The sequence below is a fragment of the Spiroplasma endosymbiont of Tiphia femorata genome, assembly GCF_964020225.1.
Taxonomy (GTDB): Bacteria; Bacillota_I; Bacilli_A; order Mycoplasmatales; family VBWQ01; genus Spiroplasma_E.
Genome location: NZ_OZ026544.1, coordinates 1 through 57,671 on the forward strand (window position 1 = coordinate 1; position 57,671 = coordinate 57,671).

The following is a 57,671-nucleotide window of genomic DNA, read 5'->3' on the forward strand; positions in this document are numbered from 1 at the left end:
TGAATGACACTGATAATAAACGAGAAAACTTTCAAAATATTTGAAATAAAGTTAGAAATTTTCTTCAATATGATGAAATGATTGATCCAAGTATTTTTAATAACTATATTAAAAACACTTATATTTATGATATTTTTGAAAATAAATGTTTAATTATTGTTGATTCACTATTTGCAAAAGAAATTTTAACTAAAAATATAACATTTAAAGTTAAAGAAATTTTGGAAAGAATTATTCAACAAAATCTTCAAATTGAATTTTTAGAACTTAATGAAGCAAAGAAACAAAAAATATATGTAGAAAAAGATTTTGTTGAATTTAATAAATTGCAACAAATTAAAAAACAATTTCAATTTAATAACTTTGTTAAAGGTGAATCAAATAACGATGCTTATCAAGCAGCATTTTCAATTACCATAGAACTTGGTAGGTATTGAAATCCCTTATTTATCTATGGTAATTCTGGATTAGGAAAAACACATTTACTTCATGCTATTGAAAATGAAATACTAACAAAATATAATAATCAAAAAAAAGTACTTTACTTATCTTCTGAAGAATTTGGTCGTATGGTACCAGAAATTATTAAACAAAATGTTAATGATATTGAAAAATTTAAAGATTCATTTAATCAATACGATGTTCTTCTAGTTGATGATATTCAATTTTTAGCTAATCGTAGTAAAACAAATGAAATATTTTTTCATATATTTAATAGTTTTGTTAACAAACAAAAACAAATTGTTATTACATCAGATAAACATCCTGATGATTTATATGGTTTTGAAGAAAGAAATGTTTCAAGATTTCAAAGTGGTTTAAGTGTTGGTATTGATTCACCAGATTTTGAAACTTCATTAATTATTTTAAAAGAAAAAATTAAGTCTTTAAATTATGATCCAAGCATTTTTACTGAAGAATCTTTAAGTTTTATTGCTTTAAATTTTAATAGTGATGTTAGAAAATTAGAAGGAGCATTAAATAGATTAATTTTTTACAGCATTTTATATATAAAGCCTAATCATTTAATAGTGCTTGAAGACGTTATGAAAGCTTTTAAAACATCAAATACTTCATTAAAAGAAAAACTAACTATTAAAAAAATTAAAACAATTGTATCTGAATATTATAATATTCCAATCAAATTATTGATTAGTACTTCTAGAGTTAAAACGATAACAATAGCACGCCATGTAGCAATGTATTTAATAAAAACACTTTTAAATGAATCATATACAAAAATTGGTTCTGAATTTGGAGGTAAAGATCATACAACAGTAATGAATGCTTATAACAAAATTAAAAAAAATATTGAAACTAATTATGAATTTAAAAAAAATATTGAAAGATTATCACGTGAATGTTTAAAACACAATTAATCCACTATTTTAATCATAAATTATTAACATATAAAATCCTGATTTTTTACTGATTTTATAAGTTAAAATTAGTTATTCACATTAATCCACATTGTAATATTATTAATAATTAAATAAATAATAATTAATATATATAATATATAATTAATTATTAATGTTTAAAAAATGGGAGATATTTATGAAAATCGAAATCAAAAGTTCTATATTATTCAAAATAATAAAAAAAATAATAAAAATAACAATTTCTAATAACAATTATGAAGAATTATCTTGTTTTTTATTAGAAGTTGAAAAAGAAAAAATAATTTTAACCGCATCTAATGGTAATTTATCATTAAAATATGAACTAAATAATAATGAAAAATATTTAAAAATATTAAATATTGGTTCAGTATTAATTAATACTAAAATTATTTATGATATTTTTAGTAAATTAGAAGATGAATGAATTTTATTTGAACTTAAAATTAATAACTTAATCATTAGTAATTTTAAAAATGATAATAATGATTTTATCTTCAAACTAAGTACGTTGACAATTGAAAAATTTCCAAAAATTAACTTTAATAAAAATATTAAAAATAAAGTATCTTTTAATAAAAGTTTGTTGCAAAATATAAATGAACAAATTGCTTTTGCAACAAATACAAACAATAATAAACCAGCATTAAGTGGAATTAATTTTAAATTTAATGATCAAAAGTTATTTGTTACAGCAACTGATGGATATTGTTTAGCAAAAAAGTGATTTTCTTTTGAAGAAAAATTAGAATTTAGTAATAAAGAGTTTAATATTCCAGTTCATTTATTAAATGAAATTGATAAAATTACTAGTGATTTAAATTCAAATATAAATTTTTATTTTGAAAATGATTATAATTTAATTATTGAAATTGAAAATTTTTTATTTCAAACACGAATGATTGAAGGTACTTATCCAAATACGGATGATATTATTAAAAATATTATAGAAAAAGAAAAAAATATTATTGAAATTAATAACGTTAGAGAATTTTTAAAAATTATTGAATTATCAATAATTTTAGCAAAAAAAGATACTTCACCTATGATTCAATTTTGAATCAATGTGGAAAAAAATGATTTTAAAATTAATTGTTTATCTAATAATGATAGTATAGGTGAAGTAATTGAACAATTTAAAAAATTTCATATTGTGAAATCTAAAAGTTTAAAAGAAGAAATAAAAGTAGTTTTTAATTCAAAATTAATTATTAATGCTTTAAAATCTTTTAATAAATGTAAAAAAGTAAATTTGAAAATTTCTTGACCAAAAAATTATACAATTATTGATAGTGAAGAAGAAACTGGGTTATTACAACTAGTTTTACCAATTGGAGAAAAATAATATGATATAACTAAAATAGTTATTTTTAATTAATAAGCTAAGAAAAGGTAAAAAATAATGAAGAAGAAATTACAATTGTTAAGTATGTTTACTATTTTAATTTTTACTAATTTAAATATAATTGCTTGTAAAAATAAGCAAGATAGTATTAGTCAATTTTATGTTTTAGGGGATAGTTTATCAGATACTGGTGCAGGAACATTTGCACAAAATCAATATTTAGAAAATAGTAATAGTAAATTTAAACATTTTCAATTAGATAAACCTTATTATAATAATTGTTGAAGTAATAATAAAGTAGCTTCACAATTAATTGCTGAAAAATTAAATATTAATTTTAAACCTGGGTGATTATTTAACATCAATGGTAAAACATTTCAAAGTTTGGGTAATAATTATGCTTATGGAGGAGAAGTTGCCGATAGCAGTGATAATAATTTAGATATTATTAAAACTTTTGATTTGTCTCATCAAACACAAATGTTGTTATTACAACATTCTTTACAAAAAAAAGATGTTATTTGAATAGAAATGGGAGCTAATGATATTGGTAATTTAATGAATAAAACAGATCCTATTATTATTAACAGTAAGATTAATAATGTAATAAATGAAGAAAAAAAAGCAATAAAATTATTAATTAAAAATGGTGCAAATAAAATTATTATTAGTGATGTTCCTGACTTAACATTAACACCAAAAATTAAAAAGATATTACATAATAATCAACAAAAAATACAAATAGCACGTAAAACATGTATTGAATATCAAAAACAATGAAAAAAAATGATATTAGAAATGAAAATAATTTATAAAAATATTATTACACCTTTTTTTCTTTCAAGAGAATTAGCAACTGATATGAATAATTTTAAAAATAAAATTCCAGATGGAATTGTTGAAACTAGTGCTACAATTTGTAAAATGATGTCTAAAGAAACAAAATATTCTTATAAACCAGTTTTTAATTCTGGAGTTAATGAAAGTAATTTAAATAAATATTTTTATTTTGATGAGTTTCATCCAGGTATGTGATTTCATCAACAAATGGCAAATAGTATTATTAATTTAATAGAAAATTTTAAATAGATTTTTTGTTAAATATTTTTAAAAAAGTAATTTATTATTTTTGAATAAAGATTTTTTAATTTTTCTTTTAAAAAAATTATGTTGTTTTAAATCAAAAAAAATGTATAATTTATACATAAAATGTAAAATAATATGCTTATTTTAAAGAATAAAAAGTCTTTTTTTGAATTTATTTTTGAAATTTTAAATATTTTCATTATTAAATTAATGAAAATATTTAATGATGAAAGAGAGTGAAAATAGTGAGCACAAGGACTCCAAATGATTATAATGCTAACTCAATTCAAGTTTTAGAAGGACTAGAAGCAGTTAGAAAACGACCTGGAATGTATATTGGTTCCACTGCAGAAAGAGGATTACATCACTTAGTTTGAGAAATAGTTGATAATGCTGTTGATGAAGTTATTGCCGGTTTTTGTACAAAAATTTCTGTAACTATTACTAAAAATAATGAAATATTAGTAAAAGATAATGGTCGAGGTATTCCTACTGATATACATCCAAAGACTAATATTTCAACAGTAGAAACGGTTTTTACTACATTACATGCTGGTGGAAAATTTGATAATGGTTCTTATAAAGTATCAGGTGGTTTGCATGGTGTTGGTGCTTCAGTAGTAAATGCTTTAAGTAAGTATTTGGAAGTTACTATTTACCGTGATGGTAATATTTTTTTTCAAAAATATATTGAAGGTGGTAAACCAGAATTACCATTGGCAGTTATTGGACAAAGTGATAAAAAAGGAACAACTGTTTTATTTAAACCTGATGAAAGTATTTTTACTGAAACTGTAAATTTTAGTTTTATAATAATTAAAACAAGGTTAAGACAACTTGCTTTTTTAAATAAAGGTTTAACTATTCAAGTTATTGATGAACGTGAAAATAAAGAAGAAACTTTTTGTTATGAAGGGGGCATTAAAGAATATGTTGCCTTTTTAAATAATAAATTTGAACCTTTAAAACATGAAATTATTTATGGAGAGTTTGAAATAAATGGTATAAACACAGAAATAGCTTTTCAATATAATGAAAGTGAAGAATCTCAAATATTTTCATTTTGTAATAATATTAATACACCTGAAGGTGGAACACATGAAGATGGTTTTCGTTTAGCATTAACAAGAGAATTGAATTCTTATGCGAAAAAAAATAATCTTTTAAAAAATAATGATGAAACATTTACTGGTGATGATGTTAAAGAAGGAATTTTAGCAATTATTTCAGTTCAACATCCTAATCCACAATATGAAGGGCAAACTAAAACAAAACTTGGTAATTCTGAAGTTAGAAAAATTGTTTCTAATGTAACTGGAAAAATAATTAATAAATTTTTATTGGAAAACCCTGCTGAAGCAAAAATTATTATTAACAAAGTTATTTTATCAGTAAGTGCACGTTTAGCATCTAAAAAAGCACGTGAGAATATTATGACTTCGAGAAAAAATCCTTTACAATTTTCTAATTTACCTGGTAAATTAGCAGATTGTTCTTCTAAAGATCCAACTAAAACAGAAGTTTTTCTTGTCGAAGGTGAGTCAGCTGGTGGAACTGCAAAGTTGGGAAGAAGTAGAGAAATTCAAGCAATTTTACCATTAAGAGGGAAAATAATTAATGTTGAAAAAGCACGACTTTTAAAAGTTTTTTCTGATGAAGAAATAAATAATCTTATTATTTCCTTTGGCTGTGGTGTTGGTAAAGAATTTAATATTACTAAATTACGTTATCATAAAATTATTATTATGACTGATGCTGATGTTGACGGTTCACATATTAAAACATTATTATTAACATTTTTTTATCGTTACATGCGTCCCTTAATTGATGTTGGTTATATATATATAGCTCAGCCTCCTTTATATAAATTTTATAGTGGTAAATTTGTTAAATATGCATATAATGATCAAGAATTGCAAGAAATTAAAGATAATTTTAATGGAACTAATTTTAACATTCAACGTTATAAAGGTTTAGGAGAAATGAATGCCACACAACTATGAGAAACAACTATGGATCCACAACATAGAATTTTATTACAAGTAAGTATTGATGATGTTTCAGAAGCAGATGAAACTTTTTCAATATTGATGGGGAAAGATGTATTTCCACGAAAAGAATTTATTCAAGAAAATGCTAAATATGTAAAAAACATTGATGCTTAAAAGTTAACAAAATAAAATTAGGAGTTTATATATGAGCGAAATAACTAAAAAAAATGAAACATTTATTTCTAATAAATATGTTCGTAATATATCTGATGAAATGAGAACTAGTTTTTTAGAATATTCAATGTCAGTTATTGTTTCAAGAGCTTTACCAGATGCAAGAGATGGATTGAAACCAGTACATCGTCGAATTTTATATTCTTTAGCAATTTTAGGTATGACATATGATAAACCTTATAAAAAAGCAGCACGTATTGTTGGAGAATGTATTGGAAAATTTCATCCTCATGGTGATATTGCAGTTTATGAAACAATGGTAAGAATGGCACAAGAATTTAATTATCGTTATCCTTTAGCTGATGGCCAAGGTAATTTTGGTTCAATTGATGGTGATAGTGCTGCTGCTATGAGATATACTGAAGTTAGAATGAGTAAAATGGCAGGAGAGTTGGTTAAAGATTTAAATAAAAATACAGTTACTTTTGTTGAAAATTATGATGGTGCTGAAAAAGAGCCTAGTGTTTTACCAGCTTATTTTCCTAATTTATTAGTTAATGGAACAACAGGTATTGCTGTTGGAATGGCAACAAGTATTCCACCACATAACTTAAGAGAAATAGTTGATGCAATTATTTTTGTAGCTCACAATCCTGATTGTGATATTATGGAAATATTAGATATTGTTAAAGGACCTGATTTTCCTACAGGTGCAATGATTTTAGGCGTAAATTCATTTAAAAATGCTTATTTAAACGGAAGATCAACAATAACAGTTCGTAGTAAAACTAAAGTTGAAAAATTATCAAATGGTAAACCTGCAATTATTGTTGAAGAAATACCTTATCAAACTAATAAAACTAATTTAATAAATAATATAGTTAAAGCAGTTCAAGAAAAAAAAGTAAATTATATAACTGATTTGCGAGATGAATCTAATCGTGAAGGAATAAGATTAGTATTAGAAATTAAAAATATTGATTATGCTGAACTTATTTTAAATCAACTATATAAATTTACTTCATTACAAACAACATTCACAATAAATTTATTAGCATTACATAATAAACAACCTAAAGTAATGAATTTAAAAGAAATGATTGAAATTTATATTGAACATCAAATTGAAATTATTCTTAATAAGTCTAATTTTGAATTAAAAAAATATGAACATCAATATCATATTATTTTTGGTCTTGTTAAAGCATTACAAAATATTGATGAAATTATTAAAATAATTAAGGAATCAAAGAAAACAGAAGAAGCATTAACTAATTTACAGAATAAATTTGAATTTTCTGAAAAACAAGCTAAAGCTATTTTAGAAATGAAACTGCAACGTTTAACAGATTTAGAACAAGAAAAATTAAATAATGAATTATCATTTATTAATGAAGAAATTATTCGATTAAGAACTTTAATTAATGAACCTTCTAAGCAAATAGAATTAATGATTTCTCAGTTAACAACAATTAAAGAAAATTATGGTGATGATAGAAGAACTGAAATTATTGAAAATTATGAAGGTGAAATTATTGATGAAGCTTTAATTAAAGAAGAACAGGTGGTTATAACGCTTTCAAAAAGTGGTTATATTAAACGTTTACCTTTAGATACATATAGAACTCAACATCGTGGTGGTGTTGGTGTTAAAGGTGCTGGTGGCACTGATATTAATACTGATGATATTGATAAAGTTTTAATTACTTCAACCCATTCTGATTTGTTAATATTTAGTAATAAAGGAAAAGTTTATCGAATTCGTGCTCATAAGGTACCAAATTACTCAAGAACAGCTAAAGGAACACCAATTGTTAATTTAATAGCAACAGAAAAAAATGAGACTATTAAAACAATAATTGCTATATCAGAAGATTATGATATAAATGCTAATTTATTTTTTGTTACTAAAAAAGGAATTATTAAACGTTCAACTTTAGATCAATTTAAATCTATTTACCAAAATGGTAAGATAGCTATTAAATTGTGTTCAAATGATCAATTAGTAGATGTTCTGAAAACTACAGGTAATAATGAAATAATTATTGCTGTGGCTAATGGACGAGCAGTTAGAATCAATGAAAATCAAGTTAGAGTAATGTCAAGAATAGCCAGCGGAGTAAAAGGAATAGATACAAAAGGTACTCATGTAATTGGAATGTGCTCTAATCAAGATGGTGATTTAGTTGTCTCTATTAGTGACAAAGGTTATGGAAAAATATCACGATTTGAAGAATATCGTTTAGCAAATCGTGGTGGTAAGGGTGTAATTTCAATGAAATTAGCTCAAAAAACAGGAAAATTAATTGGTATAAATTCAATAAATAACACTAATAATAGTAATGATTTATTAATTATGACTTTAAAAGGTACAGTTATTAGATTTTCTTTAGAAGATATAAGAACTACAAGCAGAAATACTATAGGTGTTAAATTAATTAGATTTAAAACAGAAGATGATGCAATTTCTTCAATTGTAACAATCCCAATCACTAAAGAAAAAACTATTTTTATTGATTAATTTAAGAGGTGCTAAAATGATTGATATAGAAAAAATACGTAATAATTTGGAAAAAACTATTAATAAAATAGAAACAAGGGGCCAAAGTTATAAAAACGAAATAAATAAAATTTTTAATTTAGATTTAGAAATAAGAACTTTAAAAACAAAAAATCAAAAATTAGAAGAAACAAGAAATAAGCAATCTAAACAAATTGGTGAATTATTAAAAAATAAAAAAAATGATCAAATAAAAAAAATTAAAGATGATATGATTATTTTAAAAGAAAAAATTATAAAAAATAATTTAAAAATTGTAGATTTAGAAGATAAAATATATGAATTACAGTTAGTAATTCCTAATATACCACATTTTTCAGTTCCACAAGGAAACGATGAAACTAATAATCAAGAAGTTAGAAAATGAGGGAAAATTATTAAAAAAAATAGTAAACCACACTGAGAAATTGCTGAAAAGTTAAATATAATTGATTTTTCAAAAGCAACTAAATTAAGTGGTACTAGATTTATTATGTATAAAAATAAAGGTGCTTTATTAGTTAGAGCATTAATGAATTTTATGATTGATTCTCATTTAAAAAATGGTTATTCTGAATTTTTACCACCATTAATTATTAATAAAGAAAACTTATTTGGTACAGGGCAACTTCCTAAATTTAAAGATGATTTATTTCAATTAAATAATGAACAGTATTTAATTCCAACAGCAGAAGTTCCTTTAACAAATATTTATCGTAATGAAATTATTAATTTTTCTGAATTACCAATAAAAATGTGTGCTTATACACCATGTTTTCGTTCAGAAGTGGGTTCTGCTGGTAGAGATACAAGAGGAATAATTAGATTACATCAATTTAATAAAGTAGAATTAGTTCAAATTGTTGATCCTGAAAAATCTTATGATGCCCTTGAAGAGTTAACTAAAAATGCTGAATTAATTTTACAAAAATTAGATATTCCTTATAGAGTTATTAATTTATGTAGTGGTGATATTGGTTTTAGTGCTGCTAAAACTTATGATTTAGAATTATGATTACCTTCTCAAATGTGTTATCGTGAGGTTTCTTCATGTAGTAATTGTGAAGATTTTCAAGCAAGAAGAATGGAAACTAGAGTTAGTCAAGATAATAAGAAAGTAGTTCCACATACACTAAATGGATCGGGATTAGCTATTGATCGAGTTGTTGCAGCAATTTTAGAAAATTTTTATGTTGAAGAAGATAATGTTGTAAATATACCTATTGTTTTACAACCTTATATGAATAATTTAAAAACTATTTAATTTATAATGTTTCATGTGAAACATTATAAATTAAAAAAAAGTATTTTTTTATAAAAAAATTGTTATAATTAATAATGCCACTGCAACAATTACATTCGAACCGGGTCAGGACCGAAAGGTAGCAGCCATAAGGATTAGGATTGTGTGCGGTGGTTTTATTTTGAAAAATAAAAAAGAGGTTTCTTTAAATGAAAAAACAAAATTATATGGAAATTGCCTTAAAGCTTGCTAAAAAAGCTGCTATTAATGGTGATGTTCCAATTGGTGCAATTATTGTTGATGAAAATGATAATATTATTGGTAGAGGATTTAACAAAAAGGAAAAAGACAAAGATCCAACTCAACATGCGGAAATTATTGCAATAAAAAAAGCATGTAAAAAAATTAATAATTGACGTTTATTAAATTGTACTATTTATACAACATTAGAACCATGTTTAATGTGTGTAGGGGCTTTGTTACAAACAAGAATAAAACATATTGTTTTTGCTTTAAAAGATAGTAAGTTTGGATGCGTTGAATCACTCTATAATTTAACATTAGATAAAAGATTTAATCATGGTAGTGAATATACTTATTCTTTAAACTTAGATAGTAAAGAAATGTTACAAAGTTTTTTTGGAGAAATTCGTAATTTATAATAATTGTTTTTATAACAAATTTTATAAAAAATTGTTAGGATAAATATAGGTGATTTAAATGAAACATAAATCTTTTTATAGAAAGTATCGACCAAATTCTTTTTCAGAAATAATTAGTCAGGATAATATTGTAAGAATATTAAAAAATTCTATTTTAAATAATAGTTTTAATCATGCTTATTTATTTTCAGGCTCAAAAGGTACAGGAAAAACATCAACGGCTAAAATATTTGCTAAAGCAATTAACTGTCAAAATAACATTGATGGAGATGCATGTAATACTTGTGAAAATTGTATAAACATTAGTTCAAATAATTGTATTGATATTTTAGAAATTGATGGTGCTTCCAATAATGGTGTTGATGAAATAAGAAGTATTAGAGATAATATTAACTTATTACCGATGAATTTTAAATATAAAGTTTATATTATTGATGAAGTTCATATGTTAACAACTTCTGCTTTTAACGCATTATTAAAAACCTTAGAAGAACCACCACAACATATTATTTTTATTTTAGCAACAACAGAACCATATAAAGTAATTCCAACTATAATTTCTCGTTGTTTATGATTTGAATTTAAAAAAATTAATGTAAATGAAACTAAAAAACATTTTATTGATGTTTTAACAAAAGAAAAAATTAATTTTGAGGTTGAAGCAGTAGAGGAATTAGCAATATTGAGCGAAGGTTCTTTACGTGATGGTTTAAATTATTTAGAAAAAACATTTAATTATGGTAATAATATAACACTTAAAAATGTTGAAAAAATATTTTCTGTTTTATCAACAAAAAATAAAATATTATTTTTAATTAATATATTTAATTGTAATATTGAGCAAGTAATAAAACAATTAACATTATTTGATGAATATACTATTCAATATAAAAAAAATATTATTGATTTTATTTACATTCTTGAAGAAATATTAATTTATGCTATTACTAAAAAAACAGAATTACTTAAAATGATAAATATTCAACAAGTAAATATTTTTTCTGAAGTAGTAAAATCTGATTTACTTTTAATTTTGAATTCATTTAATGACATTTTAATTCAAGAAGATGTTGATGATTTAAAACCAACATTAATACTAAAAATATTAAATTTAATTAAAAATTTTGAGAATAAATATTCATTAAATTATTTAGAAAAAACAAAAATATCTATTATGAATATAGAAAATAAAAGTATAAATTTAAATAGTAAAGATGAAATAACAAAAATTTTAAAAAAAAGCGAAATAGATAAAAATAATGAAGAATTAACTTCAATTTTAGTAAAAGAAGAAAATACTAGTATTAAAGAAAAAGAAATTTTTGATGTACCAACTGTGAAAAATTTAAAAAATGATGAGATAATTGATAAAGCCATTAATTTAATTTTACAAGCTGATAAAAATATTAGAAAAGAAGTTAGTGAAAAGTGAAAAAATATTTCTAAATTTATTAATGATAATAAATTTAGAAACATAACTAGAGTTTATATAAATACTATTATTGCGGCAGCATCTACTAATGGCATTATTATTATTACCAAAAATATTATTCAATCTGATTTAATAAATCAAAGTTTTTTAAGTAAAGAACATAGAGAATTTTTAAATATTTTATTAGAAAATGAATACATGATTTATGCCCTTGATAAAAATCAATGACAGGAAACAAGAAAAAAATATCAAGAGTTACTAACAAAAAAAATATTACCAAAACCAGTAGATATTGTAATATCAAAACCTGTAATTGAGTCATTTACCAATGTAGATAGAGATCCGACTTTAAATTTTATAAAAAAAATATTTACTGAAATTGAAGAAATATAAAAATATGAGGTGAAAAATATGGATATGAAAAGAATGTTAGCACAAGCACAAGCAATTCAAGGAAAGTTAACAAAATTTAAAAAAGAAGAATTTACTTTTTCTGATATTGATGGTTTAGTTAAAATTATTATAACAGGTGGACGTAAACTAGTTTCAATTAATATTGAAGGATTATTAAAAGAAGCAGAAAATGATTATTCAAGTATTAATGATATGCTACAAACAGAACTAAATAAAGCATTAAAACAAATAGATGAAAAAGAAAAAAATATTGCTGGCAAGTTTTAGAAAAGTTTAGTAATTTTAGCATAGAAAGAGGTAGAAAAATGTTATTTATTACCTTTGAAGGGTCAGAAGGTGCAGGTAAAACTACAGTTTTAAAAATGATTAAAGAACAATTAAAACAAGATGGTTTTGATGTTATTATTACGAGAGAACCAGGTGGTAGCGAAATTTCTGAACAAATAAGACAAGTTATTTTAAATAAAGAAAATACATTAATGGATCCATGAACAGAAGTTTTGCTTTATATTGCAGCTAGAAGACAACATTTAATTGAAAAAATTCTGCCAAATAAAAACAGTAATAAAATCATTATTTCTGATCGTTTTTCTGACTCAACTTTAGCATATCAGGGTTATGCTAGAAATTTAGATATTGATAAAATAAATCTTATTCAAAAACTTATTTTTGAAGATTATCAACCTGATTTGACAGTTTTATTTGATATTAAACCAGAAACAGGTTTACAACGAATTTTATTAAGAAAAGGTGAAAAATTAAATAGATTAGATGAAGAAACATTAGAATTTCATCAAAAAGTATATAATGGTTATAAAAAAATTGCTATTAGTAATCCAAATCGCGTTCATACAATAAATGCTAATTTATCGGAAAAAAAAGTTTTTAATAGTGTTTATGAACTAATCATAAATTTAGTTGAAGAAAAAGGTTTTAAAGAAAAAAAAATTAAAATTAGAGGATCTAATGAAGGAAAATAATGTAATTTTATTTGAAAATGAAGAATCAGAAAATTTTTCTATTTTTGCAATGGAAAATATTCCACAGGTAATTTTATTGTATTCAAAAAATAAAATATTAAATATAAATGTTAGTAATAAGTTAATAAAAAAAATTGTTTGTAAAAATAATAATCAATTAAAAAAATGTACTGAAGAAAATATGTGTCAAAATTGTTTTAAAATTAAAACTAATAGTTATTTTGATTTTAAAAAATTTGATTTTAGTAAAAATAATATTATGAATAAAAATATTGTTTTAGAAATTATTAATGATTTTTCTAAAACTAATTTAGAAAAAGATGCTAATAAAATTTATTTAATAAATCAAATTGAATTTTCTTCAACTTCAGCCTCAAATGTTATGCTTAAAACTTTAGAAGAATTATCTAAAAATATTTATGTAATTTTTACTACCACTAATATTAATCAAATACTCCCTACTATTAAATCTCGTTGTCAATTGATAAATTGTTCAAAAGAAAATGATATATTTGTTAGTAACGATTATGATGATGAACAATTATTAATTTTAAAAATATTTTCAAATACTACTTTTTTGACAGATGAAAGCAGTAAACTTAAATTAAAAAAATATATTGAAATTATTAAACAATTTATTATTAATGATAATGATAAAAAAGTTAACAATCAACTTTTGAATAAAAAAATAATTAGTTTAAAAGAAGAAATTATTTACTTTTTTAGATTTTTTAATTTAGTAGTTTTTAATAAATTAACTTTTCTTTTATTTAAAAAGTATGATTTTAATAATTTTTTTATTGAAAGTTTAGTTAATTTATGAAAAAATAGTAATTTAAAAAACATAGCCTATATTTTAGAACAAATTTCATTTACAATTACTAAATTAAAATTTAATGTTAACTTAAATTTATTAATAAATTCTTTTCTTATTAAGGTAAGTGATAATTAAACTATGGAAAGTACAAAAAAAAATTTAATTTTAAATCAAGATGATAAAAAAATTAAACTTATTCAAAGAAAAGATATGTTTTGTGTTTCTTTGGATACTATTTTATTAAGTAATTTTATTAAAATAAAACCCAGTACTAAAACAATAATTGATTTTGGAACTAATAATGCTGTTATTCCAATAATTTTAGCGGCAAAATTTCAAGGAAAAGTAATTGGTATTGAAATTCAAGAGCCAGCTGTTGAACTTGCTTTAGAAAATATAAAACTTAATAATTTAGAAAAAAGAATTGTCATTGTTCATGAAGACATAAAAATTTATGCTCAAAGAGAAAAAGAAAAAGTTGATTTAATTGTATGTAATCCACCTTTTTTTCCTTTATGAGATAAAAGCAAAGTAAAAGCACAACCTTTAAAAATTCCAGCAAGACATGAAGTATATATTAATTTAGAGGAGATTATTGCTAGCGCAAGTAAATTATTAAAAGACAAAGGGCGATTGGTTATGATAAATAGTGTAGAAAGAATAAACGAAACACTGCTTTTATTAAAAAAATATCAAATTACACCTAAAAAATTACAAATAGTTTATCCTAAAATTAATCAGGCTGCCAATGTTTTTTTAATTGAAGCAGGATTTTTAGCGAAAGAAGGAATGATTGTTTTGCCACCATTGATTTGTCATAATGAAAATAATACTTATATTGATGAAATAGCAAAGTGATATAAATAATCTTAATATAAGTGTAAGGTTAGGTGTTTAAAATGAATATTAATTGATTAAATAAACTTAATAAAAAAATAACTTACTTATTAGCTGTATCAGGTGGTCCAGATAGTATGTTTTTATTAGATAATTTAGTACGTAATGAGTTTAAAATTATTGTTTGTCATGTTAATTATCATAAACGTTGAAGTAGTAATGTTGATGAGCAAATTGTTCGAGAATATTGTACAAATAATAAAATAACTTTAGAAGTAAAAAATATTAAAGAAGAGGAATACAATAAAAAACAAAATTTTCAAAGTCAAGCACGTGTACTTAGATATGATTTTTTTAATGAAATTGCTCAAAAATATCAAGTTTATAATCTTGTTGTAGCACATCATATTTACGATTTACTTGAAACATATATTATTCAAAAACAACGCAAGGCAATAGTTTCTTATTATGGATTAAAATTTAAAACAACATATAAATCTTTATCGGTTTATCGTCCAATGTTAGAATTAAAAAAAGAAGATATTATTGACTATTTAACTTTGTATCATATTAAATATGGATTTGATGAAACAAATGAATTAATTATTTATGAAAGAAATCGAATTAGACAACAACAAATTAATAAACTTACTGATTTTGATATTAATTTAATGTTAAGTGAAATTAAAGAATTAAATAGTGAACAAGAGTTACTGAAAGATGAACTTGAAGTAATTTATAATACCATTATTAATGATGATGTGCTTGCTATTAATGAATTTAAAAAATATGAATTTAAATTACAACAAATGATTATCTATGAATTTTTAAGCCAATATGATGAAGAATTAGTTTTATCTTTAAAAAAGGCTAAAATTAAAGAAATAGTTAGAGTTTTAACTAAATCTAGTAAACCAAATATTACTATTTGTATTTCTGAAAATACTTGAGTTATTAAAGAATATAATTTTGCATATATTAGTGAAAAAAATGAACCAAAACAATTTAGTTATAAAATTTCTAAAATAAATAACTATAATTTTAAGGAAATTACTATTTCTAAAACTGAACCAACAGGTGGTGAATTTCAAGCTTTATATATTAATAAATCAGATTTTCCATTAACAATTAGAACTAATAATGGTGAAGAAGAAATTGAAACACCATTTGGTACAAAAAAAATTAATCGTTTATTTATTGATAATAAAATTCCATATCGTGAACGTCTTATATGACCAGTAATCATAAATTCAAGCGGAAAAGTAGTGGCAATTCCAAAATTATCGGTAAATAAAAACAATATTAGTGAGAAACCTAATTTGTATGTGCTAAAATATTATGGTATTATTTAAGAAAATAAATTAGAAATTAAACGTAGGTGAAAAAATAATGCAAACGCGAATTAAAATTAATTGAATGATTGTTGCACTATTCGTTGCTTTTTTAGTATTTGTTGGAATTTTATTGTGATATTTTTTAAGAGGTAATGCTTTAACTTTAGATCAATTTCAATTAGAAACATTACTTAGAGATGGTAAACTCCCTGGCAATAGTAGTAGTGACACTGTTAGTAAAATTGATGGAGTACAAGTTCAATTTTTTGATCATACTACTTATATTACAGGTTTTTTAGGAATTAATGGTAAGGTAAAACGATTTGAAGCGACAGTTTCTGGAACTGCTACAGGTGGTTTTTATCATGATGTTATTGAAAAATTATTCAGAAAAGATAAAGAGGGTAAAGGCTTTGATATTAACCCCACAATTATTAGTGAATTAGTTCCGTTTTGAAAAACATTTTTAATTAGTATGTTTCCGATATTAGTATTAGTTGGTGGTTCATTTTGATTATTTTCTAAAATGAATAAAATGGGTGCCGGTGGTGGCATGAGTCCTTTTTCAATGGGAAAAAGTCGTGCTAAGATTAGAACATCAGATACTAGATTTACTGATGTTGCTGGTATTAAAGAAGAAAAATTGGAATTAGAAGAAGTTGTTCATTTTTTAAAGTTTCCACAAAAATATGCACAAATGGGTGCAAGAGTGCCAAAAGGAGTTCTTCTTGTAGGACCGCCTGGTACTGGTAAGACTTTATTAGCAAAAGCAGTTGCTGGTGAAGCAGGTGTTCCTTTCTTTTCAATTTCTGGTTCTGAATTTGAAGAAGTTTTTGTTGGAGTTGGAGCTTCAAGAATTAGAGAAATGTTTACTACTGCTAAAAAAAGTGCTCCTTGTATTATTTTTATTGATGAAATTGATGCAGTAGGAAGAAAACGTGCCTCAGCTTCAACTGCAACTAATGAACAAACTTTAAACCAATTATTAGTTGAAATGGATGGATTTGAAACTAACTTGGGAGTTATTATTATGGCTGCCACTAACCGTGCTGATGTACTTGATGAAGCGTTATTGCGTCCAGGTAGATTTGATCGTCAAATTTCTTTAAGTTGACCTGATATTAAAGAACGTGAAGCAATTTTACGATTACATGCTCGTAATAAAAATATTTCGCCAAAAGTTAATTTTCAAAGAATAGCAGAGAGAACGCCAGGATTTAGTGGTGCACAATTAGAAAATGTATTAAATGAAGCAACGTTGTTAGCTGTTCGTCATAATAAAACAGTTATTGGTTTAGTAGAAATTGATGAAGCTATTGATAGAGTTGTTGGTGGACCTGCTAAAACTTCAAGAGTAATTACTGATATGGATAAAAAAATAGTATCATATCACGAAGCTGGACATGCTCTTATTGGTTTAAAACTAGAATATGCTTCTAAAGTCCAAAAAGTTACAATAATACCACGTGGACAAGCAGGTGGATATACTATTATGACTCCTAAAGAAGATACTATGTTTTATTCAAAAGTACATTTAAGAGCAACTATTACTGGTTATTTAGGTGGTCGCGCTTCAGAAGAAATTATGTTTGGTAATGCAAATATTACTACTGGTGCTCATGATGATTTAGAAAAAGCAACAAATATTGCCAGAAAAATGATAACTGAATATGGAATGTCATCTGAATTAGGATTAGTTCAATTTGAAAGTCCACGTAATGAGTATTCACCTTTTGCAGCAAATAAGTTTTCTGATGATATTGCATCTAAAATTGATGGAGAAATTAAAAAATTATTAGATGTTTGTTATATTGAAGCAGTAGCAACAATTAAAAAACATAAAGATACATTAGAATTAATTGCTAAATCATTAATGACTTTAGAAACAATTACTGCTGAACAAATAGAATATATTGATAAATATAATAAATTACCAATTGAAGTAATAGAAATGCAAAAAGAAATGCAAAAAAATAGTAAAAATCCTTCCAAAGAGGATAATGAATCAAATGATAAAAAGGAAGATAATAATTCAGGGACTGATGATGATACAATATCAGTTGTTCCTAAGAAGAAATAATTAAATTATTATAATAAAAAACAAAACTTACTATTTTAATATTTTCAATAATGTGTAAGTTTTGTTTTATTTTCTTTTTTTATTTGGTAAATATAATATAAAAAGTAATAAGGAGAAAAACAATGTTGGAAAAACATGAATTAGTAGAAAAAATATTATTAAGTACTGATGTAATTAATAATAAAATTATTGAACTTGCAAAATCAGTTAATAGTTATTATAAAGATAATAAAGAGCCCATTATTTTAGTAGGGATATTAAGAGGATGTTTACCTTTTTTATCACAATTTATGTTAAATCTTAAGATTGATTGTTTGGTTGATTTTATGTATGTAGAGTCATATTTAGGACAAACAAAGGCGGTAAATAAACCAAAAATAAGAATGGATGTTATTAATAATGTTAAGGGTCGTGATTTATTAATTGTTGAAGATATTATTGATTCAGGTAATTCGTTATTTAAAATTCGTGATCATTTGCAAGAACTTGGAGCAAAATCGGTAAAAATAATTACTCTATTAGATAAGAAATCTAAAAGAATTGCTAAAATTGAAGCTGATTGATATGGTTTTGAAGTTCCTGATCATTTTTTAGTGGGATATGGTCTTGATTACGATGAAAAATTGAGAAACTTACCTTATGTTGGTATTGCTGACCTTAATAAAATTGCAATTTTAGAAAAATGTAAAAAAAGTAGTTAAGTAAATAAGTTTAGAAGTTAATAATAATATTAAAATTTTTATTTTTTAATATAGTTCAAATATAATTAGCATTATTTTATTATGATAAAATTATACTATTAGCAGTTTTTAAGTTGTATAAGAATATTGGAGTTATAATGAGCAATCTTTTTGTTAATGTTTTAAGAGGAATCAAGAAAAGATTATTACAATATTTAGGTATTATAATACTATTAGTTATTGTAATTTCTACTCTTTCTGCGCTTTATAGTACAGCATCAAGAGCTGAATCAGGTTTTTATACAGTATTAAACAATAGTGGTAAATATGACTATCGTATTAATTTACAATTATTAAATAATTATAAAGATACTGCTACTGCAACATCAAGAATCCAAACAATTATCAAAAAACAATTTAAAGATCATCCACAAGAACGAGAAATTGATGAACAGATAGATGAAATTAAAGAAAATAATCTTAGAAATAATAGTTTTCCTACCCTTCCTTCGGGAATAGATATTAATAAAGATTTTGAAAATTATTTGTTAAACTGGGGATTAAGTTATCAAGGAATATTATTTAATGATATTTTAGAAAACGAAGTTAAAGATGATGAAATTTATAATTTGCAACATTATGAATTTGCTAAATCATTTTTTAAAACTTTTGATTATGAAAACGTTATTTCTCTTAAAAAAATTTATTATTCATTAGAAAATGGATTTTATACTTCAGAAAAAAGTGAATCTTTTGATTTTGCTCCAAAAAGAAATAATATTAATGAAGTTTATATTTCCGAAGGTATTAAACCTATTAATCCATTAGAAATAGTGATCAATCCTGAATTTGCACGTATTAATAATATTAAATTAAATGATTATATAACAGTTATTGATAAAGTTGAAAAGTTAAAGGTTGTTGGTTTTGGCTATGCTTATTGGGGAATTACTGGTAGTCGTACTGCAACAAATCCTAATCCGACATCTGAAAATACAAGTCCTGTTTATATGTCAAATCAATGGTTTAATAATTTAATAAAAGATTCTACATTTAGAACTAATTTAAATAATATATTTTTATTAAAAGTTAACAATAACGATAGTTATTTTGTTAGTAAGTTAGAAGAACTTTTAATTAAAACTTTTAGTTTTAGTTTTGGTTCAATTATTAGCAGTGATAGTGAAGATATTCGTTCAGGACAAATTTTAGAGAGTTTTAAAATGGAAAATATAATGTTTACGGCAATTACTCTTGTAGTATTATTAGTTATTATTTTTATCATTATGTCATATGTTAGAAAAGAAATTGATTTACAAAAACCACAGATAGGATTATTAAAAGCTCTTGGTTATAGTAATTTTCAAATTGCTATTAGTTTTGTAATTTTAATATTTTTGATAACATTCATTTCTAGTATTATTGGTTTAGGTATTGGTCTAGGATTACAAATATGATTTAATTCGTTAAATAACATTGGGTTTTTTATGCCATTACCAATACTATTTTTTAGTTGGATAGTATTTATTGTAAGTTTAATAATTATTCCTATTATTTTTATAGTAATTAGTTATATGCAATCGGAAACAAAATTACGCGTTAGTCCATTATTATTAATTTATGATAGACCAAGTAATTCAAGTTCTAAACTAATTTCAGTTTTAAAATACCCCTTTCGTTATTGACCATTTAAACAACGTTTAGCAATTGCTTTCACTCTAAAATCGGTTGGAAAACTATTTTTAGTATTTTTTACTTTTATTTTTGTTAGTTTTTTATTACTATTTCAAAGTTCAGCTACTGATTTATTTGATAATAAAATAAACAATTTATATGGATATTACAATAAAGATGTTAAATGAAATACATCAACTTCATCAATGTATACATATACTAATGATTCTAATTTAAGTATTGATAAGCAGGTTTTTGATTGAGTTTCAGAAAAAGATATTGCGAAAGATAAAGAAACCGGTACTAATAAATATCATCAATGAGTAGCTGATGATTTTCATATTGATAATGATAGTAAAGCTAAAAAAATTGAAAGTGTTATTATTAATAATAATTTTAAAGATTATTTTATGAATAGCGAAGAAATTAATATCCTTTATCAAAAAACTAAGACTAAATCTGATTGTGAAGATTTTATTAATCCAAAAAAGATACTACCTGAACCATTAATGGAAATTATTTGTCAAAATATTCATCAAATATTTAATTATATTTCAACAAATACAGGTATTAATCCAGAAATAAACCCGTTGCCTGGTATTAGTTTAGGTTTAAATATTTATAATAATAAGTATTATCCAACTATTGAAATAAATTTAAGACCTCCTAATGAATGAAAAGGACATAATCAAGGCCGCATGCTCGCAAAAAAAATTAAAGCAACAGGACTTTATAATGATCCATATCAAGATTTAGTTTGAAAAAATTGATTTAACTTTAAAGAAGCAAAAAATCGTGATATTGATCCTATTTTTAATAATTCTCATAATTTACAAGCACAAAAAGTTACTTATACTGATAATCAAGGACAAAATATAACAACTACAGCTTATATTTTACCAGCAGTTATTTCAAAAACATTATCAATTTTAAATGATTATAAAATTGATGATCACTTTTTAATGTTAGCAAGTTGATATAATTATACAATTCCAGTAATTTATCAAGTTAAAGGAATTATTGAAAATAATTTAGACAATTCGAATGTTTATATTAATCTTGATGATTTACGAACATCTATTGGATTAATAAAACCTTCCCCGTCAGAAGATCCAAAACCAATATCAGATTCTTTTAATCATTGATTATCTAAAGAGAGCAATATTTTTCCATTAAATTATATAAATATTTTGCAACCATCTGCAGAATATACTAAAGAACAAATATTAGCAAAAAATTTAGAACCTATTAATAAAATACCTTTTATTAATGATTTAGTTAAAAGATTATTAGTTGAAATATTTGATGGAATTAGAACAATTATAAATATTACAAAAATTTTAACATTATTTGCTGTAGCTTTTGTATTGGTAATTATTGTTAATATGATTTTAGATAATAATTTATTAATTATTGCAATGATGAAATCTTTGGGTTATCGTGTAAATGAAATTAACAGATTGATTATTGGCTCCTATATTATTGCTTTATTGGTTGCTTTTATTTTAGGTACTATTATTTCTTATGTTGTGTGAAATATTATTACTTTAATTATTGCAACTAAAGCAGGCGTTGTTTTTAATGTGGCTGCTAATCTAGTTACAATTTTATCTTGTTTTGGAATGGTATTTTTAATAATGGTTATTGGCTATGCTGTTGGGTTATATTTAATTAAATACAAACCAGTAACAGCTTTATTACAAGGAAGTTAAAATATTTTTTAAGCATTTCTATATAAATAAGATAAAGTAATTGATAAAATGAGTGTGTTATTTATAAAAGCATGGAATTAAAAAGGAGAAATGATTATGAAAAAAGATAATAAGGAAATTAAAAAAGATGATAAAGACATTGGAAGTAAACAAGTAACTAAAAATAAGTTAGAATCTAGTTTTACAAAGAAGTCAGTATCTAAAACCGAAGGTACAATACCACCAGTAACTCATAAATCTCATGATAAACCAGAATCAAAGGAAGAAATAGAAGCTAATAAAGCTAAATTACAAGCTTTTAAAGATAATCAAAAAGCAATTAAAAAATTAACAAAAACTCATTCAAAAGAAATTTTAGCAGGTAAAATTATATCAATGACTAATAATACTCCTGATACTCAAACTAATGTTATTGAATTATTTGATGTTAAAAAATCTTACTTAACTGGAGACTTAGAATATGAAGTATTAAAAGGAGTTAATTTAAAAATTAAATTAGGTGATTTTGTTGTTATCTTAGGACCATCGGGAAGTGGTAAGACAACATTATTAAATATTATTTCGGGATTGGATAAACCTAATACTGGTGATGTTTTTGTGGCCGGATACAATTTATCTTTATTAAAAGATAGTCATTTAACTAAATTTAGACGAGATAATGTTGGTTTTATTTTTCAACAATACAATTTATTAACTAACTTAACTGCTCGTGAAAATGCTGAAGTTGGTGAAAATCTTGCTAAAAATAAAAATAAAAATATGAGTATTGATGATATTTTTCAAGTTATTGAAATGGATGAACATATGAATAAGTTTCCAAGTCAATTATCAGGTGGACAACAACAAAGAGTATCGATTGGTAGAGCACTAGCAAAAAATCCGACAATTTTATTTTGTGATGAGCCAACAGGAGCACTTGATGAGGAAATGGGGCGTAAGGTGTTAGAAATTTTATTGGATGTTAATCGAGAATATAAAACATCAATTATTATGGTTACTCATAATCCTAACTTCCAATATGTTGCAAATACTGTTATTAACGTTAAAAATGGTAAAATTATTAGTGTAAAGAATAATGAAAAACCAATGAAACCAAGTGAAATAAATTGAAGTTAATATTATTAATTGGGACGGTAACAAAAACGGAGGATATAATTACTTTTTAAACATTTCTTTAAAATTATAGACAAGAAATAATTGTAATTATATGCAATTGTAAATACATCTTACTACTAAATTAAATTAATTGCAATTAAAATACAAATATTAAAAAAATGAAAAATAAAATTAATATTTATACACAACAAAAATTCTTATTAAATTAAAAGTTAATAAGTTTTCAAAATTTTAATAAAAAAATAAATTAAGTTATGTTTTTAAATTTATTTGATTACATTTAAAAATAACCATTTTAATATAAATATTTATGTTATAAGTTCTATTACCAAGCATTTCTTTTAAAATATGTCAAATATTACCTTCTGTAAAACAACCTATATTTCACTTTGCACCTTGATTTTCAATACCTTGTTTATTATTTTTAAAATATTGTTTTTTTAATTTTTTGTGATTTTTTAATATTTCATTCATATATTTTATTAACTCATCATATTGACCATTTTCAATAAAATTTCTACAAATCTTATATTCATCTCAATATTTTCCTTTATTTCCAGCGATTATTCCAACATATAATTTTTTAACTAAATGGAATTTATCTAAAACAAAACTTGCACCTAAATAATCAGCAACTTCTTTAATTCATCCTGCACTATCTCCACAAATAATTATTTTTGCTTGGTCAAAATTTTCAAAAAATCTATTTCCTTGTTCTTTAATAAATTCAGCAGTTTTTTTAACACCAATTGCTGTTTTTGTTGGTCTTATTATTACATCTGCTCTTTTATTAACTAATTTATGATTAACATTATCTGTACAAAATAATACTAAACGCATTGAATATTTACCAGAATTGCGTTTAAATTTTCAAAATTTTCGATGTCCATCATCAATACTAATATAAATAAATTGATTTAGTTCTAATTTTATTTTAGGAACATCTAATTTATTAACTTGATATTCTTGAAATAATCTACTAATACTTGTTGTACTAAATTTTGTTTGCTTCATAGTATGTAAAATATCAACATATCTTTTTCCATCAGCAAAATGTTCAATAACATTATTTTTTATATCCTGACAAGTTCTTTTATATTTAGGTAATTCTAATTCTTCATCTAATAAACAAACTCTTACTCATTTTTTTAATTGTTCATCATAATATTTATAATCACGACATTTATAAGTAACAAGACCATTGATAGTATTTCTAGTTCTTTCTTTAATTTTAACTGGAATATATTTTATATCTCTTTCTTTTAATATTCTTCAATCTGTTTTTTCTCATTGATTTTTTATATCATCTCTAAATGATTGATACATTCTTTTTGTTGCTTCTTTTAAAGTTCATAAATAATTAAAACTCATATTTTTTCTCCTAACTATTTTAAAAAATTCTAAATTTATTGTAAATATATTTAAAAAATTAATTTACTTAATTATTATATAAATATATAAGTGTAATTTTAAATAAAATAAAAATTATTTAAAAAACCACTTTCATATTTAAAATATAATAAACAATTTCAATATAATTAATAGTATAGGTCTCATAAAATAAAGGCCTTTAATTTAGGCTTTATTTTGCATTTAAAAGTATACTTGTAAAAATAATCAAAAATAGTACAATTTGTAAGTAAAATCAATGAAAAAAGGAGAATTTATGAGTAAAAAAAGATGTAAGACAAAAATAAAAATTAAAAAACCAAAAAAACAAAATAAATTTAAAAATCAAAATCATGAAATACTTGTAAATAAATATGAAGTTGAAAATACTAAACTTATTTTTTGTCAAAAAGAAGGATGTTTTAAAGAATGAACTAATGTTATAGATATAGATGAATTTGGTAAATTTTTTTTCTGTCATAAACATGCAAATGAATATGAAGAAGAGTTACCAAGTATTATAGATAATTTACCAAAAGAACAAGCAATAAAAATAATTGAAGCAAGCAAAAAATATAGGGAGTAATTTAAAATGAAAAATATATTAACTATTTTGGGAGTAATAACTTTAGGTTGTATTATAACTTCAAATGTTATTGCATGTGAAAAACCTAATTTAGATAAAGAAAAATATAAAATAAACGAACAAGGAGAAATAATATATAATTTTCAAGAAAAACAATCATACATAATAGGATTTACAATAGATAGTCATATACATGAATCAAATATTTTTATAAGCGATATTCCTTTAAAAACAACAATTTATGGCCAAGGAACACAATATTGAACATATATTAATATTAATCAAAATAAAGCATGAACTACTGGCTGATATACAAATAATTTAATATACTTAAAAAAAGGAGTAATTTAATATGAAAACATGAATAAAAACAAATTTTCAAAAAATAGCGTTATCATTTGCTGTAATTACTGGTGGTATTGGTTTAACTTTAGGTGCAATAGCATATAATCAAACTAATAATTATAAGTCATTTTTAAATTGAGATTATACAGTGACTTGGGGAGCAACTATATGAGAACATCCAAGAGATGATAGTCATAAAATAGATTTATATTTTGGCATTAAACCAAAAAATGAAGGTGATACCAAATGGGATGGTATATATCCTGATGGATATTTTAATAAATAATCTAAATTTCCAAATTAATATATGAAATATTTTCATTATATTTATCAAATAAGTTAATATTATTTAATTGTATTTCTTGTTTATCAGTTATTAAAATTAAATCATAATTGCCAGCACCAAATATACCGCTAATTTCAATCCGATTTAAGTTATTAATCGGATTTTCAATTTGTAATTCAAATTCACTATTATTATCAATTTGTGCAATTTCTTTATAAAATTCTAATTTAGAAAATAATTGAGATTTATTTGAACCATATAAATTCAAAGCATTTTTAATTTTTGTTTTTTCAATAATTGTTTTTGTAAAGTATTTTCCATATTCACCATTTGCTAATGTTCAATCAGCAGGAATTAATGATGGAATATTATTACTTTCTAATTCATTGGTAATAGATAATCAGTTAAATTGGTTATCATCCAGTTTAAATAATTCATTTTGACTAATATCGTTATTCTTTAATTTAATATTATTTATATTTGTAAAATCAAAATAATTAGATTTTAATATTACTTTTGCATTTTTGAATTGTCAAATTTCGTCTTTATTAGGATGTATTGGATTTGATTTCAACTCAAAGTAATATGGTAATAAAATCTTATTATCATCATTTAAACCTTTATTAATTGACATACTTGAATAAATATTATTTGATAACATAATAACTATTTGCTTAAATATTTTTACTTGCTCTAAATCAATATAATTAGGATAATCTAATTTCCATTGTTTAAATAAATTAGTAATTACTTCATCAGGTTTTTGTCCCTCAAATTTTGCACGTAATTCTGCTATTTTATTGCCTAAATTATCTGGTTTAAAACCATCAAAATTACGATTATAATTATATGTATAAGTTAGCATATCTAATAATACTTTTTGTAAACTATCAATTGGTGGTTTATCATTTATTTCAATTTCAATATCATTAAAGTTCTGTGATAATTCAATAGCAATATATTTACTAGGATATGGTGGGGTTGGTTCTCTATGACTATATAATATATATTGTTCATTCTTTTTCATTTCAAAATCATCTAATTTTTTAGGTACTGGTGCTGGTCCATCATATTTACCAATTTTTGCATATGTTATTTTTGCATTATTAATAATTTCTTTTCTTGTTTCAGTTCCACCACCAATAGCAATTAAATCTAAAACTGATTTTTCTTGTCCTATAAATTGTTTTGCTAAGTTTCAAGGTAATATTTGTTCACTAAATCATTGTTGTAATATTCTAACTTTTGGTTGAGTTTCAATAGGCATTGATAATAGCGGAAATGCTATCTTATCTTTAACAAATAACTTTGGGTATACTTCCATATTGTCAACTTCACCAAGTACCTTTATATTTCCAAAAATCATGCTTCTAGGCGCTTTAATTTTTAAACCAATTACTTTGGTATCTTTGTCTAATGGTTTTTGTAATTTAATAATGATTGGATAACCATCTCTTGTTTTAAAATCTTTAATTTTAATAATAGTAATACTTTTAGTACTTCTAGTTTTTGGATTTTGATAAGGTTGTGAATAATTATTAATAATGTATAAATTATCAATATTATTTTCAGTTAATGGTTCATTTATACTCACTGCATATAATTTAAATTGATTTAATAAATTTATTTCTTGAAAAATTAAATTTTTAATATCAGTCATACTATATTCAATAGTATTATCATTAATGTTTGTACTTGCTCTTTGATTTAATTGCATAGTAAAGTCTGATGTTTCAACAGCAATAGTTTTTAATACTTTATCAATATCAATAAAACCAATTTTAATAGTATTTGCTGAAAATTTTAAACTATTATTTTCATTATTTTTAAATAAACGTTTAATTTCATAAATATAAATTGTTCTTTTTTTAAATTCATCGTATGCTCTATTAATATCTGGGTCACTAGTAGCACTCATCATATTAGTAAAATCATAAGGAATATTATCAATTAAATAATCATTTTCTACTTCTGCTTGATTAAGTTTAGTTTGTTTCTGTGGAAACTTCGTTTGTGGTTTGTTGTTGTTTTCCATTGTTCTCTCCTATTAATTGGTTATTTTCGGGGTTAAATAATTTTAATTTAACAGTTAAATTATTAATTTCTTGTTCATCATTAATATTAAAGGTTTTACTATTTAATAAGTCTTTATCAACACTTACTAATATTTGAATAAATTTAAGAATATCAATATTAAATTGTCATAATTTTTGTTCAATATAATTAATAGTTGAAATATTTACAGCTGTACTTTCGGGAACTGATTGTTGTGCAGATTTCTTTTGACTTGGTATATGAATACCACATACGTTTAAATATTTCATTAACATTTCAATCGTATATATCAGTTAAATTTTTACCTTTAAAATTACTATTTGTCATATTGATATTTTCGTTTTGTTCATTATTATCTCCACCACTTTTAAATATATAGTTTTTAGTAACTAATGTTCTTACTGCTTCTTCTAATGTTGATTGAACATTACCATAAGTTTGACTAAATATAAATTTAGGTGAATTTAAAATGGTATCTAAAACAATTTGTTCATAAATAACATCTAATGCTTTAATTTTATCCATTACTTTATCACAATCTGCTAACTCATTTGCTTTATTTCGCATAATTGATATTGGTATATAATTAATATTTAATGTTTGTTCTTGTAATAGATTAGGATTATTAATAAATGATTTAAAATCTAATGGAAATTGTTTTTTATTATCACTAATACTATAAATTGAGCGATTAATTGTTACTTGTTCATTATTTAATGTATAAATTTCAAATAATCTTACAGTTTGTGCATTTTGTTGATAACTATCATAAAAAATAGTACATTGAGTTAATTTACCACCAATATCATAAACTCTTTGTTGTATATCTACTACTTGAAAATATAAATCATCATTAGCAATATAAATTAAATAACCACTAATTCCTAATTTGCTTAATTTAAAAATAGAATTTCAATTTTTTCTATAAAATTCTTGTTGAATTAAGTATTTTTTAATAGTTTCATTATTAATATCTAATGGAGCATTATATAAATTAGCATTATTTTCTGCTACAAAATCAGTGAAATAAGTTTCATGATTAAAATCATTAAAACCAAAATAATTTAAAATTGAAGCATGAGTACTTTTATTTTTATTATTTAAAAATTTTACTTTTTCATTTTGATTATCACTAATATTACTTTTATCTTTTCTAAAAAATTTACCTAACATAATATTCACCACCTTTCTTAAAATATTTGATTAATTTTTAATATGATTTTTACAATGATAAATATAATTAAACCTGCTGTTGCTGATGATAAAATTACTCCTATTAAACCTAAAATAATTTTTATAATTTTAAAAAACATAATATTATTCCTGTAATTCTTCTAATTTTCATACATTACCTTTTAAATTACCTTTTCCAGTATAAATAGTAATCCATTTTGCATGTTGAACTGATAAAATTACTATATTAGTACTATCATTAAAGGTTTGTATTTGTACACCAGCAATTTTTTTATCAGTTATAATAAATTCTTGAATAGTATAAACTGGATTATATATACTTCAAGAATAATAAACTCTATAATGTTTATTTTCTTGAAAATCATAAGTAATTTGTCAATTATCTTATTTATTTTTCTCTCTTGTTCTTACATCTTTTCAATTTGAACTACTTGGACTTGGTGTTGGAGGAATATCTTTTAATTCAATATCTCAATTATTTTCTTCTATTTCATTAGTTTCTAAACTTTTTGAATTAATTTTTATAGGTTTATTTATATTAATTACACTTGGTGAAGTAATATCTAATGTATTACTTTTAATTCTATAAATTTTATTATTTGTCTTAGGCTTATATATTTTAGTTCCTAGTTTATTTCCATCTAGATTAGTTACTATTCAAGAATTACCATCAAAATATGATAGTATTAATTCATCATTTTCGGGTTGGACACTTAAATGAGCTTTAATTTCATTAGTAGAATTTGAATAATAACCTGCTGAATCAATAGCTACATTATGGGCTGTTGGTACTGCACCATAAAAGAAAAATACTCCTTTATGTCCTTGACTGTTTGACATATTAGGTGACCAAAAAATTTGATAATATGTATTTCTTGTTAAAATCATTGATTTTTGTTCTTCTCATTGTGGATTATTTAAAAAATCTTGTGGTGTTACTAAATAAGAACTTACAGATATTACATTATCTTCTGTAATATTAATGCCATGACCAGTACTTAATTTATTTTGTTTAGTATTAGTTAAAGCTGTAATATTTTTTTGTTGTTTAGCAGAAAAATCACAAGTTGGAGCATGTGTATAATCACCAATTTGTGGATTATTTTGTAATGCTTCTGGTGGTAATGTTCCAATTTCATCAGGTCAATCTAAAATCATTGTTTCAGTTTCTTTATCGTAATCTGTTGCAACATAACCTTTATTAATAAATTTACTAACAGAACCTCTATATATTTCATTTTCATTATCATCAACTAAATCATCATATAATTTAATTTGTTTTAATAATGTAAATTCTTTTTGTTGTTCAATTAATTCATCAACTTGATTTCTAGTATAAAATGCTTTTAAGTCAATTTTTTCAACATCTATTTCATCATCATTATAACTTGAAAATATTTGTTTTAATTCAGTTAATCTTGCTCATATTTTCATTCTACTAGGTGCTAAATCTCAAACATTAATCGTAGGAGTACTATTTGCACTAAATTGACTACCATTATTAAATTGAATAGTAGCATCAACATTAAATTCAATTGGTGTACGATTAAATACTCAATGTTCAACCATAACATAAACCATATCTCTTAATGTTTCTTTAATTAATTCATCTTTAAAACTATCAAAGGGAAATTTAGATAAAATAAAATCAAGATAAGCATTAATATCATTTTGAGCACGAATAGCAAAAGTTTTAAATCAATCATTAACATTAGGTCATGTTTGTATGTATTGCTGTGGAGTTTCTGTAATTTTTCCAGTTAATGGATATCAGTTATTATAATTTTCAAGACTGACACCAGTTCAAAGTTTATTAATCATAATTTATCATTCCTTAAAAAATGCTTGTTTATAATGATGAGTATGTTTTTTTGTTTTTCTATGTGTTATATGTTCAATTTCTTTTTGTATTTTATTTTTGTTTTTTCTTAATTTTTTCTTACTTTTTGCTATAACTTGACTATATGCAAATTTTTCTAAATGATGTAATAATCCTGTACCAAATAAAGTATTAACTGAAAATTTTAAACCAACACTTTTAAATGATTTATTTACATTTTCAATAGGATTATTAATAACATTTACTACTTTATGATAAGTTCTTACTATTCTAAATATTTCTCTATATACTTTAAAACTATCTCTAATTACTTGTTGAACCACTGGTGGAGCAAATGCTATTGCTTTTAATCATTTATTATGATTAACACCATAACCAATGTATCAACCACTATATTAACGATATCAATGGAATGGATGTATTTGAGTAACAAAAGTTTCTGCTTTAAGAATACTATCAACAACTGTAATTGGTTTATATTTAGTATTGCGATGATAAATAGTAATTGCACATTTATCTAATGATAAAGGTTGAATTTTACAACCCATAAATACTGGTGAATTTAATGGAATTAATTGTGCATGTTTAATTGCTCTTTTTTCTGCACTAGTAAATAAATCAGTTGTTTTTTCTTTTAATTTATTAATTTTTTCAAATGCTTGTTTTTCCAACTTTTCAAATTTTTCTTGTAATTTATATATACTTTCTCGTAATTTTTCAAAATATGGTGTATTTTTTCAAAATTTATTTAAACCTTTTTTAAATAAAATCTAATATCCAAATATTTAAACAATTTATTTGCATTTAAAACAATCTTATGAATTGAACTTTTTTTAAAATCAAATTTAATAGCATTAGCACGAATTTTTTGTAAATCCAAAATTAAAGTTTTTCCATATCTATTTTCTGTGTGTATTGTATGAACTAAATTTAATCAATCATGTTGGTTCATAGATAATACTTTTTTTAAATCAGTATTATATTTTTTTAAAAAATTATTTGCTTTTTCAATATCTTTGATTTTAAATTTAGGAGTTAATTGTGGACTTAATTTTATTAATGTATTTTGTAATAATAAGTAATCTTTTAACTCCTGTGCTTCTAATTTTTGAAAATTATTTTTATATTGTCTTTCAGCAACATAACCTAAATCTCGTAATACTGTTTCACGATTAGGAGTAAAACTATAATTCATTAAATAACGTTTATTACCAATAATTTTATCTGTTAAAATTTCTTTTCCACCTACTTGACTAATAATTTCTTGTAAGTTTTTTACTTCTTTAATACCAACTTGTTCTAATGTTTTAGTTTCTTGTGCTAATTTAATAAATTTAGTTGTACGATAACCACGACTAATTTTATTCAGTCCAGCAAATGCAGGTAGTATATTAAAGAAAGTATTTAATTTTGTTACATTTCCTTTCAAATAATCATAAACTTGATTAATAGTAAAATCAGTTAAAAATTCTACACCAACAGCACTAATACTAGCAACTAAATCACTTGCACCTAATCCAAGTGTAAAACTTTCACTTAATCCACCAGTAAAAGGAGCAAGTGCTACTGCTATAACTTGTACACCAATCATTTCTAAAATTTCTCATCAAAAACTTTTATTTTCTTGTTGGTTACTTGTTCTAGTATGTTTTGGTTTATTTATGTTTAAAAGTATTGCTGTACTAGTTGTACCAATTGGCATGATATTAATTTCCTTTATTTAAGAGTTATTTTAATTGGATTTGTTGTTCCTTTATAATTTAAGTCATTAACATTTGCAGTAATAGTTATATATAAGTCACCTGCTTTTTGTTTTTGATTACTTACATTAGTTTTTCCTTGTGCATCACTAAAATATTTAATAGTTGGATTTGTTAAATTTGGATTTAATGATTTAAGTTCATTAGTACTTTTTATTTGTGTGTTTAATTCATTATTATTGTTATTAACATTTGCAGTAATATCGGTTGTTAAACTTGTGATTTTAGTTTTTAAATCAGGTTTTTCTGTTTTAATAACTCCACATAACATTCAACGTGATGTTGTTTCATTATTAGAAATATATGGGATTGCTTCTCCAACAACTTCACCAGCAACTTTATATGCTCTTCCTGCTTTATCATCTTTAATAAAATCTACATAAATAACTGTATTTTCTATCATGTATCTTTTCATTGCTCTTGGTGTTGCTAAAATAAAGGTCATTAATTGTTGTTCATTTTTATCATTAGTAAAAATCATATAGTCATCAAGAACGATTTCACATAATACGCCTTTTACATATAAATTATTTCCATTTAAACGTAATTGTTGTGCCAACTGATTATCGGTAATTAAACCTTTATTATCTGCTAAATAAACTAAACTATCATAAAGACCATTAGTAATAAAAAATTTACTATTTGCAATGTTTCTAAATTGAAACAAAGTATTTCAAGCAGATAACATTGATTTTAAATAGCCTACTGGTGTTGTATCTTCAATATCGATTTTAGTAGCAAATTTTGCAATTGCTTGTGTATCATCAATTGCCAATTTATCTGCTAAATCATTTGCAACTTCATATTGCATACTATCTAATAAATTTTGTCCATTATTTGCTTTTAAATCTACATCTGCAATAATTTCTCCTGCAAGATATTTTTTAGTTATTTTTTTACTAATTTTATCTGTATCAACATATGGTAATTCATATCTTTTACTTTTATCATCCCAAGCAATAATTTTTACTTCCGGTTTTTTTGGTTTTTTAACAATAAACTCAATATTTACTGAGTCAACAATTTCAGTAGGGAAAAAGTTTGCCCATGGACTATTTGAAATTTTAAAAAACTCTATAAATTCTGGTGCTTCTACTAATCTCTCTGTATTGTCTAAATTTTGATTAAATGGTACTGACATTTTATTTCTTCCTTTCGTTTATAAATAATTTTTCTTTTTATAATTAATTAAAAAATTTTCTTTGTCATTTGTTTTATTATTAATAATTATTTGTTTATTGCCACCTGTATTAATTGTTTGTTTAAATACCGGTTGTTCTTTAATCATTTTTTTAATAGTTTCTTCAATTTTTGAATTTTCTATATTACTTGTTTTAAATTTTAAATAATCATAAAATTCAGTTTTAACTTGATATTTTTTAAATATATTAATCATTTCTTTTTCTTTAATTTCTTGATTAAGTTTATTTAACTTATTTTCTGCTTCATTAACTTTATTTTCTATTTCTTGTTGAGCATTATTTTCAGTTAAAGGTTCAGTTGTTTGTTGAACATTATTTTCATTTTCTAACATTTAACATTCTCCTAATCTTATCCCAATAATCAATCTTTAACTAATTGTGGCATTTCACTTATTAGTTTTTTATAATCATTAACAGCATTTTCTAATGTATTGATATCAGAAAATTTAAAACAATTATCAATATGTAAATCAAAATCTCTATCAATACTGATATCTTGTTTTCTATATTTTTCATTAAATTCAATTTTTGTCATATTATTTTTCTCCTTTATTAATTTTTTCGTTTAATTTTGCTAATTTTTTTTGATGTTTTATAATTTTGTTATTTGCTCTAACATGTTTTGGAGTTGTGATAAATCTTTTTAATAAAACAATAATTTCTCTGCAAATTAATGTTCCAACACTTGTTCCAATAATTATTAATTCATGTAAAAATTCTTTCATTTGAATATTTTCCTTTCAACTATTTATTTTTAATTTTTAATTATTCATCAAATTGACCACCATTAATTCTTTCAATCATTGATTGTGAATTACTTATAATTTCTACTAATACAGATATTTCTTTATTGAATTCTTCTATTCTTTCTTTATATGTTTTTATTTGATGATTATAATATTCAATTAATTTTTCTTTATTCATAAATTATTCACCTCCTTTATAAATTCATGTGATTATAATCTCAATTTAATGAAGCATTATCGTGATTTAATGGTACTTCGCTCATATTATCACTACCATAATATTGACTTGCAGTTTCACTATTAATAGTAAATCTATTGTCATTAATTAATCTTGTAGTTTCATAATTAAATGATGTTTCTTGCATTTCTTGAATATGATTTGTAGTTTCCATAGGTAGTAAATTATGGATTATTTCACTTGCACCAGCAATAATAGTAGGTACTGCATAAGCATTATTAAAATCATTATTAATTCCCATTGCTACACCACTTGATATTAAACATCCACCAGTTGCCATATTACAAATCTTTCTTATTGTTTCAAATTTATTAGGTATTAACTCAGTTAATCCACTAATAAGATTTGAAATACCATAAGCATTTAATGAAATATAAGTATCTCAATCCATTAATGACTGATGTTCTTGTTTATTTAATAATAATCATGGAGGACCCTCAGTTGTAGTTGTAGTAGTTATTGGACTTGGTGATGTTGGAATAATAGGATTAATATTATTTTCTATTCATTTACTATAATTTGCTAAACCAATTGTTCCTAAACCTAATAATATTTTTTTAGAACTATTAATTAATTTACTTTTAGTATTTGGTCTTTGATTTAAATTTCATATATCTAAACCTAATTTTTTACCAAATAATAAACTATTAATTGAACCTAATACTGGATTTGCAATTACTTGACCATAATAAGCACTTGTACCAATCATTGCACAAATTGGACTTATTCCAGTTCTAATTAATTTAGTTAAAGTATAATTTGATTGATTTTCTATACTTGGCATTTTATTCTCCTTTAATTTTCTAATTTTTTAACTGTTACTTTAATTCAACCTTGATAAACATCATTATCACCAACTATTAATGCAACATTACTTTCTGGGTCAGAAACAATTATGTGTTTTGATTTAACATTTGGGTATTGTCTTAAAATAATTGCTCTAATATCATTACTTGTATGAATTGCTTTGGGAAATGGTGATAATATTTCAATTTCATCTTTATTTTCAAACAAAGTAGGCAATATTATCATTAATGAAATTCTCCATTTTCTATAAACTCAATTACTTTATAATAAGCAGTAAGTTTACCTGCTTCTTTTAATGAATCACATAAACAAATACTAATTTGTTTATTTAATCAGATAATTAATTTTTCATTATATTTATTAATTACTTTTTGTTTAAATTCTTCTCTTAATTTTTCTATATTATATAAATGTTCTTCTGTTATTTCTTTATTACGTTTTTTATTATATTCATTAATAATTTCTTGGTCTTTATTCACTATCTATTTCTCCTTATTTTTAGTTAAATTATTAACTATTATTTCTAAACATTTCATACATCAATTTTTACTTAATCAGATTCTTTTATTACATTTTTTACATTTATTCATTATTAAATTCACCATTAATTATTTTTTGTAATAAAATATCAAGTATTAAATCTATTTCTGTACCATTATAGAATTTTTGTTGTTTTTTAATATAATTAATTAATTTTTCTTTATTCATTTTTATTCCTTTCATTTTTTAAATCATTTAACATTAATTGAACAAAATGCACGATTTTTAGGAATGTTTAAAGTATTAAAAATTTGACCAGTTACTATAATTTCATCGTTTTTGTTTAATAAAATACATCGTTTATAAAATTTTGGGTTATTAAAAATTAAAGTAACATAGTTTAATCCATTTCATTGACCACGAACACTATAATATAATTGTTTATTACCTTTTTCATGATATTTTGCTTCAATAGTGTTACTAAGTTTTACTGTTAATTTAACGTAATTTTCTTTATTCTTCATTTTTATAATTCCTTAAATAATATTGAATATGTTTATAAGCGTCTTGTTCATGTTTTGTAAATTTTATATTTCCTTTATAATTTTCTATTTTATTTTTGTTTTTTGGTTCACTTTCTAAATAATCTCAATTCATAACATCTTGTATCAATACCATTAAAGCACCAATAATTTTGGGAGTTGCTAATGGATTAGTTAATAACTGTTTTGAACTTAAAAAAAATTTTCTACAATAACTAATATTTTTTTATTTTTAAATTGTTTTTTAATTAATTCAAAATATTCTTTATATATATTTTTACTTTCTAAAACTGTTTTTGCTTTAAATGTTTCATTAAAAATAATATTATTAGTCTCATTTGAATATATAACAATTCCACTTGTACCAATACCAGCGGAGTCAATACCAATAATTAAGTCATATTGCATTTATTAATCATCCATACATCAATCACAAACATATCCATATGGTTTTGTATAATCTAAATGTTCTTCAATATCATAATCATCTTCAAATTTTCTAATATCATGTTGTTCTGCTTCTTCTTCTGTTTTAAACTGATAAAGCATAGTAATTTTTTCTTCTTTATATAATTCATTACATTCAACACATCTTTTTCTTCTATTGTTAGTTTTATTCATAATCAAAATATCCTTTTAAATTATTTTTGCTGTTTGTTTAAGATATTTAGGTAATTTATCATAACAACTATCACATATTAAATAAGGTATAGACCAATTTTTATATTTAATAGTTTTAGTAGAATTATTAATACAATCTCATCAAATTTTATTTATACAAACTCTTAATTCACATTTTTTATTTTCATTAATATTCATTTTTATATTATTCATAATTTATTTATATTTTTTTCTGCTTATTAATATTCAAAAACATTTATTACAAGTTTTATTTGCAAATGATGAATTTTTATAACATATATCACAAGAACTAATTTTTCTATAATTTCTACTATATTTCATAAGCATTTTATTCCTTTCTTTAATTTTTACTTACAGTAATTAATAAAATTATTAATCCAATTAAAGTTGAAATTAAAGTAATAATTATTTTTATTTTCAAGAACTTTTTTTGATGTTCTTTTGCTATTTTTATTTTTTGTTCTATTAATTCTTTTTTGTCTTTTTCTTCCATTTTTACTTTCTTTTCTAATATATTCTATTGCTTTTAGCAGCATAAAGAATATATATTTTTATTTTTAGATTATTAATACTATTAATTATATTTTTTAAGAAAAATGGGCTCAAAAATAAATTATGAAATTTTAAAAAACATTAAGGCATTCGATTCAATATTTATTTAATTTGTGTTTAACAAATTAATATTTTAATTGAACCGGCACCGCTTAATTTTTTTTACAAGTTTGAAATTTATTTTTTCGCCCAAAAAAATTTTTCAAAAAACAATAAAAAATAAAACCAACACTTGCTCACTGGGGAGTGGCAAGGTTGGTTAAATAAAGAATAGAATTAATACAATAGGTCCCTACAACAGGTCTATATATACTAGTTTCCAATTCGCTCCCACCCCAAGAATTACCATTTAATGGTTAGTATAATTTATTAGGTATCACTCCACTTTTTATTTATCCATGCAAGTCCACATGTTCTAGCTACTATTTTTAACAACTGTGTTGTAGTTCACTTTTTTAGTTCCCTAACACGTGTTGATAATAGTGTTAAAGAAGATTATTAATTATTAACTTTCTCCTACTTGGTCACTGCGTGTAGTAGATATTTAAAGGGTGCTAATAATAAAAAATTTTAAAATTTTACAATTACAAAAAAAGACAAGATTATTTCTTGTCTTTTTCCTTGTTGATAATTTTAATTTAACTTATAAAATGTATATTTTATTTTTTTTAAATACGTCGAATATAAAATATAAATTTAATGTTTTAAGAAAAGAGAGTAATTTTGTCTAATTTTAATGATTTTTAAAATAATTCATCTGGAAATAAGTTAATTATGTAGTAATTTAATTTCCTACTTTTTTGGGAACCTCCCTTATTAATAAACTAACAAATTGTTAATAGAAAAAATATCATAACAAAGGAGTAAAAATATGATATTTTTTGAAACCCCTAGATTAAAAATTAGACAGTGAAAAGATAGTGATTTAGATGAACTTGTTTTATTAAATTCTGATAAAGATGTCATGAAATATTTTTCTAGTACATTATCAAAAGATGATACAGAAAAATATTTTTTGAAAATTAAAAATAATTTAAATAATAATGGATTTGGTTTTTATGCTGTTGAATTTAAAAAAGACAATAAATTTATTGGTTTTATTGGCTTTAGCGAAGTTGATTTTATTGTTGATTTTATAGACCATGTATTGAAATTGATTGGCGTTTTAAAAAAAGTGTTTGAGGTCAAGGAATAGCAACAGAAACAGCTAAAGAATGTTTAAAATATGCAAAAAACAATTTAAAATTAACTGAAATTTATAGTTTTACTAGTATATTAAATATTAAATCAGAAAATGTAATGAAACGAATAGGTATGAAAAAAATAAAAGAATTTTATCATCCAAAAATAAATAAAAGTGATATTTTAGCAAAACATGTTTTATACAAAATTAATATTTAGAAAGTAAAAAATGTTTAATAAATTATCTCTAATTTTTATAGATATCTATTAGTAGAAATATTTAAATTAAACTTTAATCCTTATTATAAATATAAGGGTTTTATTATAAAATTTAAAATTAATTGTTGACAGTAGAATTTGGTATTGAAAATTGATATCATTATGTATAAACCTAAACAATCTTATTTAATTTAATTTTTTTATTTTAAATACTTATTTTAAATACAAAGGATGAAAACAATGAAAGAAACTAAACTTGAAATTAATGGACGTATTTTGACAGAGCAAGAAGCATTAAGATATCAAAAAATACAAGATTTATATAAGCAAAATTATGATATTTATGGGCGTAATTGAGAAAGAAATTATAATTGTGAAACTTTAAATAGCAAATTTAGAAATAAAAATAAAGAAGAGTTAGCAAAATTTGTTGCTAATTTACCTAATGATCAAATTAAAATGGCAGGTAGATTAATGACAAAAAGAGAAATGGGAAAGGGCTCAATCTTTGCTCATTTGCAAGATCAAACAGGTAAATTTCAAATTTATTTAAAACCAGAATATGTTAATCAAAAAAAATTTGAATGATTTGCAGAATATGCAGATTTAGGCGATTTTTTTGGTATTAAAGGTAAGGTTATGAAAACCAATAAAGGAGAACTAACAGTTCAAGTCTATGATATTGTAATGTTATCAAAAGCACTTAGACCTTTACCAGATAAATTTCATGGTTTAACAGATATTGAAGAACGTTATCGACGAAGATATGTAGATTTAATTATGAATCAAGAAACTAAAAAAACATTTTTACAACGTACACAAATTATTAATGAATTAAGAAGTTTTTTAAATAATAAAGGTTATTTAGAAGTTGAAACACCTATTTTACAAGAAGTATATGGTGGTGCTGCCGCTAAACCTTTTATTACTCATCATAATACATTAAAAACCGATTTATATTTACGAATTGCTACTGAATTACATTTAAAAAGATTAATAGTTGGTGGTTTTGAAAAAGTTTATGAAATTGGTAGATTATTTCGTAATGAAGGTATGAGTAAAAAACATAATCCAGAATTTACAACTATTGAAATTTATGTTGCCTATCAAGATATGAAATATATGATGGATTTAACAGAGTCTTGTATAAAACATTTAATTAATATAGTGCATAATAAATTAACATTAGAATATGATGAAAATATATTAAATTTTGAAAAATCATGAAAAAAAATTAGTATGATTGATTCAATTAAAAAAGCTATGATCAAAGATGAAGAGTTTACTAAAATTTTCCAAGAAATTAGTGATATGATTTTAAAATATCATAATATTGAAGATGATAATATTAGAAATATTGAAAAAAATAAAACATTTAAACTTATATTAAAACTTGCAAAAAACTATAAACTTCATATTCCAGATCATTATAATAGTACTGGTCATATTATTAATTTATTTTTTGAATCTTTTGTTGAAGAAACTTTAATTCAACCTACTTTTATTTTTGATTATCCAATTGAAATTTCACCACTTGCTAAATTAAATAAAAATAGTAAAGAGTTTACTGATCGTTTTGAATTATTTATTGCTGGTAGAGAATATGCAAATGCTTATTCGGAACTAAATGATTCTTTGCAACAATATAATCGTTTTGAAGAGCAAGTAAAAGAAAAAAATAGTGGTAATGATGAAGCAGCAACTATGGATTTAGACTTTGTTGAAGCATTGGAGTATGGTATGCCACCAACAGGTGGATTGGGCATTGGTATTGATCGGTTGGTTATGTTAATAACTGGTCAAAATAGTATTAAAGATGTATTATTATTTCCACATATGAAACCCAGAACTGAAAAATAATTTTTGTGATAAATTTTTATTATATAAACATATAATAGTAATTTATCTTTTTTTAAAAAAAAGATAAATTAATTAGTTATAATCAAGATAGTTCTTTAGAATAAGGAGCGTTTTATTGTTATTAACACAAAAGATTGAAAAATATAAGTTTTCAAACCCATTGTTTTATTTAAAAACAATTGATTTTTTATTTTATAAATAAAATTTAGGAGAATAAGATTTATGCCCTGATTTAATGAATTAATAAAAAAATTTAGAAATTATCCTTTAACTGATGAAAATTTAGACGAAGTTGTTGAAACTTTTAAGAATTTTTTTAAAGAATACAATGAAAAAGATAATTTTTTTTCTAATTCAGAAGATACTGATTTTGAAAACCCAAGTACATCAGCACCATTAACTCAATTAAAAGAAAATAAAAAAACTGATTTAGATAAATTAATTAAAGAATTAAGAAATGATTTAAAATATAATTTCTTTTCTTATTTTTGAGAAAAAAAAGAAAATTTAAAATTAATTAGACAATTAGATTATTTTTTAATAGAACTTGATAGTAAAATTAAAGAACAAAATGAAAAATTATTATCCTTGGAGAAAAATAAAACATTAATTGAACAAAATAAAATTAATAAAGTTAGCCAAAATAGTACTGAGTTTACTGAAATCACAGATTATTTTAATCTTTTTAATTTTTTAAGTGAAACAATAAGTAATGATATTATTTTTTTAAAAACAATAAATTTAAACATTTTTGAAAATAAAAAAGAGTTTTTAAAAAAAACACGAGAATTAAAAATAAAAATTAATAAAGAAATTCGTAGGCTATATCAAAAAAATGAGGAATTAGAAAATAAAAAAGAGAAAATTTTTGAAAACCTTTTTAAAGAAGAAGTTATGACTCAATTAATTTTATCTTTTTGAGCATTTAGAATGAAAAGTGGAGATGAATATAAATTAATTTTAAATGAAGATAAAGATTTAAAAAGTAAATTTGATAAAAATTTTGTATTTTTCTTTGAATTAATAGATGACATATTTAACCGATATATTAAAAAAATTATTAAAAATGAAGAAAGAATATACAATGATATATTTGAAAAATATAATGATCGAGAAAAAGAATTAATAAGTGAACAAGAAGAAATTATTAAAACTAAAGATAAAGTGAAAGAAAGTATAGAATTATTTAAAAATGAATTAGAAGAAAAAAAAGAACAAATTAGAATACATGAGAAAGAGATAGCAGAAAAAAGAAAACAAATTGAAAATTTAGAAAAACGAAAGAAAAATATAAAAATTAAAAAAATTACTTACTTGCAAGATTTAGAAGAAAATAAAAATAATATTGAAAATCAAATATTTATTCCAAATATTTCAGATGATAAAAAAGGAAAAAAACAATATTTAAAAGAAATAGATGTAGTGATTAAAAAAAAGAATAGTGATATTAAGAAAAAGAATGATTATATTGCGGAGTTACAATATAATATTACAAGACATGATACCGAGTTAAGTATTAATGATAAAAAAATAAAAAAAATTGAGGATAAAATTAATAAAATTGAGGATTTTTTTAAGCAAAATAAACATACGATGATGTTTGAACTTAAAAAAATAAAAGAAAAATGAATTAAAAATATTAGTAAAGATCAAAAAATATTTATTAATTTCTTAAAAGAAGTTAATAAATTAGAAAATATGGAATTTATTAAGATTATTGAAAATTATTGAGAACAAAATGCTGATAGTATTAAAAAATTTAATGAAAATTTTAACATTCAAAATAATTTAGAAAACATAAGAGAAGAAAATGAAAAAATAGAAAATGAATTTAAAAATGATTTCACAACTTTAGAAATTAATTTTAAATTAAAAGAAAAAGAAATAATAGAAAATGCAATTAGAGAAAAAAAGGAAAAAATTCAGGAGTATTTAAGAACAATTAATCAATCAAAATTAGTAAGTATTGAAATCCAAACCGAAATAAATGAAGAAAATGAGAAGCCTAGTTGACAAGATCAAAAAATTGAGGAACAAAATAAAACCATTGAAAAACTAGAATTTCAAATAAATGATTTAGAAAAAAAATTAATTTCAATAAAGGAATTACATGAAGATGAAGTAAAAGATTTATCTACAACATCGGAAAATATTAGAGATTTTTTTGCAATGGAAATTAAAAAAACTACTGAAAATTGTGATAATTTAAAAAATAGTTTAAATAAAAAAAATTCAAAAAAAGAAGAACAAAAAATTAAAAATAAATTAAATGAAGAAGAAATAAAATTAACATCTTTAAATGAAGTATGAAAATTAATAAGTACTGAAATTCCAGAGTTACAGCAACCTTTATCAGAAGAATCAAAAAATGCAAGCAAACAAAAATGAGAGAATATGGGCTTAATAGAATCTCAATTACCTTTGGAAACAAAAGCAGAAATATTAAATACAATTTAAACTAATAAGATTAAATTTATTATTGTATCAAGTTTAATTTATAGAAAGAGAAAAAAAGTACATTAGAAAAAAAGAGTATTTCTTAATAAGAAAAATGAAAAAATAATACAAGTCATTATGAATAATAACTTAGAAAAAGTTAAATTATTAGTTAGGAATGGTGTTAGTATAAATTATGTAATTAAAGATGGTTTCACTATTTTGATGTTAGCTATCAAAGATAATGATTTAGAGATAGTTAAGTATTTAATAGATAATAATGAAATCTTTATCAAGTAAATGAATATGGACATAATGCTTTAATATTAGTCGTTTGAAATAATCATTTGGAAGTCTTTAATTTTTTTTAATGCAAAAACTAACGATATTTTAGATGAAGAAATTTTAGAACAAAATGAAGATAAATTATCAACATATGAAAGTATATTAAAAGAAAATAAAGACAAATTACCAACATATGAAGAAGCAATGAAATTTCAACAAAAAATTAATAAATCTGATTTTTTAAAGATGAAATAGATTGGCAAAAGCAATTATCAATGATAAAAATTTAATTCCTTTTATGATAATAATAATTTTTATTAAAATATTAAAGGCGCATCACTTTAACCCTTAGATTCATAATTGGATAACAAAGAACGATATAACTATCGTTCTTTTTTTGTTAAAAGATTAAAACTTAATAAAACTGTCGTAGAAGTCTAATAGTGAGTACGAAATGTAAATACTTCTATATCAGTATAAAAGAGCATTTAATGTTAAGCAAGTTAAAATGTTACACTGTATCGCTTAATGTAATTATAGATTAATTTGAATAGCCTTATTATGGCTCAGTAAAGAACCCATTAATCTAATTCACAATTACATTTGTATTATTTAAGAAAATAGGGGGTTTTATATATAAATACATACCTTATTTACAATATCATAACACAATAAAAAATTAAAAGGAGAAAAATAAATATGACATACGTTTATTTAGTAAAATACAAAGTTAATTATACATTTGAAACAAAATATAAAGTTTTTTATACATTTAAGGAAGCAAATAATTTTCATAAAAATTATAAACATCATTTATTAGAAGATGCATATATTATACATTATGAAATATTAGCATTTGAATTAGATATGCAATATCCAAATCAAGAAAAACTTAAAGAAAAACTTAATTAATGAAAGGAAAAATTAAATATGGAAGAAAAAGAAAATGAAGAATTACAAAATAAATTATTAAAAGAACAAATTGAATTAATTGAGGAACAAAAAGAATTTTATAAAAAATCATGAAAAAGTAGAATTATATTTTTAACAATTTGAATAATTATTATGATTTTAACATTAATAATTATTGCTTCTAAATATTAATGAAAGGAAAAAATATTTATGGAATATAGAGAATATAGAATGATTGGTTCTTGTGATAAATGTAGAAAACAATCTTCTTTTGGTAATAGATTATGTAATAAATGTTTTTGAATATTAATAGGTAAAAATAAATATGAGTAAATTAAGTTTTAAAAAAGAAACTCATCAATATTTTTTAGATGATAAAGAATTAATATCAGTTTCTAGAATTATTGATAATTATTTAGGTTTTGGTTATAGTCATATAGCACCAGAAGTATTAAAAAATGCTTCAGTTCGTGGTAAATGAGTTCATAAACTTAATGAATTATATTTACAAAATATTAATGAAGAAAATATTATTAATGATTTATTAAAAAAATTAAAACCAGTAACAAATTCAATAAATTATTCTTATTGTAAAAAATCACTTATGTTTTTAAAAGAAAAATTTAAAGATAAAAATAATTATGAATTTATTATAGAAAAACCTATTACTGATACTTTAGTTGCTGGAACACCAGATTTAGTTTATTTAAATAAAAAAGAAAATAAATATTATTTAATAGATTATAAAACTTATGCTTGTATTGATGATGATAAATTAAAAAGAATTAAATTACAATTAACTGCTTATTATTGTATGTTACTTGAGAATGGTATAACTCCATCTTATAAAACTTATGTTTATTTAACTAATAAAAATACTCAGCAAGAAATAAAAATAGAAATAACACATGAATTAATAAATGAATGATTAGAAGCAAAAATAAATTATTTTAAAGGAGAAAATAAAAATGAAAATGAATAAAGAAAACATAGAGCAAATTAAAGAAAATATTAAATATTTAAATGAATTATTAGAATATTCGCATGATGAAGTAATTGAATTTGAAATTAGAAAACAAATTAAATATGAATTAAGTTTATTAAAAACAAGGATAAATAAGTATGAATAAATGTAAATATTGTAATAAAAGAATTTGGTTAAGTAAAAATTGATGTATGAAATGTTTAGAAATAATAGTTGATGAAATAACAAGTAAAAAGGATGATAATAATGGATAAATCAATTTTAATTTTATTAAAATATTTAGGAAAAATTAATAAAAAATTAGATGAAATTTTAGAATTATTAAATAAAAAAGGAGAAGAAAATAATGAGTAATGATTTAACTAATAATAAAAATTCATTAACTATTGAACAATGATTTACTAATAAAAATCAAGGTAATAATATGAGTGAAAAAGAAGTACAAAGATTTAAAAGTAATGCTTTAGCAATTAAAAATCAATTAGGTTTAGCAAAAACTAGTTTAACTACAATATTAGAAGCATGTTATCAAGCAACATTATTACAATTACCATTAGAAAAGAATTTTGGTTATTGTTGAGTTGTACCTTTTAATCGTAAATATAAAGATGAAAAAGGTAATTGAGTAACTGTTAAAGAAGCACAGTTTCAAATGGGATATAAAGGTTATATTCAATTAGCACAAAGAAGTCAACAATATAAAAAAATTAATGTTATTGAAGTTAGAGAAGGAGAATTAAAAAAGATTGATTATTTAAAAGATGAAATAAAATTTAAATTTATTGAAAATCCTATTGAAAGATTAAAATCAAAAATAGTAGGTTATTGTGCTTATTTTAAATTAAAAAATGGTTTTGAAAAAAATTTATATTGAACAACTGAACAAATAATAGAACATTTTAATAAATATAGTGAAACATATAAAAAGAATCAAAAATTTATTGTTAGTGATTTTGATAGTATGGCTAAAAAAACTGTATTAACTCAATTATTAAGAAAATGGGGAATTATGTCAGTTGATATGCAAACTGCTTATGAAAATGACCAAGCAATTATTACTGAAAATGAAAAAATATATATTGATAATCCAAATAATCATATTATTGATATTATTGATTCAAATCCTAAGTTTAAAGAATATCATGATACTATTGATGCTATTACTAATTCAACTGATAATACTGACATAAATTCTGCTTTATCTAAATTAAAAGAATTAGAAAAAGAAGAAGAAATTATAGAAAATTTTGAAGTTTAATGAAAGGAAAATAAAAAATGGAAATTACTACCCAAGATATTATTGATGAGTATAAAAACGAATATAAACAAAAATTAATTAATTATTTAAATAATGATTTACAAATAGTAAGTGAAGCACAATGTTTATATATAAAATCATTACTAAAATGTATAGAAAATGGAGAATTTGATAATGATAATTCATAAATGTAATTATTGTAAAAAATCCATAATGGATGGCGAGTGAGTAAAAAATAGTTTTAGATTTTTTAAAATAACAATAAAAACATATTGATATATGCATAAAATTTGTTTTATCCAATATGAAAATGAAAAATTAAATAAAGATAAGGAAAGAAAATAATAATTAATATTTAGGCATTTGACATATACCCTTTCTAACTCCTATTCCCTATTTTTTATTCTTGCTTAAATAATATGTCAATGTAAGTCCTAAATTTTATTTTATACAGAACGAAACTATAGAATTATTAAAATTTGGATAACATTATAATTCTATAGTCCACCGTTTATTACGGTGCTGATGAGTTCATAAAAGGATGTGAAATAATGAGAAACATTAGAACTGAATGATTTTATAATGAAAAAAGCCCAAAAGAAATAAAATGTCCAACAGTAAGTTTATTAAAAAATAAAGAAGATGCTTTATGTTATTTATTATCATTAAATTTATATCCAAAATTATATCCACAAGATATTTTTTATTCATGAATATTAGAAAATAATCAAACAGGATATTTAATTATTTGTGGTAATAATAGAGATACTATTGGAAATATGAAATTTAAATTTATATTTATAAAAGGAGAATAAAAATGAATAAAGAAGTAATTGCACGTAATATTAAATTACATCATCTACGATATTATAAAGAAATGAAAATTAAAGATTTATTAAAAAAATCACAATTTCATTTAGTAAAAGATTTTATTTATATATTAGAATGTATTATTTCTAATTTAAAAATAGAAATTAATGAAGGAGAATAAAATGATTGAAAGAATGTCAGAAGAACATATATGTGCTAATCATAAACCTAATAAATGTATAGTCGCAACTTATCAATATCAAAGAGAACAAGCAGTATTAAATCATTTATTAGAAATATATAATAAAGGTATTAAAAATTATTTTAAGGAAAAAAATAAGGAGAATAAAAATGGAAACAAATAATTATACTTTAATAAAAATACTTCGCTCTTCAATAAGTCCAATTTGTGCAATGATTGGTACAAGTGCTTATTATGGTCAAGTAATAAGTAATCCATTATTAGGTTCAATTAATAGTTTATTATTTGGTAAAAAATTAGGTTTAGATATTTGAAATTTAAATCAAAGACATTCTTATAAAACTAAATTATTAAATAGTTCTAAAAAAATATTATTAGGATTAGGAACAATTGGAATAGTTAATTATGCTAAATTTACTAATACTACAAATCCTATAGAACCAACTACAACACCTATTCCTATAACTACTACTAGTACTACAACAGTTGACCCATTTCCACCAGATTTATTATTAAGCAATCCCAATACTACTGATAATCATTTAATGGATTGAGATACATTTATTAGTCTTAATTCATATGGTATTGCTAATTTAGTTGCTGGAATTACTGAATTAATACCAAGTAAATTTGAAACTATACGTAAAATAGCCAATATGGCTACTGGTGGAACATTAATTAGTAGTGGTGTTGCTATGGGTATTAATAATGATTTTAATAATGCTTATGCAGTACCTACCATAATTGCTGGTGCAAGTGAAATAATCCATAATTTATTACCTATGGAAACCACACATCATAATGAAGAAATGCAAGAAACAGCATTTAATAATGAAACTGCAAATCTTATTAATGATAGTATAAGTCAATATGGTGCTACTAGTGAAATTAGTGAATCAAATTTAAGATGAGATTATAGTCATATGAGTTTATAAATAAATAAAAATGCCTATTAAAGGCATTTTTTATTATTAATAAATACTTTTTATTTCTGGTTGTTTATTAATAGAATTTAATTTACTTTGTAATTTATTAATTTTATTTTGTTTTTTAAGTGCTTTTTTATTAGGGTCTGTTAAAGATTTGCCAAATGCAACTAATGCTTTTCCTAATTTAATTAAAACATAACCTCCATTAATACATAAATTAGCAACTATAATAATTGTTGTAGTATCCATATTAATCACCACCTTTCTTTAAAATATTTGATTAATTTTTAATATAATTTTTACAATAATAAATATAATTAAACCAGCAACAGCAGAAGATAATAAAACTCCAATCAAACCTAAAATAATCTTTATAATTTTTCAAATCATAATATTATTCCTGTAATTCTTCTAATTTTTTAAAAATATAATCTCTACCCATACCCCACATTATTCTATTGTTATAAATATTAATTTCAGTTTGTTGGTTATTGTTATTATTTGCTATTCATAAACTACTTTTTACAACGCTTGTATCTAATTGATAATAAAAATTAATTATTTGTCAACTATAATTTTTATTATTTTCTTTAGTTGTATAATCACCATAACTTATATATATTCTATAATGTGTTTTATCTTTAAATATATATTTTATATAATTTTGATTATTATTATTTTTATCTGTTATAACTTCTCCTACTTCTTTTCAATTTGAAATATTTGGACTTGGTGTTGGATTATTTTTTAATTCAATATCATAAGTATTATCTACTTCATTAATATTTAATGTTTTACTTTTAATTTTTGGTATTCTTTTATTTAATTCATTAATAGCACCAATAATAGTTTTATAAAATGTTTCTAATTCTGGTATATTTTTAGTTTTTAAAATTTTTACAATACCATTTGCATTTAAATGAATTTTATTACCTAATTCTTTTGTATTTGTTCCATAAAATTCATTTTCATCAAAAAGAGTATTTGCAAGATAAAAAGCATTTGTAAGTAATTCAATAATATTTTCTTTTTGTTTTTTATCTTTAAATATTCTATTATCTAAATCATTAATTTTATCTTGTTTATCATTTACTTTATTATCTACATATTTTTTATTTGGTATATCATTATCTTCTGTTAAATATGGATTATTTTTATATGTAAATGTTTGACCACCAGCAATAGCAATATCATTTGTAAAATGTAAACTTACTTTTTTCTGTTCTTTATTATCAAATATTCTATTTTCATCAACTGAACTACTATTTACTTTAATTTCATTAATAGCACCAACAACTGTTTTATTAGTAGTTTTTAAACTAGGAATTTCTTGACCAATAGCATTTAATTGAAATGCTACTGGAAACATTGCTTTTGTATCTTCTAATTTTTTATCTACTTCTTCTTTTTTATAATAATCAGATAAATCTACTTTACCACCAGTAGCACTAATTTTATTATTTTCATCAATAGTTATATTAGTACCAGCAATTAATTTATCTTGCTTTTTATCAACATATTCTTTAGTTGTAGCATCACTTAAAAATGTAGGAGTACCAACATCAATAATTCTTTTACCATTAACATCAATACCTTTATCATCTTTTGGCTTTATAAAATTAGGATTATCTTTATCAACTTCTCATAATGAATCAATATTACTATCAACATGAATTTTTAATTTAGGTATAGTATCAGTAATATCATCTATTTTTATACCAGTACCAGCAATTAATCCTTCTTTTCGTAAAAATGTTTTATTACCAGAATCTCAAGTAATTACTCTAGTATCACTTTCATCAAAAATATTAGGTGTATTAAAATTATCTGTATTACATGAAATAGGATTATTAATTGCTTTTCTTGGAGTATGTAAATTTGCTTGTTGTAATAAATTATATACTTCCATTAATACATAATCTGGTTCACTTGGTGGACTAATACTACTTGATAAACCATTACCACTAATTGATACACTACTTCTTATAAATGCCATTCCATCAGTTAAATAATATATAGTCATTCTTGCTGTTGCTCTTTTAACTAATTGTTGTTGAGTTTCATTAAGATTTTTAAATCCTATTACTTCAATTTGATTACCAGTAATAGTATTAATTCGCTCACTTGATATAGCAATAGACATAATAGTAAAATCAGTTTTAGTATTATCAATAGTAGTTTGGTCAGCATCTGGTATAAAACCATATATAGTTTTTAAATCATCTTTTGTAATATAATTTAAATTTACATTTCAATCAATATTATTTTTGTTTTCCATAATCTTTAAACCTTCCATATCCTTGTACTGCTTGTGATTTATTAACTACACCAATAACTGATTTATATTTAGATTGTTGAGTAACTTTTTTATTCATATTTTTAACATTAGTTCTGGCTCTTTGTTCTCTATCAGATTTTGATAAACCACCGTGATAATATTGATTTTGAAATATCTTATTAGCACCAGTACCATAAGCACCTGTTGCTTTACACATATCAATTCAAGTTTCTCTAGAAACCATAAAATAATCATAACTTTTAGATAAATTAGTTCTATAAGTTAATGTAGCAATACCATAAGTACCCGACTGTTGTTGTATTACTGGAGTTCATATACCACCCGCTAATGCACTACTAGAAAGATTTACATAAACTCCAATCATACTATCATAATCTTGTTCAGTTAAAGAATTCATTATTATTTCTTTACCTTTATCCATTAATGACTTACCATTTAAATATTGTTTTTGAATATGTTGTAATTTAGCAATATTATTATTAGTAATATGTGTCATTATTTTTTTATGAATTACTGGTAAATTTGTTAATTTTTGTAAAACTTGTTGAAATTCAGATAATTCTTTTTGAGATTTACCTTGTCCTAATACTTTTGACATTAATTGATTTTTTAATATTCCTGCTGGATTTTTTAAAAAACTATTAAATAATGAATTATTTTTTTTAAATTTTTCTATTAATTCAGCAGTTTGTATATCACTAACAGCAGTTTCTAATATCATTCTTAAAAGTAATATAATAGGCATTTAAATTACTTCTTTGTAAAAGTTACTTGTAAAGAACCATCATATAAAGTTTTACCTTCAACATTAGCACTTGTTGTTGTTAAATCTGAAAAATTAGCATTACCTTTAACATAATTAGGATTTTTAGCAATAACTGCTTTTTCTACTTCATCTGCAGTTGGAGCATCACCAGCCATAGTTATTTTTCCTAAATTCGTAAACTCAATTGCTGTTGCAATATCTATACTTGAAGTAACTGTAAATCCTTTAACTAAATCTGGTCTTAATGCTTTACCTTCTGAAACTAAAAACTTATGAAAATTCTTAACATTACCATTACTTTGTAAAACAAAAGTATTATCTTGACCACGATTAAATGGAAATGCTAATGCTTCTTTATGTACTAATACAGCATCACATCCTAAAAAATTAAATGATTCTTGTTTATCAATAACTCCAGCAGGATAATTTCTTCCTAATCATGGACATTCTATAATTTTAATACCACCAATTTCTACAATTTTACCATCTTTTAATGCTTGTGAAGCACTATCACTACCTAATGTAGTTGTTGATAATAATACTAATGGTTTAAAAAAACTAGATACTCATAATACATAATCTTCTTCATCTGTACCAATATATTCATCAGTAATTCTTGCTTTTAATGTTGCTAACGTATTTGATATTTTTAATCATAATAACATTCTATAATCATCTATTTTTGGATTACTTGGTAATGCAATATTAATAATTCCATTATCTTTGGCTGTTTTAACTGCTAATGATAATAATTTTGCAACTAAATATATTTCAACAGATTTTGCTTTTGCATCAATTCAACTTGATGCTAAACTATCTGATACAAGAACATTACCATCTTCATATTTAGCACCTAATAACTTTAAATCTAATGTTTCTTCTTCAAAATTAATTTCTTTCTTTTTATTTAAAAGAATTTGAACTGTATTCACTGCTGTTAGATTATTTGCTCCAGCACCAGCAGTATAATCTTCAGTAATATTTCTTTTAGTAATATTATAAATAGCAGTACCAGCATCTAATTGTTCTCTATTTTCTACTGTTGCATTAATTAACGCTACTCTTTTTGATAATAAAACTTTTAAATTTTTAATATATTTAACTGATAAATCTAATTTCCCAGTTGGATTACTTGGGTCATTAATTGTTGTTGATTGTGTTGTAATAATTGCCATTTTATTTATCTCCTTGCGCTTCTAATTCTTCTATTTTTAAATATTCTCTAGTAGGTTTAATTTCTCAAACTGATTGTAATTCTAATAAATCACTTGTTACTTGTACTATAAAATCTATTTGTTCATGATGATAAAATTTTAATTCATCATATTTTGTTATTATTTTCTTAATATCATCTTCTGTAGATAAACTTAAAGAATTTAAAGTTTTATCATAACGAAGATTTATATTTTTATATTTTTCATTAAATTCTTTAATAGTCATATTAACCTACCATTCCTATTTTTCTAGTATCTACTTCATCTTCTTTATTTTCTTTAAATTTATCTTTTACATCTAAAGAAGAACTAATATTTGTATCTTTATTTTTATTAAATAAATGTGGAAAATCTTTATTTAATAATGATAATTCTTCTTCAATATCTTCTTTATCTCCAAGATATCTTTTTAATAAATTAATATTTTCTTGTGATAAATCATATTTTTTATAACTTTCTGAATGTCTAATTTCTCTATCTTTATCAGTTTTTTCTTTATATAAAGCATTATATTTTTCTTCTAATTCTTTATATTTATCTTCTAAAGTTGGTTCTTTAACTTCTTCAGTTTCTGATTCTTTTTTCTCTTCAGATTCAGATTCTTTTTCAGTATTTTCTTCTGATTTTACTTCTTCTTTAGTTTCTTCTTGTTCATCTTTTTCTTTTTCTTCCATAGTATTACCTTCTTTCATTTCATTTTCATTTAACATAATTACCACCACCTTTCTAAGTTGAACTTTTGGGATTTATTACCAATGACGTAGTTTGAAGATTTCAATTAGCAGATGAGGCCCCCATATAAAGTTTTGGTACTAATGTTGTTATAAATTGGTATTGAACTACGATTAAATTATCATCTTGACTTTCATATGCTTTTGTTTTAAAAGCCATTATTTTAAATCAAATACTATTTGGTAAATTTTTACCACTAGTTGTTTGATTATCATTAGTTCATATTAAATCATTAATATATATATTATTTAATCTTTCTGCATTTATTAAAGAAGCAGTTTGATTAATTCCTGTACCACCATAATCTTCATTTTTTATATTAAATGTTCAATTATTATTACTATCATTATGATTTCCAGAATCATTGTTATAAGTATTTTCATTATCTTGAAAAAGAGCAGTATCATTTTGATTATCTGGTAAATTACCAATATCAGTTAAATTAATTTTTATAGGTGTAAATCAATTTTTATTATTTATATATTTTTCTGCTAATGGTCTATCATCATATATTGCATTCATATTAAAATTAAAATTAAATGTTAAACTTTCATAATCTTTTTTAAATTTATCAACACTATCATAACCATATTGTTTTACATAAATACCAATACTATTATGAAATTTACCTTTAACATCTTCTAAGGTATGTGGTCTCATTTGATAATTTAAACTTGCATTTTCTAATGGAGAATTAATATTATTATTAATCCCAAATAAATTTTGATTACTTAAATCAATAAATATAGGGTGCGCTCTTTCTATTAATGGTGGAGGTTGTATTGCTTGAGGATAATTAAATGGTTTGTCAAATTTAAAAGTATTATTTGCTAAAATAAATGTATTTTGAATTAATCTACTATTATTACTTGCTTTACCTACTGTTTGATAAGTACCACTTCAAATACTAAAATTATCATTAACAGCACCATTTCTATTATCTGGCATTGAATAAAATGTTATTTTAAAATTACTTTTACCTACAACTTTAATATCAATCATATCAATTGCTCATTTAACTATATTTGTATTAGTAAATTTAGGTTCATTTAATAATGGAATTGAACTATCTTCTTTTGCTAATAATGAAATTGTATCTTTACCACCAGCACCATTTTGAACTAAATTTACAGTATCATAAATTCCTTGTGAAGAAATACTTCCATCATTAATATCAAAATTTTGTAAATTAATCATATCAGTTAAATTAAATGTAAATGATGTCATATGACTTGCTGTTCCAGCAACTGCTTGTATAGCATCTGGAGTATCATTTCTAAATACATCTAACGGAATTAATGCTGGATTAGTACTTTGTGAACTATATAATAATGTTGTATAAAAATTATATAATTCAGCAGAAATTAAGCCATTTATATAAGGAAATTGAGGTATTAATAAATTACTTGATAATTTAGCACCTATATCTAAACCACCAACAAAAGCATTCATAAATGACCCAAATATAGGTATAGTATTAAGATTAATTTTAATAGTTTCTCTAACTGTTAAAGGTATTTCACTAATAGGATTATAAATAAAATAATGTAATGCATTAATAGTATTTAATTGCTTAAATTTATTATTATTCATATTATAATGAGTATTACCAATAAATTTTTTATTATTTTTATTATAATATTGAAAATATGGATTACCAGCAGTTGCATAATTATAATCTTCTATTTCAGCACCATTTAAAAAATTATTATCTCAATAATTTACTAATCTATTTGATACATCAACTTTATTAGTATTTTTAGTTTTTTCAATATTAGTTCTTAAATGACCTTCATAATGTTTAGTTGCACCATCATCATAATTTGGTGCAATTACTTTTTGTCAATCTTGATAACTATCCATAACACTCTGACCTTGAACAGTTAAAACATAATTTGTTTCTGGTAATGCTTGAAAACTTACTGGGTCATAAGTTGAACATTGATATTGTCATGGAAATAATAATTTACTTGGATATTGTCTATATTTATGCTGTTTAGTATTAATAGGATTATTATCAATATCTCTACCTCATAATGCTATACTAATAGGTTTTACTAAACCATAAAAAGAAATTTGACAATGAGTAACTGGTAATGGTGTTAAATAATTATCATCTAAAACAATATTATTATTTTCATCTAATGCTGGTAATGCTACTGGGTCGCCGGGCGCTCCAAGTTGTACATATTGATTAATTGCTAATCCACTATGTGCTAATTTATCATTTAATGAACTAAAAGTACATTGAATATAAGCCAATTCTTTATTTTCTGGATTATAAGTTTTAGTTGCAACTTCAAGAATATATCATTGTCTATCAACTTTAATTGATTTATCAGTATTTATAACTTTATTAATTTCTGGAATCATATATAACTTATATAAATTTGAAACAATATTATTAATAAAACTAAAATTCTTTTTTTCATTTGGAATATTAATAACTACATTTTTAATTGCTTGTTCTTGAATAAAAGCATTATTTGCTGGAGTTGCTGAATAAGTAATACCTAATTGGTCACTTACAATATTTCCATAAAATACATCACCAATTTGTAATTGTTTATATGCTTCATCTGGATTATCTTTATTTTGAATAGGATAATAAGAATGGTCTCAAACTGCTTGTATTGCTTCTCTACCAGTAAAGATTTTACTAAATGAAGTATAATCATTAGGAATACTAGTTGGTGGTTTATATCCCGTTTCTGTTGAATTTATAGCACCTAAAATAATAGTAAAAGGACATACACGAAATTGTAAATCTTTATTTTGTGTAAAATCTTTTTCAATTTCACCTGTACTTTTTCATACAGTTTTAATTAATTGATGATTCTGTTTTGGTGTCATTCCCATTTTTAGTTTCTCCTAAAAAAGTATTATTAAATTCAATTTCTTCTTTTTGATATTTTCTATTTTCATTAATAATTTGTTGTGCTTCTTCTTCACTTACACCATATCTTTTAACAATAATTCTTTTAATATTAGTAATTCCTAATCTTAATTCTGCTTCATCAATTTCAAGTGATTTTAATCTATCTGTAATAGTATTTTCTTTAATTTCAAATGTTCATTTACTTTTATCACCATCTAATCCCATTAATATGAAACATCTTTGAAATATTTCATTTCAATCACTTTGATTTAAAGTTCTTTTAATTCTTGTAGTTTCCATATCACGAGAATTAGTAATTAATACTTCTGCTTCAGTTTTTTGACTTGTAGTATCATTTACTGGACTATATCCACTACCTTCAAATGCTTTATCAATAATAAATTGTATAAATTCAGCATATTTATCTAATATTGGACTACCTTGTAAAATAGAATTGGTGGTGTTCCACTAGTACTTCCTAAACTTCTTAAATTTGCTTGTAAAATAAACTTACCTATTAATTT

Annotated in this window: 68 protein-coding genes, 1 other RNA gene and 1 pseudogene (1 of these 70 running past the window's edge); 36 read left to right on the forward strand and 34 right to left on the reverse strand. The window is 22.6% G+C overall.

Annotated features, from left to right (window positions below; genetic code table 4):
- Positions 1–1,557: 1,557 nt before the first annotated feature.
- The 17 genes from dnaN (at position 1,558) to AACK83_RS00090 (ending at position 23,516) form a co-directional block, all read left to right on the forward strand.
- Complete coding sequence (dnaN, locus tag AACK83_RS00010) at positions 1,558–2,745, forward strand: DNA polymerase III subunit beta (RefSeq protein WP_252319050.1); 1,188 nt, start codon at positions 1,558–1,560, stop codon at positions 2,743–2,745.
- 57 nt (positions 2,746–2,802) lie between these two features.
- Positions 2,803–3,834 (forward strand): SGNH/GDSL hydrolase family protein, encoded by a 1,032-nt coding sequence (locus AACK83_RS00015; protein ID WP_338958460.1) that lies wholly within the window; start codon positions 2,803–2,805, stop codon positions 3,832–3,834.
- Positions 3,835–4,073: 239 nt separating this feature from the next.
- Positions 4,074–5,996, forward strand: a complete 1,923-nt coding sequence (gene gyrB, locus AACK83_RS00020) for a DNA topoisomerase (ATP-hydrolyzing) subunit B (RefSeq protein ID WP_422397106.1) — start codon at positions 4,074–4,076, stop codon at positions 5,994–5,996.
- Between the two features lie 31 nt (positions 5,997–6,027).
- The gene (gene gyrA / locus AACK83_RS00025; RefSeq protein ID WP_338958464.1) at positions 6,028–8,517 is read left to right on the forward strand and encodes a DNA gyrase subunit A; all 2,490 of its coding nucleotides are present in this window, start codon (positions 6,028–6,030) and stop codon (positions 8,515–8,517) included.
- 16 nt (positions 8,518–8,533) lie between these two features.
- Positions 8,534–9,799, forward strand: coding sequence for a serine--tRNA ligase (serS, locus tag AACK83_RS00030; RefSeq protein WP_338958467.1), 1,266 nt, complete (start codon positions 8,534–8,536; stop codon positions 9,797–9,799).
- A 69-nt stretch (positions 9,800–9,868) separates the two neighbouring features.
- Positions 9,869–9,963, forward strand: an RNA gene (gene ffs, locus AACK83_RS00035) — signal recognition particle sRNA small type.
- 24 nt (positions 9,964–9,987) lie between these two features.
- Positions 9,988–10,440: a nucleoside deaminase gene (locus AACK83_RS00040; RefSeq protein WP_338958469.1), complete on the forward strand. Its 453-nt coding sequence runs from the start codon at positions 9,988–9,990 to the stop codon at positions 10,438–10,440.
- Between the two features lie 58 nt (positions 10,441–10,498).
- The gene (dnaX, locus tag AACK83_RS00045) at positions 10,499–12,265 is read left to right on the forward strand and encodes a DNA polymerase III subunit gamma/tau (protein WP_338958471.1); all 1,767 of its coding nucleotides are present in this window, start codon (positions 10,499–10,501) and stop codon (positions 12,263–12,265) included.
- Positions 12,266–12,283: 18 nt separating this feature from the next.
- Positions 12,284–12,553 (forward strand): YbaB/EbfC family nucleoid-associated protein, encoded by a 270-nt coding sequence (locus AACK83_RS00050; RefSeq protein ID WP_210368440.1) that lies wholly within the window; start codon positions 12,284–12,286, stop codon positions 12,551–12,553.
- A 38-nt stretch (positions 12,554–12,591) separates the two neighbouring features.
- Entirely contained in the window at positions 12,592–13,266 is a 675-nt protein-coding gene (tmk, locus tag AACK83_RS00055) for a dTMP kinase (protein WP_338958478.1), read from the forward strand.
- Complete coding sequence (locus AACK83_RS00060; protein WP_252319072.1) at positions 13,253–14,218, forward strand: hypothetical protein; 966 nt, start codon at positions 13,253–13,255, stop codon at positions 14,216–14,218. The genes tmk and AACK83_RS00060 overlap by 14 nt, the downstream gene beginning before the upstream one ends.
- Before the next feature lie 3 nt (positions 14,219–14,221).
- Complete coding sequence (locus AACK83_RS00065) at positions 14,222–14,950, forward strand: tRNA1(Val) (adenine(37)-N6)-methyltransferase (protein WP_338958481.1); 729 nt, start codon at positions 14,222–14,224, stop codon at positions 14,948–14,950.
- Positions 14,951–14,982: 32 nt separating this feature from the next.
- Entirely contained in the window at positions 14,983–16,272 is a 1,290-nt protein-coding gene (gene tilS, locus AACK83_RS00070; protein WP_252319076.1) for a tRNA lysidine(34) synthetase TilS, read from the forward strand.
- A gap of 37 nt (positions 16,273–16,309) precedes the next feature.
- Positions 16,310–18,334 carry an ATP-dependent zinc metalloprotease FtsH gene (gene ftsH / locus AACK83_RS00075; protein ID WP_338958483.1) on the forward strand — a complete coding sequence of 675 codons (2,025 nt, stop codon included), beginning with the start codon at positions 16,310–16,312 and terminating at the stop codon, positions 18,332–18,334.
- A gap of 122 nt (positions 18,335–18,456) precedes the next feature.
- Entirely contained in the window at positions 18,457–19,035 is a 579-nt protein-coding gene (gene hpt, locus AACK83_RS00080) for a hypoxanthine phosphoribosyltransferase (protein ID WP_338958485.1), read from the forward strand.
- A 137-nt stretch (positions 19,036–19,172) separates the two neighbouring features.
- Positions 19,173–22,400, forward strand: coding sequence for an ABC transporter permease (locus AACK83_RS00085; RefSeq protein WP_338958488.1), 3,228 nt, complete (start codon positions 19,173–19,175; stop codon positions 22,398–22,400).
- 96 nt (positions 22,401–22,496) lie between these two features.
- Positions 22,497–23,516, forward strand: a complete 1,020-nt coding sequence (locus tag AACK83_RS00090) for an ABC transporter ATP-binding protein (RefSeq protein ID WP_338958490.1) — start codon at positions 22,497–22,499, stop codon at positions 23,514–23,516.
- A 252-nt stretch (positions 23,517–23,768) separates the two neighbouring features.
- On the opposite strand, the gene AACK83_RS00095 is transcribed toward AACK83_RS00090, so the two are convergent.
- Positions 23,769–24,887: an Mbov_0401 family ICE element transposase-like protein gene (locus AACK83_RS00095; protein WP_338957600.1), complete on the reverse strand. Its 1,119-nt coding sequence runs from the start codon at positions 24,885–24,887 to the stop codon at positions 23,769–23,771.
- Positions 24,888–25,182: 295 nt separating this feature from the next.
- Here AACK83_RS00095 and AACK83_RS00100 point away from each other — a divergent pair, with 295 nt between their 5' ends.
- The 3 genes from AACK83_RS00100 to AACK83_RS00110 are packed head-to-tail and all read left to right on the forward strand — an operon-like array spanning position 25,183 to position 26,122.
- Positions 25,183–25,491 (forward strand): hypothetical protein, encoded by a 309-nt coding sequence (locus tag AACK83_RS00100; protein ID WP_338957601.1) that lies wholly within the window; start codon positions 25,183–25,185, stop codon positions 25,489–25,491.
- Positions 25,492–25,497: 6 nt separating this feature from the next.
- Complete coding sequence (locus AACK83_RS00105; RefSeq protein ID WP_338957603.1) at positions 25,498–25,842, forward strand: hypothetical protein; 345 nt, start codon at positions 25,498–25,500, stop codon at positions 25,840–25,842.
- Position 25,843: 1 nt separating this feature from the next.
- Positions 25,844–26,122 carry a hypothetical protein gene (locus AACK83_RS00110; protein ID WP_338958492.1) on the forward strand — a complete coding sequence of 93 codons (279 nt, stop codon included), beginning with the start codon at positions 25,844–25,846 and terminating at the stop codon, positions 26,120–26,122.
- Position 26,123: 1 nt separating this feature from the next.
- On the opposite strand, the gene AACK83_RS00115 is transcribed toward AACK83_RS00110, so the two are convergent.
- The 23 genes from AACK83_RS00115 to AACK83_RS00225 all read right to left on the reverse strand — a co-directional run bounded on the left by AACK83_RS00115 (position 26,124) and on the right by AACK83_RS00225 (position 38,121).
- The gene (locus tag AACK83_RS00115) at positions 26,124–28,157 is read right to left on the reverse strand and encodes a hypothetical protein (RefSeq protein ID WP_338958494.1); all 2,034 of its coding nucleotides are present in this window, start codon (positions 28,155–28,157) and stop codon (positions 26,124–26,126) included.
- Positions 28,108–28,446, reverse strand: coding sequence for a hypothetical protein (locus AACK83_RS00120; protein ID WP_338958496.1), 339 nt, complete (start codon positions 28,444–28,446; stop codon positions 28,108–28,110). The genes AACK83_RS00115 and AACK83_RS00120 overlap by 50 nt, the downstream gene beginning before the upstream one ends.
- Positions 28,346–29,350: a hypothetical protein gene (locus AACK83_RS00125; RefSeq protein ID WP_338958498.1), complete on the reverse strand. Its 1,005-nt coding sequence runs from the start codon at positions 29,348–29,350 to the stop codon at positions 28,346–28,348. The genes AACK83_RS00120 and AACK83_RS00125 overlap by 101 nt, the downstream gene beginning before the upstream one ends.
- A 17-nt stretch (positions 29,351–29,367) precedes the next feature.
- Entirely contained in the window at positions 29,368–29,490 is a 123-nt protein-coding gene (locus AACK83_RS00130) for a hypothetical protein (RefSeq protein WP_255495924.1), read from the reverse strand.
- Positions 29,491–29,755: 265 nt separating this feature from the next.
- The gene (locus AACK83_RS00135) at positions 29,756–31,192 is read right to left on the reverse strand and encodes a hypothetical protein (protein ID WP_338958499.1); all 1,437 of its coding nucleotides are present in this window, start codon (positions 31,190–31,192) and stop codon (positions 29,756–29,758) included.
- 3 nt (positions 31,193–31,195) lie between these two features.
- The gene (locus AACK83_RS00140) at positions 31,196–31,534 is read right to left on the reverse strand and encodes a hypothetical protein (protein WP_338958501.1); all 339 of its coding nucleotides are present in this window, start codon (positions 31,532–31,534) and stop codon (positions 31,196–31,198) included.
- A gap of 72 nt (positions 31,535–31,606) precedes the next feature.
- Positions 31,607–31,882 (reverse strand): hypothetical protein, encoded by a 276-nt coding sequence (locus tag AACK83_RS00145; protein ID WP_338958504.1) that lies wholly within the window; start codon positions 31,880–31,882, stop codon positions 31,607–31,609.
- Between the two features lie 77 nt (positions 31,883–31,959).
- Entirely contained in the window at positions 31,960–32,913 is a 954-nt protein-coding gene (locus AACK83_RS00150) for a hypothetical protein (RefSeq protein ID WP_338958506.1), read from the reverse strand.
- A gap of 14 nt (positions 32,914–32,927) precedes the next feature.
- A complete protein-coding gene (locus AACK83_RS00155) occupies positions 32,928–34,112 on the reverse strand; it encodes a hypothetical protein (protein ID WP_338958508.1) in 1,185 nt (394 codons plus the stop codon).
- Positions 34,113–34,130: 18 nt separating this feature from the next.
- Complete coding sequence (locus AACK83_RS00160) at positions 34,131–34,505, reverse strand: hypothetical protein (RefSeq protein ID WP_338958511.1); 375 nt, start codon at positions 34,503–34,505, stop codon at positions 34,131–34,133.
- A gap of 17 nt (positions 34,506–34,522) precedes the next feature.
- Positions 34,523–34,708, reverse strand: coding sequence for a hypothetical protein (locus AACK83_RS00165; protein ID WP_174480219.1), 186 nt, complete (start codon positions 34,706–34,708; stop codon positions 34,523–34,525).
- A gap of 1 nt (position 34,709) precedes the next feature.
- The gene (locus AACK83_RS00170; RefSeq protein ID WP_174481134.1) at positions 34,710–34,898 is read right to left on the reverse strand and encodes a hypothetical protein; all 189 of its coding nucleotides are present in this window, start codon (positions 34,896–34,898) and stop codon (positions 34,710–34,712) included.
- A gap of 40 nt (positions 34,899–34,938) precedes the next feature.
- The gene (locus tag AACK83_RS00175) at positions 34,939–35,097 is read right to left on the reverse strand and encodes a hypothetical protein (protein ID WP_338957615.1); all 159 of its coding nucleotides are present in this window, start codon (positions 35,095–35,097) and stop codon (positions 34,939–34,941) included.
- 16 nt (positions 35,098–35,113) lie between these two features.
- Complete coding sequence (locus AACK83_RS00180) at positions 35,114–35,941, reverse strand: hypothetical protein (RefSeq protein WP_338958513.1); 828 nt, start codon at positions 35,939–35,941, stop codon at positions 35,114–35,116.
- An 11-nt stretch (positions 35,942–35,952) separates the two neighbouring features.
- Positions 35,953–36,189, reverse strand: a complete 237-nt coding sequence (locus AACK83_RS00185; protein ID WP_281748585.1) for a hypothetical protein — start codon at positions 36,187–36,189, stop codon at positions 35,953–35,955.
- Positions 36,189–36,443, reverse strand: coding sequence for a hypothetical protein (locus AACK83_RS00190; protein ID WP_338957620.1), 255 nt, complete (start codon positions 36,441–36,443; stop codon positions 36,189–36,191). The genes AACK83_RS00185 and AACK83_RS00190 overlap by 1 nt, the downstream gene beginning before the upstream one ends.
- A gap of 103 nt (positions 36,444–36,546) precedes the next feature.
- Positions 36,547–36,672, reverse strand: a complete 126-nt coding sequence (locus AACK83_RS00195; RefSeq protein WP_338956665.1) for a hypothetical protein — start codon at positions 36,670–36,672, stop codon at positions 36,547–36,549.
- Between the two features lie 2 nt (positions 36,673–36,674).
- The gene (locus AACK83_RS00200) at positions 36,675–36,968 is read right to left on the reverse strand and encodes a hypothetical protein (protein WP_338957621.1); all 294 of its coding nucleotides are present in this window, start codon (positions 36,966–36,968) and stop codon (positions 36,675–36,677) included.
- Positions 36,958–37,122 carry a hypothetical protein gene (locus tag AACK83_RS00205; RefSeq protein WP_338958519.1) on the reverse strand — a complete coding sequence of 55 codons (165 nt, stop codon included), beginning with the start codon at positions 37,120–37,122 and terminating at the stop codon, positions 36,958–36,960. The genes AACK83_RS00200 and AACK83_RS00205 overlap by 11 nt, the downstream gene beginning before the upstream one ends.
- 56 nt (positions 37,123–37,178) lie before the next feature.
- A complete protein-coding gene (locus tag AACK83_RS00210; RefSeq protein ID WP_338958522.1) occupies positions 37,179–37,394 on the reverse strand; it encodes a hypothetical protein in 216 nt (71 codons plus the stop codon).
- A gap of 3 nt (positions 37,395–37,397) precedes the next feature.
- Positions 37,398–37,607 (reverse strand): hypothetical protein, encoded by a 210-nt coding sequence (locus AACK83_RS00215; RefSeq protein ID WP_338957623.1) that lies wholly within the window; start codon positions 37,605–37,607, stop codon positions 37,398–37,400.
- A gap of 15 nt (positions 37,608–37,622) precedes the next feature.
- A complete protein-coding gene (locus AACK83_RS00220; RefSeq protein ID WP_338957624.1) occupies positions 37,623–37,805 on the reverse strand; it encodes a hypothetical protein in 183 nt (60 codons plus the stop codon).
- A 163-nt stretch (positions 37,806–37,968) separates the two neighbouring features.
- The gene (locus tag AACK83_RS00225) at positions 37,969–38,121 is read right to left on the reverse strand and encodes a hypothetical protein (protein WP_338957626.1); all 153 of its coding nucleotides are present in this window, start codon (positions 38,119–38,121) and stop codon (positions 37,969–37,971) included.
- A 930-nt stretch (positions 38,122–39,051) separates the two neighbouring features.
- Here AACK83_RS00225 and AACK83_RS00230 point away from each other — a divergent pair.
- The 16 genes and pseudogenes from AACK83_RS00230 (at position 39,052) to AACK83_RS00300 (ending at position 49,264) form a co-directional block, all read left to right on the forward strand.
- Entirely contained in the window at positions 39,052–39,375 is a 324-nt protein-coding gene (locus AACK83_RS00230; protein WP_338958524.1) for a GNAT family N-acetyltransferase, read from the forward strand.
- Positions 39,372–39,440 (forward strand): annotated as a pseudogene (locus tag AACK83_RS10595) (hypothetical protein); the annotation flags it as partial. The gene AACK83_RS00230 and the pseudogene AACK83_RS10595, both read left to right, overlap by 4 nt.
- A 381-nt stretch (positions 39,441–39,821) precedes the next feature.
- Positions 39,822–41,441 carry a lysine--tRNA ligase gene (locus AACK83_RS00235; RefSeq protein WP_338958525.1) on the forward strand — a complete coding sequence of 540 codons (1,620 nt, stop codon included), beginning with the start codon at positions 39,822–39,824 and terminating at the stop codon, positions 41,439–41,441.
- 222 nt (positions 41,442–41,663) lie between these two features.
- Complete coding sequence (locus tag AACK83_RS00240; RefSeq protein ID WP_338958528.1) at positions 41,664–43,898, forward strand: hypothetical protein; 2,235 nt, start codon at positions 41,664–41,666, stop codon at positions 43,896–43,898.
- Between the two features lie 117 nt (positions 43,899–44,015).
- Entirely contained in the window at positions 44,016–44,177 is a 162-nt protein-coding gene (locus tag AACK83_RS00245; RefSeq protein ID WP_174481339.1) for an ankyrin repeat domain-containing protein, read from the forward strand.
- A 684-nt stretch (positions 44,178–44,861) separates the two neighbouring features.
- Entirely contained in the window at positions 44,862–45,074 is a 213-nt protein-coding gene (locus AACK83_RS00250; RefSeq protein WP_338957990.1) for a hypothetical protein, read from the forward strand.
- 18 nt (positions 45,075–45,092) lie between these two features.
- Positions 45,093–45,266, forward strand: a complete 174-nt coding sequence (locus tag AACK83_RS00255) for a hypothetical protein (protein WP_338957988.1) — start codon at positions 45,093–45,095, stop codon at positions 45,264–45,266.
- A gap of 18 nt (positions 45,267–45,284) precedes the next feature.
- Positions 45,285–45,407: a hypothetical protein gene (locus AACK83_RS00260; protein WP_338957985.1), complete on the forward strand. Its 123-nt coding sequence runs from the start codon at positions 45,285–45,287 to the stop codon at positions 45,405–45,407.
- Positions 45,400–46,056 (forward strand): PD-(D/E)XK nuclease family protein, encoded by a 657-nt coding sequence (locus AACK83_RS00265; RefSeq protein ID WP_338958532.1) that lies wholly within the window; start codon positions 45,400–45,402, stop codon positions 46,054–46,056. The genes AACK83_RS00260 and AACK83_RS00265 overlap by 8 nt, the downstream gene beginning before the upstream one ends.
- Positions 46,049–46,204 carry a hypothetical protein gene (locus AACK83_RS00270; RefSeq protein WP_338957979.1) on the forward strand — a complete coding sequence of 52 codons (156 nt, stop codon included), beginning with the start codon at positions 46,049–46,051 and terminating at the stop codon, positions 46,202–46,204. Before AACK83_RS00265 ends, AACK83_RS00270 begins: the two co-directional genes overlap by 8 nt.
- Before the next feature lie 201 nt (positions 46,205–46,405).
- Positions 46,406–47,317 (forward strand): recombinase RecT, encoded by a 912-nt coding sequence (locus AACK83_RS00275; RefSeq protein WP_338957976.1) that lies wholly within the window; start codon positions 46,406–46,408, stop codon positions 47,315–47,317.
- 17 nt (positions 47,318–47,334) lie between these two features.
- Positions 47,335–47,505 carry a hypothetical protein gene (locus AACK83_RS00280; RefSeq protein ID WP_338957973.1) on the forward strand — a complete coding sequence of 57 codons (171 nt, stop codon included), beginning with the start codon at positions 47,335–47,337 and terminating at the stop codon, positions 47,503–47,505.
- A 363-nt stretch (positions 47,506–47,868) separates the two neighbouring features.
- A complete protein-coding gene (locus tag AACK83_RS00285) occupies positions 47,869–48,132 on the forward strand; it encodes a hypothetical protein (protein WP_338957971.1) in 264 nt (87 codons plus the stop codon).
- 2 nt (positions 48,133–48,134) lie between these two features.
- Positions 48,135–48,308 carry a hypothetical protein gene (locus AACK83_RS00290; protein WP_338958534.1) on the forward strand — a complete coding sequence of 58 codons (174 nt, stop codon included), beginning with the start codon at positions 48,135–48,137 and terminating at the stop codon, positions 48,306–48,308.
- A 1-nt stretch (position 48,309) separates the two neighbouring features.
- A complete protein-coding gene (locus AACK83_RS00295; protein ID WP_338957966.1) occupies positions 48,310–48,492 on the forward strand; it encodes a hypothetical protein in 183 nt (60 codons plus the stop codon).
- Positions 48,479–49,264, forward strand: coding sequence for a hypothetical protein (locus AACK83_RS00300; RefSeq protein ID WP_338958537.1), 786 nt, complete (start codon positions 48,479–48,481; stop codon positions 49,262–49,264). The genes AACK83_RS00295 and AACK83_RS00300 overlap by 14 nt, the downstream gene beginning before the upstream one ends.
- 36 nt (positions 49,265–49,300) lie before the next feature.
- Here the strand turns inward: AACK83_RS00300 and AACK83_RS00305 are convergent, their stop codons facing one another.
- The 10 genes from AACK83_RS00305 to AACK83_RS00350 form a co-directional block, all read right to left on the reverse strand.
- Entirely contained in the window at positions 49,301–49,507 is a 207-nt protein-coding gene (locus AACK83_RS00305) for a hypothetical protein (RefSeq protein ID WP_338957961.1), read from the reverse strand.
- A gap of 18 nt (positions 49,508–49,525) precedes the next feature.
- On the reverse strand, positions 49,526–49,648 hold the full coding sequence (locus AACK83_RS00310; RefSeq protein ID WP_338957331.1) for a hypothetical protein: 123 nt from the start codon (positions 49,646–49,648) through the stop codon (positions 49,526–49,528).
- Positions 49,649–49,652: 4 nt separating this feature from the next.
- Positions 49,653–51,536, reverse strand: a complete 1,884-nt coding sequence (locus tag AACK83_RS00315) for a hypothetical protein (RefSeq protein ID WP_338958539.1) — start codon at positions 51,534–51,536, stop codon at positions 49,653–49,655.
- Positions 51,520–52,302 (reverse strand): hypothetical protein, encoded by a 783-nt coding sequence (locus tag AACK83_RS00320; protein ID WP_338958541.1) that lies wholly within the window; start codon positions 52,300–52,302, stop codon positions 51,520–51,522. Before AACK83_RS00320 ends, AACK83_RS00315 begins: the two co-directional genes overlap by 17 nt.
- Before the next feature lie 5 nt (positions 52,303–52,307).
- Positions 52,308–53,498, reverse strand: coding sequence for a hypothetical protein (locus AACK83_RS00325; protein ID WP_338958544.1), 1,191 nt, complete (start codon positions 53,496–53,498; stop codon positions 52,308–52,310).
- A gap of 1 nt (position 53,499) precedes the next feature.
- Positions 53,500–53,763, reverse strand: a complete 264-nt coding sequence (locus tag AACK83_RS00330) for a hypothetical protein (RefSeq protein ID WP_338957953.1) — start codon at positions 53,761–53,763, stop codon at positions 53,500–53,502.
- A gap of 1 nt (position 53,764) precedes the next feature.
- Entirely contained in the window at positions 53,765–54,247 is a 483-nt protein-coding gene (locus AACK83_RS00335) for a hypothetical protein (protein WP_338958546.1), read from the reverse strand.
- Between the two features lie 16 nt (positions 54,248–54,263).
- Positions 54,264–57,128, reverse strand: a complete 2,865-nt coding sequence (locus tag AACK83_RS00340; RefSeq protein ID WP_338958548.1) for a hypothetical protein — start codon at positions 57,126–57,128, stop codon at positions 54,264–54,266.
- Positions 57,091–57,447, reverse strand: coding sequence for a hypothetical protein (locus AACK83_RS00345; RefSeq protein WP_338958550.1), 357 nt, complete (start codon positions 57,445–57,447; stop codon positions 57,091–57,093). Before AACK83_RS00345 ends, AACK83_RS00340 begins: the two co-directional genes overlap by 38 nt.
- A 125-nt stretch (positions 57,448–57,572) precedes the next feature.
- On the reverse strand, positions 57,573–57,671 hold the final stretch of the coding sequence (locus AACK83_RS00350; protein ID WP_338958552.1) for a hypothetical protein. The gene runs 162 nt beyond the window's last position; only the last 99 of its 261 coding nucleotides appear in the window; its start codon lies beyond the right edge, outside the window; the stop codon is at positions 57,573–57,575.